This is a genomic window from Rhodovulum sp. 12E13 (genome assembly GCF_003340565.1).
Lineage (GTDB): Bacteria > Pseudomonadota > Alphaproteobacteria > Rhodobacterales > Rhodobacteraceae > HLUCCA09.
In genome coordinates this window covers 1-56,222 of the sequence record NZ_QPLK01000012.1, presented here as the reverse complement: position 1 = coordinate 56,222, position 56,222 = coordinate 1, and the positions used below count along the sequence as shown (strand labels likewise).

Annotated in this window: 52 protein-coding genes (1 of these 52 running past the window's edge); 35 read left to right on the top strand and 17 right to left on the bottom strand. The window is 70.2% G+C overall.

What is annotated here, in order from left to right; genetic code table 11:
- From DLJ49_RS12005 to DLJ49_RS11995, 3 genes are all read right to left on the bottom strand, one after another.
- Positions 1 to 1,417 carry the 5' portion of an efflux RND transporter periplasmic adaptor subunit gene (locus DLJ49_RS12005; protein WP_115393794.1) on the bottom strand. Its footprint begins 71 nt before the window's first position, so the window shows 1,417 of its 1,488 coding nt (coding positions 1-1,417); its start codon is at positions 1,415 to 1,417; the stop codon falls past the left edge of the window.
- A 154-nt stretch (positions 1,418 to 1,571) separates the two neighbouring features.
- Positions 1,572 to 2,111 carry a molybdenum cofactor biosynthesis protein B gene (gene moaB, locus DLJ49_RS12000; RefSeq protein ID WP_115393793.1) on the bottom strand — a complete coding sequence of 180 codons (540 nt, stop codon included), beginning with the start codon at positions 2,109 to 2,111 and terminating at the stop codon, positions 1,572 to 1,574.
- Positions 2,108 to 2,944, bottom strand: a complete 837-nt coding sequence (locus DLJ49_RS11995; RefSeq protein WP_115393792.1) for a uracil-DNA glycosylase — start codon at positions 2,942 to 2,944, stop codon at positions 2,108 to 2,110. The genes moaB and DLJ49_RS11995 overlap by 4 nt, the downstream gene beginning before the upstream one ends.
- A 110-nt stretch (positions 2,945 to 3,054) precedes the next feature.
- On the opposite strand from DLJ49_RS11995, the gene DLJ49_RS11990 reads away from it, so the two are divergent.
- From DLJ49_RS11990 to DLJ49_RS11965, 6 genes are read left to right on the top strand one after another with little or no spacing between them, the layout of a single operon-like run.
- Positions 3,055 to 4,011 (top strand): aspartate carbamoyltransferase catalytic subunit, encoded by a 957-nt coding sequence (locus tag DLJ49_RS11990; protein WP_115393791.1) that lies wholly within the window; start codon positions 3,055 to 3,057, stop codon positions 4,009 to 4,011.
- Positions 4,004 to 4,894 carry a hypothetical protein gene (locus DLJ49_RS22455; protein ID WP_233488982.1) on the top strand — a complete coding sequence of 297 codons (891 nt, stop codon included), beginning with the start codon at positions 4,004 to 4,006 and terminating at the stop codon, positions 4,892 to 4,894. Before DLJ49_RS11990 ends, DLJ49_RS22455 begins: the two co-directional genes overlap by 8 nt.
- Entirely contained in the window at positions 4,891 to 5,475 is a 585-nt protein-coding gene (locus DLJ49_RS11980) for a hypothetical protein (protein ID WP_115393790.1), read from the top strand. The genes DLJ49_RS22455 and DLJ49_RS11980 overlap by 4 nt, the downstream gene beginning before the upstream one ends.
- A complete protein-coding gene (gene pyrC / locus DLJ49_RS11975) occupies positions 5,472 to 6,749 on the top strand; it encodes a dihydroorotase (protein WP_115393789.1) in 1,278 nt (425 codons plus the stop codon). Before DLJ49_RS11980 ends, pyrC begins: the two co-directional genes overlap by 4 nt.
- A 55-nt stretch (positions 6,750 to 6,804) precedes the next feature.
- Positions 6,805 to 7,422 (top strand): glycerol-3-phosphate 1-O-acyltransferase PlsY, encoded by a 618-nt coding sequence (plsY, locus tag DLJ49_RS11970; RefSeq protein ID WP_115393788.1) that lies wholly within the window; start codon positions 6,805 to 6,807, stop codon positions 7,420 to 7,422.
- Entirely contained in the window at positions 7,419 to 7,718 is a 300-nt protein-coding gene (locus tag DLJ49_RS11965) for a hypothetical protein (RefSeq protein WP_233488980.1), read from the top strand. The genes plsY and DLJ49_RS11965 overlap by 4 nt, the downstream gene beginning before the upstream one ends.
- On the opposite strand, the gene DLJ49_RS11960 is transcribed toward DLJ49_RS11965, so the two are convergent.
- Genes DLJ49_RS11960 through DLJ49_RS11950 form a run of 3 tightly spaced genes read right to left on the bottom strand, consistent with a single transcriptional unit; the run spans position 7,712 to position 10,385 of the window.
- Complete coding sequence (locus DLJ49_RS11960; protein ID WP_115393787.1) at positions 7,712 to 9,082, bottom strand: glutamate--cysteine ligase; 1,371 nt, start codon at positions 9,080 to 9,082, stop codon at positions 7,712 to 7,714. The two genes, DLJ49_RS11965 and DLJ49_RS11960, sit on opposite strands and share 7 nt — an antisense overlap.
- 59 nt (positions 9,083 to 9,141) lie before the next feature.
- Positions 9,142 to 9,672: a hypothetical protein gene (locus DLJ49_RS11955; RefSeq protein WP_115393786.1), complete on the bottom strand. Its 531-nt coding sequence runs from the start codon at positions 9,670 to 9,672 to the stop codon at positions 9,142 to 9,144.
- A complete protein-coding gene (locus DLJ49_RS11950; RefSeq protein WP_115393785.1) occupies positions 9,669 to 10,385 on the bottom strand; it encodes a 16S rRNA (uracil(1498)-N(3))-methyltransferase in 717 nt (238 codons plus the stop codon). Before DLJ49_RS11950 ends, DLJ49_RS11955 begins: the two co-directional genes overlap by 4 nt.
- 26 nt (positions 10,386 to 10,411) lie before the next feature.
- Between DLJ49_RS11950 and ubiA the strand changes: the two genes are divergently transcribed.
- Positions 10,412 to 11,368: a 4-hydroxybenzoate octaprenyltransferase gene (gene ubiA, locus DLJ49_RS11945; RefSeq protein ID WP_115393784.1), complete on the top strand. Its 957-nt coding sequence runs from the start codon at positions 10,412 to 10,414 to the stop codon at positions 11,366 to 11,368.
- A 4-nt stretch (positions 11,369 to 11,372) separates the two neighbouring features.
- Here ubiA and DLJ49_RS11940 read toward each other — a convergent pair whose 3' ends face one another.
- Positions 11,373 to 12,146, bottom strand: coding sequence for a protein-disulfide reductase DsbD domain-containing protein (locus DLJ49_RS11940; protein WP_233488979.1), 774 nt, complete (start codon positions 12,144 to 12,146; stop codon positions 11,373 to 11,375).
- Between the two features lie 198 nt (positions 12,147 to 12,344).
- Here DLJ49_RS11940 and DLJ49_RS11935 point away from each other — a divergent pair, with 198 nt between their 5' ends.
- A complete protein-coding gene (locus DLJ49_RS11935; RefSeq protein WP_115393782.1) occupies positions 12,345 to 12,926 on the top strand; it encodes a YqgE/AlgH family protein in 582 nt (193 codons plus the stop codon).
- 48 nt (positions 12,927 to 12,974) lie between these two features.
- Here the strand turns inward: DLJ49_RS11935 and DLJ49_RS11930 are convergent, their stop codons facing one another.
- Positions 12,975 to 13,811, bottom strand: a complete 837-nt coding sequence (locus DLJ49_RS11930) for a DUF6473 family protein (RefSeq protein ID WP_115393781.1) — start codon at positions 13,809 to 13,811, stop codon at positions 12,975 to 12,977.
- Between the two features lie 165 nt (positions 13,812 to 13,976).
- On the opposite strand from DLJ49_RS11930, the gene DLJ49_RS11925 reads away from it, so the two are divergent.
- Complete coding sequence (locus DLJ49_RS11925; protein WP_115393780.1) at positions 13,977 to 14,852, top strand: 3-hydroxybutyryl-CoA dehydrogenase; 876 nt, start codon at positions 13,977 to 13,979, stop codon at positions 14,850 to 14,852.
- Positions 14,853 to 14,964: 112 nt separating this feature from the next.
- On the opposite strand, the gene DLJ49_RS11920 is transcribed toward DLJ49_RS11925, so the two are convergent.
- Both DLJ49_RS11920 and DLJ49_RS11915 read right to left on the bottom strand, forming a co-directional pair.
- Positions 14,965 to 17,982: an error-prone DNA polymerase gene (locus tag DLJ49_RS11920; RefSeq protein WP_115393779.1), complete on the bottom strand. Its 3,018-nt coding sequence runs from the start codon at positions 17,980 to 17,982 to the stop codon at positions 14,965 to 14,967.
- A gap of 390 nt (positions 17,983 to 18,372) precedes the next feature.
- On the bottom strand, positions 18,373 to 18,861 hold the full coding sequence (locus DLJ49_RS11915; RefSeq protein WP_115393778.1) for an RNA pyrophosphohydrolase: 489 nt from the start codon (positions 18,859 to 18,861) through the stop codon (positions 18,373 to 18,375).
- 292 nt (positions 18,862 to 19,153) lie between these two features.
- On the opposite strand from DLJ49_RS11915, the gene DLJ49_RS22110 reads away from it, so the two are divergent.
- The 4 genes from DLJ49_RS22110 to DLJ49_RS11895 all read left to right on the top strand — a co-directional run bounded on the left by DLJ49_RS22110 (position 19,154) and on the right by DLJ49_RS11895 (position 23,305).
- Entirely contained in the window at positions 19,154 to 19,666 is a 513-nt protein-coding gene (locus tag DLJ49_RS22110) for a GNAT family N-acetyltransferase (RefSeq protein ID WP_199533362.1), read from the top strand.
- 55 nt (positions 19,667 to 19,721) lie between these two features.
- The gene (locus DLJ49_RS11905) at positions 19,722 to 20,462 is read left to right on the top strand and encodes a glutamine amidotransferase (RefSeq protein ID WP_115393776.1); all 741 of its coding nucleotides are present in this window, start codon (positions 19,722 to 19,724) and stop codon (positions 20,460 to 20,462) included.
- Between the two features lie 121 nt (positions 20,463 to 20,583).
- Positions 20,584 to 21,669, top strand: coding sequence for a GTP cyclohydrolase FolE2 (folE2, locus tag DLJ49_RS11900; RefSeq protein WP_115393775.1), 1,086 nt, complete (start codon positions 20,584 to 20,586; stop codon positions 21,667 to 21,669).
- A 187-nt stretch (positions 21,670 to 21,856) separates the two neighbouring features.
- Positions 21,857 to 23,305, top strand: coding sequence for a TrkH family potassium uptake protein (locus tag DLJ49_RS11895; protein ID WP_115393774.1), 1,449 nt, complete (start codon positions 21,857 to 21,859; stop codon positions 23,303 to 23,305).
- A gap of 187 nt (positions 23,306 to 23,492) precedes the next feature.
- Here DLJ49_RS11895 and DLJ49_RS11890 read toward each other — a convergent pair whose 3' ends face one another.
- Both DLJ49_RS11890 and DLJ49_RS11885 read right to left on the bottom strand, forming a co-directional pair.
- Positions 23,493 to 25,280, bottom strand: coding sequence for a serine protease (locus DLJ49_RS11890; protein WP_233488977.1), 1,788 nt, complete (start codon positions 25,278 to 25,280; stop codon positions 23,493 to 23,495).
- A gap of 158 nt (positions 25,281 to 25,438) precedes the next feature.
- The gene (locus DLJ49_RS11885) at positions 25,439 to 25,636 is read right to left on the bottom strand and encodes a SlyX family protein (protein ID WP_115393773.1); all 198 of its coding nucleotides are present in this window, start codon (positions 25,634 to 25,636) and stop codon (positions 25,439 to 25,441) included.
- 96 nt (positions 25,637 to 25,732) lie between these two features.
- Here DLJ49_RS11885 and hisS point away from each other — a divergent pair, with 96 nt between their 5' ends.
- From hisS to DLJ49_RS11865, 4 genes are read left to right on the top strand one after another with little or no spacing between them, the layout of a single operon-like run.
- Entirely contained in the window at positions 25,733 to 27,316 is a 1,584-nt protein-coding gene (gene hisS / locus DLJ49_RS11880) for a histidine--tRNA ligase (protein WP_115393772.1), read from the top strand.
- Positions 27,316 to 28,425, top strand: coding sequence for an ATP phosphoribosyltransferase regulatory subunit (locus DLJ49_RS11875; RefSeq protein ID WP_115393771.1), 1,110 nt, complete (start codon positions 27,316 to 27,318; stop codon positions 28,423 to 28,425). Before hisS ends, DLJ49_RS11875 begins: the two co-directional genes overlap by 1 nt.
- Positions 28,422 to 29,129, top strand: coding sequence for an ATP phosphoribosyltransferase (hisG, locus tag DLJ49_RS11870; protein ID WP_115393770.1), 708 nt, complete (start codon positions 28,422 to 28,424; stop codon positions 29,127 to 29,129). Before DLJ49_RS11875 ends, hisG begins: the two co-directional genes overlap by 4 nt.
- Before the next feature lie 46 nt (positions 29,130 to 29,175).
- On the top strand, positions 29,176 to 29,670 hold the full coding sequence (locus DLJ49_RS11865) for a thioesterase family protein (protein ID WP_233488975.1): 495 nt from the start codon (positions 29,176 to 29,178) through the stop codon (positions 29,668 to 29,670).
- 66 nt (positions 29,671 to 29,736) lie between these two features.
- Here the strand turns inward: DLJ49_RS11865 and DLJ49_RS11860 are convergent, their stop codons facing one another.
- The 4 genes from DLJ49_RS11860 to ectA are packed head-to-tail and all read right to left on the bottom strand — an operon-like array spanning position 29,737 to position 33,487.
- Entirely contained in the window at positions 29,737 to 31,179 is a 1,443-nt protein-coding gene (locus DLJ49_RS11860) for an aspartate kinase (RefSeq protein WP_115393768.1), read from the bottom strand.
- A gap of 34 nt (positions 31,180 to 31,213) precedes the next feature.
- Complete coding sequence (locus DLJ49_RS11855; RefSeq protein ID WP_115393767.1) at positions 31,214 to 31,603, bottom strand: ectoine synthase; 390 nt, start codon at positions 31,601 to 31,603, stop codon at positions 31,214 to 31,216.
- A 5-nt stretch (positions 31,604 to 31,608) separates the two neighbouring features.
- Positions 31,609 to 32,901, bottom strand: coding sequence for a diaminobutyrate--2-oxoglutarate transaminase (gene ectB, locus DLJ49_RS11850; protein WP_115393766.1), 1,293 nt, complete (start codon positions 32,899 to 32,901; stop codon positions 31,609 to 31,611).
- A gap of 55 nt (positions 32,902 to 32,956) precedes the next feature.
- Complete coding sequence (gene ectA, locus DLJ49_RS11845; protein ID WP_199533361.1) at positions 32,957 to 33,487, bottom strand: diaminobutyrate acetyltransferase; 531 nt, start codon at positions 33,485 to 33,487, stop codon at positions 32,957 to 32,959.
- 204 nt (positions 33,488 to 33,691) lie between these two features.
- Between ectA and DLJ49_RS11840 the strand changes: the two genes are divergently transcribed.
- Together DLJ49_RS11840 and DLJ49_RS11835 are read left to right on the top strand one after the other, a co-directional pair.
- The gene (locus DLJ49_RS11840; RefSeq protein ID WP_115393765.1) at positions 33,692 to 34,183 is read left to right on the top strand and encodes a MarR family winged helix-turn-helix transcriptional regulator; all 492 of its coding nucleotides are present in this window, start codon (positions 33,692 to 33,694) and stop codon (positions 34,181 to 34,183) included.
- An 82-nt stretch (positions 34,184 to 34,265) separates the two neighbouring features.
- Positions 34,266 to 35,582: an amidohydrolase family protein gene (locus tag DLJ49_RS11835; RefSeq protein ID WP_115393764.1), complete on the top strand. Its 1,317-nt coding sequence runs from the start codon at positions 34,266 to 34,268 to the stop codon at positions 35,580 to 35,582.
- 20 nt (positions 35,583 to 35,602) lie between these two features.
- Here DLJ49_RS11835 and DLJ49_RS11830 read toward each other — a convergent pair whose 3' ends face one another.
- Complete coding sequence (locus DLJ49_RS11830) at positions 35,603 to 36,436, bottom strand: tryptophan 2,3-dioxygenase (protein ID WP_115393763.1); 834 nt, start codon at positions 36,434 to 36,436, stop codon at positions 35,603 to 35,605.
- A 125-nt stretch (positions 36,437 to 36,561) separates the two neighbouring features.
- On the opposite strand from DLJ49_RS11830, the gene DLJ49_RS11825 reads away from it, so the two are divergent.
- From DLJ49_RS11825 to DLJ49_RS11755, 16 genes are all read left to right on the top strand, one after another.
- Complete coding sequence (locus DLJ49_RS11825) at positions 36,562 to 37,308, top strand: class II aldolase/adducin family protein (protein WP_115393762.1); 747 nt, start codon at positions 36,562 to 36,564, stop codon at positions 37,306 to 37,308.
- Positions 37,309 to 37,383: 75 nt separating this feature from the next.
- On the top strand, positions 37,384 to 37,578 hold the full coding sequence (gene secE, locus DLJ49_RS11820; protein WP_115393761.1) for a preprotein translocase subunit SecE: 195 nt from the start codon (positions 37,384 to 37,386) through the stop codon (positions 37,576 to 37,578).
- 174 nt (positions 37,579 to 37,752) lie between these two features.
- Positions 37,753 to 38,286: a transcription termination/antitermination protein NusG gene (nusG, locus tag DLJ49_RS11815; RefSeq protein WP_115393760.1), complete on the top strand. Its 534-nt coding sequence runs from the start codon at positions 37,753 to 37,755 to the stop codon at positions 38,284 to 38,286.
- Positions 38,287 to 38,388: 102 nt separating this feature from the next.
- On the top strand, positions 38,389 to 38,817 hold the full coding sequence (rplK, locus tag DLJ49_RS11810; RefSeq protein WP_115393759.1) for a 50S ribosomal protein L11: 429 nt from the start codon (positions 38,389 to 38,391) through the stop codon (positions 38,815 to 38,817).
- 4 nt (positions 38,818 to 38,821) lie between these two features.
- Positions 38,822 to 39,544 (top strand): 50S ribosomal protein L1, encoded by a 723-nt coding sequence (rplA, locus tag DLJ49_RS11805; protein WP_115393758.1) that lies wholly within the window; start codon positions 38,822 to 38,824, stop codon positions 39,542 to 39,544.
- A gap of 154 nt (positions 39,545 to 39,698) precedes the next feature.
- Entirely contained in the window at positions 39,699 to 40,409 is a 711-nt protein-coding gene (locus DLJ49_RS11800) for a hypothetical protein (RefSeq protein WP_115393757.1), read from the top strand.
- Positions 40,410 to 40,662: 253 nt separating this feature from the next.
- The gene (gene rplJ, locus DLJ49_RS11795; protein WP_115393756.1) at positions 40,663 to 41,181 is read left to right on the top strand and encodes a 50S ribosomal protein L10; all 519 of its coding nucleotides are present in this window, start codon (positions 40,663 to 40,665) and stop codon (positions 41,179 to 41,181) included.
- A 63-nt stretch (positions 41,182 to 41,244) separates the two neighbouring features.
- Positions 41,245 to 41,628 carry a 50S ribosomal protein L7/L12 gene (gene rplL / locus DLJ49_RS11790; protein ID WP_115393755.1) on the top strand — a complete coding sequence of 128 codons (384 nt, stop codon included), beginning with the start codon at positions 41,245 to 41,247 and terminating at the stop codon, positions 41,626 to 41,628.
- A 97-nt stretch (positions 41,629 to 41,725) separates the two neighbouring features.
- Entirely contained in the window at positions 41,726 to 42,184 is a 459-nt protein-coding gene (locus DLJ49_RS21445; RefSeq protein ID WP_147277303.1) for a hypothetical protein, read from the top strand.
- 349 nt (positions 42,185 to 42,533) lie between these two features.
- A complete protein-coding gene (gene rpoB, locus DLJ49_RS11785; RefSeq protein WP_115393754.1) occupies positions 42,534 to 46,667 on the top strand; it encodes a DNA-directed RNA polymerase subunit beta in 4,134 nt (1,377 codons plus the stop codon).
- Between the two features lie 92 nt (positions 46,668 to 46,759).
- A complete protein-coding gene (rpoC, locus tag DLJ49_RS11780) occupies positions 46,760 to 51,004 on the top strand; it encodes a DNA-directed RNA polymerase subunit beta' (RefSeq protein ID WP_115393753.1) in 4,245 nt (1,414 codons plus the stop codon).
- A gap of 192 nt (positions 51,005 to 51,196) precedes the next feature.
- Positions 51,197 to 52,123, top strand: a complete 927-nt coding sequence (locus DLJ49_RS11775; RefSeq protein WP_115393752.1) for a DMT family transporter — start codon at positions 51,197 to 51,199, stop codon at positions 52,121 to 52,123.
- Between the two features lie 244 nt (positions 52,124 to 52,367).
- On the top strand, positions 52,368 to 52,739 hold the full coding sequence (gene rpsL, locus DLJ49_RS11770; RefSeq protein ID WP_115393751.1) for a 30S ribosomal protein S12: 372 nt from the start codon (positions 52,368 to 52,370) through the stop codon (positions 52,737 to 52,739).
- Between the two features lie 13 nt (positions 52,740 to 52,752).
- Positions 52,753 to 53,223, top strand: a complete 471-nt coding sequence (gene rpsG, locus DLJ49_RS11765; protein WP_115393750.1) for a 30S ribosomal protein S7 — start codon at positions 52,753 to 52,755, stop codon at positions 53,221 to 53,223.
- A gap of 42 nt (positions 53,224 to 53,265) precedes the next feature.
- Complete coding sequence (fusA, locus tag DLJ49_RS11760) at positions 53,266 to 55,407, top strand: elongation factor G (protein ID WP_115393749.1); 2,142 nt, start codon at positions 53,266 to 53,268, stop codon at positions 55,405 to 55,407.
- Between the two features lie 96 nt (positions 55,408 to 55,503).
- Positions 55,504 to 56,222 (top strand): elongation factor Tu (locus tag DLJ49_RS11755; RefSeq protein WP_115393748.1); only part of this gene is annotated, 719 nt, incomplete at its 3' end.

Here is a 56,222-nt window from a genome sequence, read left to right as displayed (position 1 = left end):
GCAGGCGGGCGCGGGCCGCCTCGGGCAGCCCGGCACTGCCCTCGATAGCGGCGCGCAGTTCGGCGCGGCGCTCGGGGCTCAGCGCGATCCGCTCGGCCGAGGCGTTTTCCACATGCGCCGGCCCGCCCCCGGCGCCGGCCTGCGACTGGCGGGCCGAGAGGTCGCGCACTTTGATGCCGGGGCCGAGCAGCGGCGTGCGCTCTGCCACCACGCGCTCGCCGGCGAGGCCGGCGGCGGGCACGATCACCTCGTCACCCTGCCGGCGCAGGATCGGCGCGGCCTCGACGCGCAGCCGGTCGTCGGCGCCGATCACCAGCACCGTGCCGGCAGAATCGACCGCCGTGGCGGGCAGCAGCGCCACGCCGTCGAGCGCGGGCTCGTCGATCAGCACCGACACGAAATCGCCGGGGCGAAAACCCGCCGCGTCGTCGAGCCGGGCAAACAGGCGCCGGCCCGTCTCGCCCTCGCCCACGGCGGCGCCGACGCGAGTGATCTCGCCCCGCGCCTCGAGGTCGAGGCCCAGCGCGTCGAGCCGCACCCGCACGGGCGCGGCGATCAGGCTGCCCGCATCGTCGATCAGCCGCGCGTATTGCGCGGTCGAGACGCGGAAGGCGGCTTCCAGCGCGGTGTCGTCGATCAGCACGGCGATCTGCTCGTTCTGCGTCACCAGCCCGCCTTCGGTCAGCGTCACATCGGCAAGGGTGCCGGAAAAGGCCGCGCGGATCTCGGTATCGGCCACGTCGCGCTCGGCCTGCTCGAGCGCGATGCGGGCGCGGGAGAGCGCGTTGCGGGCCTGGTCGAGCCGGCTCTCGGCATTCGCCTCGGAGATGCGGCGGGTCAGCACCGCCTGCTCGGCCGAGCTGAGCGCGAGCTCGGCCTCCTCGGTCGCCGCCGTCGTGCCGACGCCGCGGTCGGAGAGATCCTGCTGGCGCGCCAGGGCGCGCTGCCGCAGGTCGCGCTGGGCGCGGGCGGCGGCGAGCTCGTCGCGGGCGAGCGCGAGGCTCCGCTCGGCGTCGCGCAGCTCTGCCTCGGCCTCGGCGAGGTCGGTTCCGGCGACATCGAGCGCAGCCTCGGCCTCGATCGGGTCGATCCTGGCGAGCAGCGTGCCGGCCTCGACGCGCGCCCCGTCCTCGAAGGCCGGCGTGAGCTCCACCACCCGGCCGGCGGACGTGGCGCGCACCTCCAGCGTGCGGCGGCTGCGCACCTCGCCGAAGACGGACATCACCGGGGTCACGGTGCGGGCCTCGACGGTCACCGCGTTGACGGCCATCACCCGCTCGCGCGCCGGCCGTTCGGGCGCCTCTCGCGCCATCCGCTCCTGCACCGCGCCCCAGAAGCTGGCGCCGGCGAGCGCGAACAGGCCCAGCGTGAGCGAGAGCAGGAACAGGCCGGTGAGCGCACGGCGGAGGAACTGCATGGGCTGGCCTTCGGTTCTTGGCGGGCAGGGCGGACGGCTGGCGCGGACCCGCCTCAAGGTAGGTGCGGCCGAGCGGGGTGCAAAGGCGTGCCGATGCCACGTCTGCGTTATACGCAGACCGCGCGCGCTTCCGGCGCCGTCGTGGAGGGTGACGTCAAGTCCGCTTCAGGTGTTCGTCGAGGCGCGGCAGGATCTCGACGAAATTGCAGGGCCGGTGGCGGTAGTCGAGCTGGGGGGCGAGAATCTCGTCCCACCCGTCGCGGCAGGCCGAGGGCGATCCCGGCAGGGCGAACAGATAGGTGCCCCCCGCGACGCCCCCGCAGGCGCGCGACTGGATGGCCGAGGTGCCGATCTTCTTCACCGAGATCATCGTGAACAGGGTGCCGAAGGCCTCGATCTCCTTTTCGTAGACGTCGCGGTGCGCCTCGACCGTCACGTCGCGCCCCGTCAGGCCGGTGCCGCCGGTGGAAATGACGACATCGACCTCGGGGTCGGCCACCCAGCGGCGCAGGATATCGGCGATCCTGCCCCGGTCGTCTTCGACCAGCGCGCGGTGGGCGATGGTATGGCCTGCCGCCTCGATCCGCTCGGCCAGCGTGTCGCCCGAGCGGTCGTCGTCGACCGTGCGTGTGTCGGAGACGGTGAGCACCGCGATGCGGGTCGAAACGAAGGGGCGGCTGTCGTCGAGGGTCATGGGCTTTCCAGTCTGGCGGCGACCTCGAGCACGTCGGCCCAGGCCTCGCGCTTGGCGGCCGGGTTGCGCAGCAGATAGGCGGGGTGGAACATCGGCAGGCAGGGCAGGCCCAGCGCCTCTGTCCAGGTGCCGCGCAGGCGGGTGATGCCGCGGCGCCCCAGCAGTGCCTGGCACGAGATGTTGCCCATCGCGATCAGCAGGTCGGGTTGGGCAAGCTCGACGTGCCGGGCGAGAAACGGCTTCATCATGGCGATTTCGTCGGGCTTCGGGTCGCGGTTCTGCGGCGGGCGCCAGGGCAGGATGTTGGTGATGTAGAGCGCGCGCTCGGGGTCGGGCGCCGTGCGCGACAGGCCCACGGGCGCGAACATCGCGTCGAGCAGTCGCCCCGCGCGGCCGACGAAGGGCAGGCCCTTCTCGTCTTCCTCGCGGCCGGGCGCCTCGCCCACGATCATGGCGCGTGAACCGGGCCGCCCGTCGGCGAAGACGAGCTGGCGCGCGCCCTGCCTCAGCGGGCAATGGGGGAACGCCTCCATCGCCGCGCGCAGGTCTTCGAGCGTCTGCGCCGCTCCGGCCGCGGCCTCGGCCTCGGCGACCGCGTCGACGTTCGGCGCGGGCGGCGCGGGCGGCGCGGGCGGCAACGGGGGCGCCGCCTCGCGCGCCGGGGCCTGCCGGCCCGCCGGCGCCGTCGGGGTGGCCTGGGCAGGCAGCCATGGCGCGCGGTCGGGCAGCGCATAGCGATCCAGCGGGTGGTCGCTGATCGCGTCGGTCGCGCCCACCTCCACCTGCCACGCGAGCGCGTCGAGCAGGGCGGAGCGGGAGGGGGTGGCGAGCATGGGGGCATCGTATCGGCCGGCCACGGCGCGGGCAATGCGCCGCGGTGCCTGGGCTCTTGCCCCGCGTGCAAGTTCGCGCGTATCCCCAAGGCGGCTGTCAGGGGCGCGGCATGACCTTCACGCAGACGCATCTTCTGGGCATCGAGCCGCTCCACCCGGTGGAGATCGCCGCGGTGCTCGACCTGGCGGAGGATTACGTCGCCCTCAACCGCGCGCCCGAGAAGCACGGGCAGGCGCTCGACGGGCTCACCCAGATCAACATGTTCTTCGAGGCGTCCACCCGCACGCAGGCGAGCTTCGAGCTGGCCGGCAAGCGGTTGGGTGCCGACGTGATGAACATGGAGGCGCGCACCAGCTCGCTGAAGAAGGGCGAGACGCTGATCGACACCGCAATGACGCTCAACGCCATGCACCCCGACCTGCTCGTGGTGCGTCACCCGCAATCGGGCGCGGTGGACCTGCTGGCGCAGAAGGTGACCTGCGCGGTTCTGAACGCGGGCGACGGGCGGCATGAACACCCCACGCAGGCGCTGCTCGACGCGCTGACGATAAGGCGCGCGAAGGGGCGGCTGCACCGTTTGACCGTGGCGATCTGCGGCGACATCGCCCATTCGCGCGTCGCCCGCTCCAACATCCTGCTCCTGGGCAAGATGGAGAGCCGGGTGCGCCTGATCGGTCCGCCCACGCTGATCCCCGCGGGCGCGGCGGAGTGGGGCGTGGAGGTCACCGACGACATGGAAGAGGGCCTGAAGGGCGCCGACGTGGTGATGATGCTGCGCCTGCAGAAGGAGCGGATGGACGGCGGCTTCATCCCGTCCGAGCGGGAATATTACTGGCGTTTCGGGCTGGATGCCGAGACGCTGGCCCATGCCGCGCCCGACGCCATCGTGATGCATCCGGGGCCCATGAACCGCGGGGTCGAGATCGACGGCCTGCTGGCCGACGACATCAATCGCTCGGTGATCCAGGAACAGGTCGAGATGGGCGTCGCCGTGCGGATGGCGGCGATGGACCTGCTCGCGCGCAACCTGCGCGCCGGGCGCGCGGAGGAGCGGGCGCATGCGTGACCGGATGCAGGTACGGAAAGGCGAGCGCGGCCTCGTGCGCGTCTTCGCCGTCGACGTTGCCCCGGGCGAAGACTGGCTCTGGCGCGACCCCGATCAGGCAGAGTGGCAACTGCCCCGCGCCCTCGGCATCGACCGGCTCGACCCGGCCGACGTGCAGGTGTTCCGTGCGGGCGAGATGGACGAGATCGGCCTGTCGGGGCTGCTCTCGGCCGGTCACGGCATCAGCGAGGCGCAGCTCGCCGACGAGCGCGACCGCCTCGATGCCGAGACCGGCCTGATCGCGGTGATCCGCTCGGCCGCCTTCGACGCCCCGGTGGAGTTGAGCCCGCGCCCGCCCCTGCGCCTGCTCGGCGTCTATGCCGAGCCCTCCGCGTCGATCCCGGTGGCCGATGTCGGCGACTACGAGAGCGCCCGGCCGCGCACGGGCACGCCCGCGCCGGACCCGGATGAGGAGGAGGAGGCGCCCGAGCATGGCGACGCGCGCGCGGTCTTCCGCCCCGATCGCGACCGCTACATCCGCGACCATCTGTGGCTCGCCGCGCTTGGCATGGTGGGTGCGACGGCCGTGCTCTGGGCGCTGGGCAACGCCGAGTTCTGGGTCGGCGCTGTGGCCGCGCTGCTCGCCGTGGCGGTGCGCGGCTGGTATCTCGCCTCGGAGGAACTCTCCCGCAGGTGGGAGCTGACGCCGGCCGCGATCCGCGCCGTCGCAGCCGACGGCACGCACGAGCGCTCCGTGCCGCTGAGTCAGGTGGCGCAGGTGCGCAAGCTGGGCTCTGCGGTGCAGGTGATCACGCGGGGCGGCGACAAGATGCTGCTGAAATACATGGCCGAGGGCGAGCGCGTGCGCGACCGGATCGCCGCAGCGGCGGGGGTAGGCACATGAGCGACGGGGAAGGAGAGGCCGCGCCGCCGGGCTGGGAGGGGCTGCTCGACCCCGGCGAGCGGATCATATGGCGCGGCCAGCCCTCGCCGCGCTTCCGCTTCTCGCTGGTGACGCTGTTCTTCATCGTCTGGGCGGCGATCTTCGGCGGGGTGCCGCTGAGTCTCGTCCTGTCGGGGGCCGACGACGGGGGCGGCCCGTTCCTGCTGCTGTTCGTTCTCGTCGCGGTCACGGTGCTGGGGGGGCATCTGGCATGGCCGCGCCTGCGCAGCCGGGCGATGTTCTACACGCTGACCGACCGGCGCGCCTTCATCGCGACCGACTTCTTCGGCATCCGCAGCCTCAAGAGCTACCCGATCACCGCGGCCACCCCTCTGGAGTTGCGCGACGGACGCGGCGGGGGTGTCATCTTCGAGCGGCGGCGGACACGCTCGCGCAAGGGCGGCACGATGGTGCAGGAGATCGGCTTCCTGGGGCTGGACGACCCGCGCGAGACCTTCCGGCTGATGCGCCAGATCCAGGCGGCGGAGCGTGGCGACCCCGACCCCGAGGGCGACGGCGGCGGATCGCGGGGGGCGGCGTGACCCTGCACCTGACCAACCTGCGCCTGATCGACCCCGAGGCAGGTGCCGACCGGCCGGGCCACCTCTCGATCGGCAGCGACGGCCGCATCGCGGCCGTCGCGCGTGACGGCGCCCCGCCGCCCGGCGCGACCGATTGCGGGGGCCTGTGTCTGGCGCCCGGACTCGTCGATGTCGGCGTGAAGGTGGGCGAGCCGGGCGAGCGCCACAAGGAGAGCTTTGCCTCGGCCGGCCGGGCCGCCGCGCGGGGCGGTGTCACCACCATCGTGACACGCCCCGACACGCTGCCCGCCATCGACACGCCGGAGGTGCTCGAGTTCGTCCGCCGCCGCGCCGAGGAGGAATGCGTCGTGCGGATCGCGCCGATGGCCGCGCTGACCAAGGGCCGCGAGGGCCGCGAGATGACCGAGCTGTCGTTCCTGCTCGACGCGGGCGCGGTGGCCTTTTCCGACGGCGATCGGGTGGTGGAGGATACGCGCGTGCTGTCGCGCGCGATGACCTATGCCAAGGGCCTCGGCGCGCTGGTCGTCGCCCATTGCCAGGAACCGGGGCTGTCGCGCGGGGCGGTGGCGACGTCCGGCAAGTTCGCCTCGCTCAAGGGCCTGCCCGCCGTTTCGCCGATGGCCGAGCGCATGGCGCTCGACCGCGACATCGCGCTCGTCGAGATGACGGGGGTGCGCTACCACGCCGACCAGATCACCACGGCACGCGCCCTGCCGGCGCTGGAGCGGGCCAGGCGCAACGGGCACGACGTGACCGCAGGCACCTCGATCCACCACCTGACGCTGAACGCGCTCGACATCGGCGACTATCGGACCTTCTTCAAGGTCAAGCCGCCGCTGCGCTCCGAAGATGACCGGGTGGCGGCGGTCCAGGCCGTGGGCGCCGGCCTGATCGACGTGATCTCGTCGATGCACACGCCGCAGGACGAGGAGAGCAAGCGCCTGCCGTTCGAGGCGGCGGCCTCGGGCGCCGTGGGGCTCGAGACGTTGCTGCCGGCGGCGATGCGTCTCTTCCACTCGGGGGCGCTGACGTTGCCGCAGCTCTGGCGGGCGCTGTCGCTCAATCCCGCGCGCCGGCTCGGCCTGCCGGGCGGGCGGCTGGCGGTGGGGGCGCCGGCCGATCTCGTGCTGTTCGACCCCGATGCGCCGTTCGTGCTCGACCGGGCGACGCTGGCCTCGAAGTCGAAGAACACGCCCTTCGACGGCGCGCGGATGGAGGGGCGGGTGCGCGCGACCTGGGTCGGCGGCGCGCTGGTGCACGGGGCGGTGCCATGAGATTTCTTGCCTCCGGCGGGGATATTTCGAGCAAGAAGAAGCCGGGAGCCACGAAATGCCGGTGATCGCGAGCCCCGAATGGTTGCTGCTCGGGGCGGCGGCCCTGGGCTATCTGCTCGGCTCGGTGCCCTTCGGCATCGTGATGGCGAAGCTCTTCCGCCTCGGAGACCTGCGCCGGATCGGTTCGGGCAATATCGGGGCGACCAACGTCCTGCGCACGGGCAACCGGCTGGCCGCGGCCCTCACCCTGCTGGGCGACGCGGGCAAGGGCGGCGCGGCGGTGCTGATCGGGCGGGCGCTGATCGGCGAGGACGCGGCGCAGGTCGCGGGGCTCGCGGTGTTCTTCGGGCATCTCTTTCCCGTCTTCCTCGGCTTCCGCGGCGGCAAGGGGGTGGCGACATTCCTCGGGACGCTGCTGGCGCTCGCCTGGCCGGTGGGAGTCGCGGCCTGCGGCACGTGGCTCGCCGTGGCGGCGCTGTTTCGCTACTCGTCGCTCTCGGCGCTGGCGGCGGCGGCGGCGGCGCCGCTCTGGGCGCTCGCGTTCGGCCGGCCCGAGGCGGTGATCCTGAGCCTCGCGCTCGCCGCGCTGGTGTTCGTCACGCACCGGGGCAACCTGCGGCGGCTCGCGGCAGGGACGGAGCCCAGGATCGGGCAGAAGACAGGCGAGACGTGAGCCTGGCGGGCGCCGAGTTCCTCGCCGCCTTCGATCGGTTGCCCATGGGCCTGTTCGGCGTCCGCTACGAGGGGCGGCGCTGGGTGGCGGTGCGCAGCACGCTCGCGGGCGGCCGGGCCGAGAAGCTCGTGGCGGAGGCGGCGGGCCGGCGTGGATACGTCTCGATGAACCTCTATCGCCTGAGGGGCGGTGCGCGCCTCTACCCCTGCGAGATGCCGGCGGCTGACGTGCGCTCCTTCGTGCTCGGCCTCGCCGTCGAGGGCGGGACGATACCACGGCGCGGCGCGGCTCAGTAGGCGTATTCCGCGAATATGGGGTCGAGGCGGCCGCCCCAGTCGCCATGGTAGCGGGCGAGCAGCTCGTCGGCGGGCACCTGGCCGGTCTCGACGCTCTCCTGCAGGGCATTGAGAAAGTGGGTTTCGTCGGGGATCAGGCCCCCGGCGCCCGGCATGGACCGGGCCTTCAACCCCGCCTCGGCGATGGTCAGCGCCTCGCGGGCGAGGTCGCGCAGCTTGAGGCCCCCCGCCTCGCCCTGCAGCGCATCGACAGAGGCGGCGACGCGCAGGCCCTCGCGCATCTCCGCGTCCCAGCCCTTGACGAGGTCCCACGCGGCATCGAGCGCGCTCTGGTCGTAGGTCAGGCCCACCCAGAAGGCCGGCAGTGCGCAGAGGCGGCGCCACGGGCCGCCGTCGGCGCCGCGCATCTCGATGTACTTCTTGATCCGGGCCTCGGGGAAGATCGTCGTCAGGTGATCAGCCCAGTCCGACAGGGTGGGCACCTCGCCGGGCAGGGCGGGCAGCTCTCCGCGCAGGAAATCGCGGAAGGACTGGCCGAGCGCGTCGATATAGCGGCCGTCGCGGTAGACGAAGTACATCGGCACGTCGAGCGCATAGTCGGCCCACGCCTCGAAGCCGAAGCCCTCGTCGAAGACGAAGGGCAGCATGCCGGTGCGGTCGGGGTCGAGATCGCGCCAGATGCGCGAGCGCCACGACTTGTGGCCGTTGGGCCGGCCCTCGAAGAACGGCGAATTGGCGAAGAGCGCCGTGGCGACGGGCTGCAGCGCCAGCGCCACGCGCAGCTTCTGCACCATGTCGGCCTCGGAGGCGAAGTCGAGATTCACCTGCACCGTACAGGTGCGGTACATCATCTGCGTGCCGTGGGTGCCGACCCGGCCCATGTACTCGGTCATCAGCTTGTAGCGGCCCTTGGGCATGCGGGGCATGTCCTCGTGGCGCCAGGTGGGCGCGGCGCCGAGACCGATGAAGCCGACGCCGATCTCGTCGGCGACCGATTTCACCTCGCGCAGGTGGGCGTTGACCTCGTCGCAGGTCTCGTGGATCGACCGGAGCGGGGCGCCGGAGAGTTCGAGCTGCCCGCCGGGCTCGAGGCTGACGTTGGCGCCGTCCTTTTCAAGCCCGATGATGTTGTCGCCCTCGCGGATCGGCGCCCAGCCGAAACGGCCCTGCAGACCCTCCAGCACCGCTTTCACCGAGCGGGGGCCGTCGTAGGGGAGCGGCTTGAGAGTGTCCTTGCAGTAGCCGAACTTCTCGTGCTCGGTGCCGATGCGCCACGCCTCTTTCGGCTTGCAGCCGGCGGCGAGGTATTCGGCCAGCTGTTCGGGGCGCTCGATGGGGCCGCCGCCCGTCTGGGGGATGGACATCGTGCGCTCCGGGCTGCCCTGACTTCCGGCCGGCTACCTGCGTCGGGCGGGGGCAGGTGTCAAGGCCGCGGCAAGCGGGGCTCGTGTGCGCCACCGCGCCGACGCCAGAGGCGGAGGGTGCCGGCGGGCGGATGCTCCACTGCGGCCAGGAAGGGGCGCGTCGAGGCGCCGGGCAGCGCACCGAACACGTCGAAGAGCTGGTCGGCGCCGCTTGCGGCGGCGGGGATGGTCAGCACGGTGCCGTCGGACTGGTGAAGGCGCCAGGCGAGGCCGGACGGGTGGGCGGTGGCCTGCACCTCGTCGAGTTCCGAAAGGGCGACCACGCCGCCCGTCTCGGGTCCGAAATAGGCGATGGCGCCTTCGTCGATCTCGACCATGCCGGGCGCGTCGGCGCCGGGGGCGAAGCGCAGGCGCCGCCATGCCGACAGCGCGAAGCCGAGGGCGAAGACGAGGATAACGCCGCCAAGGACCGCATAGAAATACCCGCCGCGCGCGGCCACCCAGACGCCGAAGGCGGCGGCGGCCAGCGCGATGGCCACCTCGCGCCAGCGGGTTAGGGCCGCGACGGCCTCGGGGCGGACAAAGCTCACCGCCAGTCTCCCAGCCGGTCCTGCCAGAGGGTCATGGCGGCGACGGCGGCGGTATCGGCACGCAGGATGCGCGGGCCGAGCGAGACAGCGTGCGCCTGGGGCAGGGCGGCGAGCCGGGCGCGCTCGGCCTCGGAAAAGCCACCCTCGGGGCCGATCAGGATGGCCCAGGGGCCGGCCTCGTCGGGCAGGGCCGAGGCGGGGCCGGCCAGCGCCTCGTCGCAGAACATCAGGCGGCGCTCCGCGGGCCAGCCCGCCAGCACGTCGGACAGGCGGGCGAGGCCGGCCACCTCGGGCACGAAAGTGCCGCCGCATTGCTCGGCGGCCTCGACGGCATGGGCCTGCAGCCGGTCGCGCCGCACCCGCTCGGCATTGGTGAAATCGGTCTGGACGGGGCAGATGCGGGCGGCGCCGAGCTCTGCCGCCTTTTCCACGATGAAGTCGGTGCGGCTCTTCTTGATGGGGGCGAACATCAGCCAGAGATCGGGCGGGCGGCGCAGCGGCGCGGTGCGCGCGCCCACCGCCAGCGTGCCGCCCTTCTTGCCGGCCGCGGCCACCTCAGCCGCCCAGGCGCCAGTGCGGCCGTCGAACACCTCGAGCGCGTCGCCCGGCCCCATCCGCATCACGGCGAAGAGGTAATGCGCCTGCTCGCGCGCAAGGGAGATCGTTTGCCCCTCCCCGAGCTCCCGGTCTAGATACAGGCGGACCTGACCCATCGCGCACCTCCCGACGGCGGGAACCTATGACCCAACGCACCGAGACGCCAGACACCGTGGCCGACGCCTATCGCGGCAACTGGGTGGACACCCGCGCGCCCGATTGGGCACGGCCCTACCTGCGTCTGTCCCGCGCCGACCGGCCCATCGGAACGTGGCTCTTGCTGCTGCCCTGCTGGTGGGGCGTGCTGGCCGCCGCCAACGCCCATGGCTGGCAATGGCACCACGCCTGGATCATCCTGGGCTGCGGCATCGGGGCGATCCTGATGCGGGGCGCCGGCTGCACCTGGAACGACCTGAGCGACCGCGACATCGACGGCGGTGTGGCGCGCACCCGCTCGCGGCCGCTGCCCTCGGGCGCCGTGACGCCGCGACAGACCTTCCTCTGGGCCTGTGCGCAGTCGATCGTGGCGTTCTTCATCCTGGTCACCTTCCACCCGCTCGCCATCGCACTCGGCATCGGCTCGCTCGCCCTCGTGGCCATCTACCCCTTCGCCAAGCGCTTTACCTGGTGGCCGCAGATCTTTCTCGGGCTGGCCTTCAACTGGGGGGCGCTGCTGGCCTGGGCGGCGGCGGCCGGCTCGCTCTCGTGGGCGCCGGTCTTGCTCTACGTGGGCGGCATCGCGTGGACGCTGTTCTACGACACCATCTACGCCCACCAGGACGCAGAAGACGACGCGCTGATCGGCGTGAAGTCGACCGCGCGCCTCTTCGGCGAGAACAGCCCGCGCTGGCTGCGCGCCTTCCTCGTGGCGACGGTGCTGCTGCTGACGCTCGGCACGATCCTCGCCGTGGCGCCCTCGGCCAACCCTCTGTCGCTCGTCCTTGCCCTGGCAGGGGTCTGGGGGATGGGCTGGCACATGGCGTGGCAACTCGCCCGGCTCGACATCGACGACGGCGAGACCTGCCTGCGCCTGTTCCGCTCCAATCGTGACGCAGGGCTGATCCTCGTGGCGGGTCTGGCGCTGGCGCTGCTCGTCTGAGCCTTCACTCGCAGCCGCGGATGTCGACCGCGCGGCTGCTGCCGAGAACGGTGAAGCGCAGATCCGACCGGTCGAGGAGCAAGGGCACGCCCGGCGGCGGCACGAGATCGGCCCGCACGTGCAACGCCCCCCCGCTCCGCGCGACCTGCGGCTCCGACACCCAGATGCCCGGGTCGCCCGCCTCGACCAGCGCCACCTCGGCGCCGCCCACGCGCGGCATGTCGATCCGCGCGTCGAGGCGTACCCCGTCGGCGATGGGAGTGAAGGTGCAAGCCACCGCCTCGACGCCGGCGTCGACCGCCGGCATGGGCCGCGCGGCGAGCGCGTCGCGGATCGCCGGATCCATCGCGCCGGCGCCCTCGATCACGGCCGCAAATGTCAGCTCGGCGGGGATGCAGACTGTCTCGCAGACGCCCAGCTCCATCTCGCCGGCGATGCGGATCGGCGCGCCCGGCCGCTCGGGCCGCAGTTCCATCGGCAGCACGAGCTGGTCGGCGTAGCCGATGGTGCGGATCCCGTAATCGTTGAACACGTCCGGTGCAGGCCAGTGGAAGGTGACGGCGGCGAGATTGCGCGAGCCCGCCCAGTCGAAGGCCGGCGGTATCCCCGCGTCACCCGGAGAACGCCAGTAGGTCTTCCACCCGGGAGCCAGAGTGAGGCGCAACGCCGCCATCCGCGTGCCATCGGGCGTCTGCCAGCCCGGCAGCACCTCGGCGCGCACGACCTCGGCGGGCATCGCGTCGGCCTCCTGCGCCGGGGCCCGATCCGGCAGCGCCAAGGCGGCGCCGAACGCCGCCACGAGGGCGGCGGCAATCGGTCGGACAAGGGCAACGCGGCACGCCATGCGCAAGTGCTAGACGATCCGCGGCACCAAGGGAATGCAGGCCGGCGTCACAAGCGCGTGCCATCGCCTGCGGCGCTGCCATCGCCCGCGTCGGCCCTTGCCCTTGGCGCGGGCAGACCCCATCCTTCTGCCATGGACGCCACCCCCGACGACCCCGAGATCGACCTGACCGGCCAGCTCCTGATCGCCATGCCCGGCATGGCCGATCCGCGCTTCGACCGGTCGGTGATCTTCCTGTGCGCGCATTCCGCCGAAGGGGCGATGGGCCTTGTCGTCAACCATCCCGTGGCCGACCTCACCTTCGACGAACTGCTCTCGCAACTCGACATTACGCCCTCGGCCGTCGTGACCGGCGTGCCGGTTCACATGGGCGGGCCGGTAGAGCACGGGCGCGGCTTCGTCCTGCACTCGGCGGAATACACCGAGAGCGAGGCGACGCTGCAGGTTGGCGCCGAGTTCGGCATGACCGCGACGCTCGACATCCTCGAAGATATCGCGCAAGGACGCGGGCCGGCGCGGACGCTCATGGCACTGGGCTATGCCGGCTGGGGGCCGGGCCAGCTCGAGGGCGAAATCGCGCGCAACGCGTGGCTCACGGCGCAGGCGTCGTCGGAGATCGTGTTCGACACGCCCGCATCGTCGAAATGGGAGCGGGCGCTCGGCTCGCTCGGGATCGACCCTCTCACGCTCTCGGCCTCTGCAGGCCGGGCCTGACCGTCCGCAGGCAGGGCGCCCCCGGCGGCGGGGCGCCTGGCGGCCCCCTCATGCCGCCGCGCTCAACCCGCGCAGCACCGGGGTCAGCGCCTCGGCGACCTCGACATGCACCGCGGGGCCGAACGTGGCCTCGGCGATGTGGCTCTCAAACTCGGTAAACACCATGCCGCGCGTGCCTGCCTCCAGCGCGGCGCGGCTCGGGATCACCCGCACGAACTGCCGCGCGCGCACCGCGAGCCGTGTCATCATCGCCATGTCGACGAAGAGCGGGTCGTGCCCCTCCGCGATGCTCGTCGTCTCCTCCGGCGGCGCCGCCTCGCTCACCCAGAGCAGCACGACGCGGTTGCCCGCGGCGCTCATCAGCAGCTCCATCTGCGCCGACCACCGGCTCTGAAGCGCGGCGACGACCTCACCGAACCGCTCCGGCCGCCGTTGCTCCAGCTCGGTCAGGAGGTGGCGGGTAAAGGCGAACTCGGTGAAGTCCATCTCGGGGTAGAGCTGGCGCAGCGCCGGGGTCACGCCGAGAAACCGGTCGTTGCGGCGCGGATGGACGGTATAGAACGGATTGGACAGATTGTGCGCGCCCACGATCTGGACGACCACCGTCTCGGCCCGGCGCGCGGCGTCGAGCACCGTGTCATCGCCGGCGAAGGCGTCGATTCCGGCATTGATCACGCCCATGTTCACCGCCGCCAGTCCCAGCTGGTCGGCCAGCAGCGCCGGGAAGGGCCGTGGCACGAAGCGGCCGAACGTCTCGGTGCCGCCGATGAACAGGGTGTAGGGCGGCGAGAGCCGCGCCTTCGGCCCGCGGAACATCAGCCGCGACGTGCCGTAGCGACATGTGCGATAGTCGAGGGCACCGCCCCCCGGATGCTCGAAAGCCATCCCCAACCTCTCATTCCACTCACCCGAAGCCAGAGTGACCCGCAGGGGTTTACCGCTGGCTAACGGTCGAATTGTCTTGACCCGGGCCGCGCCTGCGCCCACGCGCCGCGTGGAGGGTGCTGCGGGTCTCTCTAGGCTCGCGCGCGAACGGGAAAGGACACGGCTATGGGCATCGAGAAGGTCGGTATCGTCGGCGCGGGCCAGATGGGCAGCGGCATCGCGCATGTCTTCGCGCTCGCAGGCTACGACTTGGTGCTGCAGGATATCGAGGATTTCGTGCTGACCCGCGCCATGGAGTCGATTCGCGGCAACCTCGACCGTCAGGTCAAGCGCGGCAGGATCTCCGAGGCCGACCGCGACGCGGCGCTCCGGCGTATCCGAACCACGCTCGACCTGCGCGATGTCGGGCCGACCGACCTCGTGGTCGAAGCGGCGTCCGAGCGCGAGACGATCAAGCAGGCGATCTTCGAGGATCTCGGGCCGCACCTGCGCCCGCACACGATTCTCACCTCCAATACCTCGTCGATCTCGATCACCCGGCTCGCCTCGCGCACCGACCGGCCGGAGAAATTCATGGGGCTGCACTTCATGAACCCGGTGCCGGTCATGCAGCTCGTCGAGCTGATCCGCGGCATCGCCACCGACGAGGAAACGTTCCGCACGCTCGAGGGCGTCGTCGAGCGGCTCGGCAAGACCTCGGCCACGTCGGAGGACTTTCCCGCCTTCATCGTCAACCGTATCCTGATGCCGATGATCAACGAGGCGGTCTACACCCTCTACGAGGGCGTCGGGAACGTGCGCAGCATCGACCGCGCGATGAAGCTCGGCACCAACCACCCGATGGGCCCGCTGGAGCTGGCCGATTTCATCGGCCTCGATACCTGCCTCGCCATCATGAACGTGCTGCACGACGGTCTGGCCGATACCAAGTACCGCCCCTGCCCGCTGCTGACGAAATACGTCGAGGCCGGCTGGCTCGGCCGCAAGACCGGTCGCGGATTCTACGACTACAGCGGCGACGAGCCCGTGCCGACGCGCTGACCGCCCCCGCCGGCCCGGGGGGCCAGCCCCCCGGACCCCCCGGAGTATTTCGGCCAAGATGATGCAGCAGGTCGGGTGGGGCGCGGCCGCTCGCTGGCGCGCGTCTCTCCCATCATCTTGGTGAAAATACTCCGGGGTCCGGGGCGGCGCCCCGGTCCGCCGGGGGGGATCGGCGCGGCGGCCGGGATGGCGCCCCGGGCGTGAGGAAGGGGCGCAGGAGCGCGACGGGATGGGTGCGCAGCGTCAGGCGGAGGGCGGCGTAGTCTTCCACCACCTGCTCCCCTTCCGTCATCGCGGGCAGGCAGGCTGCGGGTTCGGCGATGCCCTCGCCGTCGATGTCGCCGGCGAAGAGCGGCAGGGGCGCGGGCGCGCGCAGCGCCTTCGCGGCCCAGAGCGCGTCGCGGCGCGACAGGCCGAGGGGGGCGAAGGCGTCGGCCTCGGCCAGCTTTTCCAGAAGCGCGGGGGGCGTGCCGGCGCGGCGCCAGACGTCGTCGACCGTGCGGTAGCCGTTGCCGCGGGCGGCGGCGATCCAGTGCGCCTCGTCTTCGCGCAGCCCGGTGATCTGGCGGAAGCCGAGGCGCAGGGCGAGGCCGCCGGCGCTCTCTGGCGCGGGCTCCATCGTGCAGTCCCAGAAGCTGTCGGTGATCGAGACGGGGCGCACCTCGACGCCGTGGGCCTTCGCGTCGCGCACGATCTGGGCCGGCGCGTAGAAGCCCATGGGCTGCGAGTTGAGCAGTGCGCAGGCGTAGATGCCGGGATAGTGCCGCTTGAGCCAGGCCGAGGCGTAGACCAGCAGCGCGAAGGACGCCGCGTGGCTTTCGGGGAAGCCGTAGGAGCCGAAGCCTTCGATCTGGGAGAAACAGCGCGCGGCGAAGGCGTCGTCGTAGCCGTTGCGCTTCATGCCGGCGAGGAAACGGTCGCGCAGCTCCGAGACGTTGCCGTGCTTCTTGAAGGTGGCCAGCGCCCGGCGCAGGCGGTCGGCCTCGTCTGGGGTGAAGCCCGCGCCGGTGATGGCGATCTGCATCGCCTGTTCCTGGAAGAGCGGCACGCCGAGCGTCTTGCGCAGCACCTGGCCGAGCGCGTCGGAGGGGAATGTCACCGCCTCCTCGCCGTTGCGCCGCCGCAGGTAGGGGTGGACCATGTCGCCCTGTATGGGGCCCGGGCGGATGATCGCGACCTGGATGACGAGATCGTAGAAGGTGCGCGGGCGCATCCGTGGCAGGAAGTTCATCTGCGCGCGGCTCTCGACCTGGAAAACGCCGAGGCTGTCGGCGTCGCAGAGCATGTCGTAGGTGGCGGGGTCTTCGGGCGGCAGGGTGGCGAGCGTCAGGTCGCGCCGGTGATGCCGGGCGCAGAGGTCGAAGGCGCGGCGGATGACCGAGAGCATGCCGAGGGCGAGGATGTCGACCTTGAGGATGCCGAGGGAATCGATGTCGTCCTTGTCCCACGGGATGACGGTGCGGTCCTCCATCGTGGCGTTCTCGACCGGCACCAGCTCGTCGAGCCGGCCCTCGGTGACGACGAAGCCGCCGACGTGCTGCGAGAGGTGCCGGGGGAAGCCCTGGATCCGGGCGATCAGCTCGATGGTCTGGCGCAGGCGCGTATCGGCCGGGTCGAGACCGATCTCGCGCAGGCGGCTCTCCTCGATGCCGGCGACCGAGCCGAAGCCCCAGATCTGGCTGGAGAGGGCGGCGACGGTATCTTCCGTCAGGCCCATGGCGCGGCCCACCTCGCGGACGGCGCGCTTGCCGCGGTAGTGGATGACGGTGGCGCAGAGGCCGGCCCGGTGGCGGCCGTAACGGGCGTAGATGTGCTGGATCACCTCCTCGCGGCGGTCGTGCTCGAAGTCGACGTCGATGTCGGGGGGCTCGCCCCTGGCCTCGGAGACGAACCGCTCGAACACCATCGTGCCGATCTCGGGCGATACGGAGGTCACGCCGAGGCAGTAGCAGACCACCGAATTGGCGGCCGAGCCGCGGCCCTGGCAGAGGATGTTGCGCGAGCGGGCGAAGGCCACGATGTCGTGCACGGTGAGGAAATAGGGGGCGTAGCCGAGCTTGCCGATGAGGGCGAGCTCGTGCTCCATGAGGCGCTGCACCCGCTCGGGGGCGCCGGAGGGGTAGCGCCACGCGAGGCCCTCGCGGGCGAGGCGGGCGAGGCGGGACTCGGCGGTTTCCTCGCCCACGATCTCGGAGGGGTACTCGTAGCGCAGGCTCTCCAGCCGGAAGGTGCAGCGGCGGGCGATCTCGGCGGCGCGGCCTACCGCCGCCGCGTGGGGGCCGAGCAGGCGGCGCAGTTCGCGCTCCGAGCGCAGGCGCTGCTCGCCGTTGGCCAGCGCGGTGCGGCCGAGTTCCTCGACGCGACGGCCCTCGCGGATCGCCGTCAGCACGTCGGCGAGGCGACGCTGGCGGCCGTGGTGCATGCGGGGCGCGGCGGAGGCGACCGTCGGCAGGTCGAGGTCGCGTGCCATGGCGGCGAGCCGGTCGAACCGCTCGGCGTCGCGCCCATCGTAGCTCGGCGCGAGCACGAGCGCGCAGGCGCCGGGGAAGCGGCGCGATAGCCGGCGCGCCTGTGGCGCCCAGTCGCCCGCGCCGCGCGGCGCCGCCTGTCCCCGTGGCCCGGCGGCCAGGTGGGGCGGGCTGTCCTTTCCCGGCGGGTGGAGCAGCAGCTCCATCCCGTCACCCCATTCGATCAGGTCGTCGAGGTGGAGCAGACACTCCCCCTTCGCCGCCCGCAGCCGCCCGCGCGAGATCAACCGGCAGAGCCGGCCCCAGGCGGCGCGGTCGCGCGGCAGGGCCGTCACCGTGAACCCGTCGGACAGGCGCAGGCGGGCGGCCGGCAAGAGGGCCGGGACGTTGCGGATGTCGGGCCCCGGCGCGCGGGGGGCGCCCGCGGGCCGGGGCGGGCCGATCTCGCCCTCGCGCGCCTCCTGCGCGGCGCGCTCGGCCACCACGCGGGCGATCTCCTTGAGACGGGTATGGGCGCGGACGATGCCGGCGACGGAGTTTTCATCGGCGATGGCGATGGCCTCCAGCCCGGCCAGCGCGGCGCGCTCGGCATAGTCCTCTGGATGGGAGGCGCCGGTGAGGAAGGTGAAATTGGACGTGGCCGACAGTTCGGCGAAGGGCATCGGCGCCTCCGGGGGAATCGGGCGGGTCGGCGACAAGAATATTCATGTTTTGTTCTTTTTCGAGTCTTCCCGTGAGGGCCTGGGGCCTGGGGCTTGGGGCGCGAGGCGCGGGGCCGCTGCGGGGGCGAACGGCCGATCCACCCGCCACGAGCGGAGCGCGCGGGGCCACGCCCGACAGGGGGGCGGGCGATTCCCATCGGGCCGCGTATCCCCTGCTGCAGGATTTCGATCGAGCCGGCCTCGTGTCGCGCGGGCGCCGGCGGTCAGGGGCGCCGAAGGCTCTCGCGCAGAAGCCCTCGCCACGGGCCATCGCCCCTTGCACCCGGCGCGCGTGCGGCGGTCATGGGGGCGGAAGGCCCCGGCCGCGCGCTGCCGCTCGAACAGGGGCGCTCAGGCCGCGCGGAGGAGTGGCGCGAACTCGGCCAGAACCGCCTCGTAGACGGGCCGCTTGAAGGCGACGATGTGGGCGGCAAGCGCCTCGGGCGGCAGCCAGCGCCACCGGGAGAACTCGGGGTGGTCGGTCGCGATCTCCACCTGGTCGTCGCGCCCGAGAAAGCGCAGCAGCAGCCATTTCTGCTCTTGCCCGCGATACTTCCCGCCCCCGACGCGGCCCAGAAGGTGCTCGGGCAGGTCGTAGCGCAGCCACCCTTCGGTCTCGGCGAGCACGCGCACGAGATCCTCGGTCACGCCCGTCTCCTCGCGCAGCTCCCGCAGGGCGGCCTCTCGCGGCGTCTCGCCCCTGTCGATCCCGCCCTGGGGCATCTGCCATGCCGGCTCGTCGGAATCGAGGCGCTGGCCGACGAAGACATGGCCGGCGGGGTTGGCGAGCATGACGCCCACGCAGGGGCGATAGGGCAGGGCGGATGGGTCGGCGGACATGCCGCGACTAGACCGGGCCGGGGCGCCGCGTTCAAGGGGAAAGCGCGCGAGCCTGAACCGTCGGGGCGCGCGCGCGGTGGTCGGGCGTCGAGCCGCGGGCTTCTGCCATGGCGTTGCCCTCCGTCTCGCGGTATCCGGCGGCCGACGTTTCCCACAGTATGCGCATGCCGATGGTCGCCCTCTTCCGGTTCCTTGGATCGCCCGCCGCTGCCAAGCCCGGCACGGGGCGGGTCGCGCCGGCTTTGGCGGCGCTCGCGGTCCCGTCCTGCCGGCCCGCCGGGGTGCCGGCATCGTGACGGCGCGCGACGGCAGGCCGGAGCTCGTCGATCTGCGCTCGGCGGGGCCGGCACGGCGCGAGGCCGTCCTCGCGCTCAACGCCCGGCACGAGGTCGAGACGTCGCGGCTGGATGCCGCCCGTCTGGAGGCGATGCTCGCCGCTGCCTGCCTCGCCCCGGCACGGGCCGACGGGGCGGCCTTCCTCATCGCCTTCGACGAGCGGGCCGACTACGACAGTTCGAATTTCGCGTGGTTTCGCGCCCGGCTCGACCGGTTCGTCTATGTCGACCGGGTGGTGGTATCGGAGGCGTTGCGCGGTCGCGGCGTGGCGCGCGCCCTCTACGGGGCCGTGATCGACCACGCCCGCATCACGGGGCGCGGGCGCGTTGCCTGCGAGGTGAACGCGGTGCCGCCCAACCCGGCCTCGGATGCCTTCCACGCCGCGCTCGGCTTTCGCGAGATCGGGCGCGGCGCTTTCGGGCCGGACAAGGTGGTGCGCTACCTCGTGCGCGAGGTCGGCGCGGGATGAGCCGCGCGCATCGCCGCATGGACGGCGCGGTGCCCCGGCGGCAGGAGCGCAGGCGATGACGCGCTTCCTGATCCTGCAGTTGCGCCCCGAACGCGAGGCGGCCGACGACGAATACGCGGCCTTCCTCGACAAGGGCGGGCTGAGCGAGGCTGAAACGCACCGCATCCGCCTCGACGCCGAGCCGCTGCCCGAGGGGCTGGACCCTGCCGGCTACGCGGGGGTGATCGTGGGCGGCGGGCCGGGCTGCATCTCGGATGCGCCGGAGGACAAGACGCCGGAGGAGGCGCGGTGCGAGGCCGCCTGCCGCTCGCTGATGCCGCGGATCGTCGGGGGCGACGTGCCGTTTCTCGGCTGCTGCTACGGCATGGGCCTGCTGGCCGACCATCTCGGCGCGGAGGTATCGAAGGCGCGCTATTCCGAACCGGTCTGTGCCGCGCCCGTGCGGCTGACCGCCGAGGGCGCGGCGGACCCGTTGCTCGAGGGGATGCCCGACCGTTTCGACGTGCTCGTGGGCCACAAGGAGGCGGCGCAGGAGGTGCCGCGCGGCGCCGCACTGCTTGTCGAGGGCGCGGCCTGCCCGGTGCAGATGATCCGCGCAGGGCGAAACGTCTACGCCACGCAGTTCCACCCCGAGGCGGATGCGCAGATCTTCGCCCGGCGGATCGAGATCTACAAGCATCGCGGCTACTTCGCGCCCGAGGAGGCGGAAGCGCTGGCTCTCGCCGTGGCGGGGGCCAATACCGCCCTCGCCCCGCGCGTGCTCGCGAACTTCGTGCGGCGTTACAGAACAGGGTGAATCGTTCCTTCACGCTCCCGTGAGCGCCCCCGGCTCTGGACACTGCCGTTGCGGGAGCCATGTTGCGGCTCCGGGCCGGAGAGCCCACGTCTGGACCAGCCTCGAGCAGAGGGACTTGCCGATGAACATCCACGCCTCCGACATCACTGCCGACACTCCGACCCGCGAGGAGGCCGCCCGCGCGCTCGAGACGCTGCGCGCCTGGGCCGGCGCCGCCACGGCGGAGGAGCGCGCGGCGCTGGGCATGGAAAGCGTGGCCTATCCCGCGATGTCGCGCCGCTACGATGCAGGCTTCGTTGCCGACGAGGCCTACCGCGCAACCCTGCCCGACCTGCAGAACGGCCCCGAAAGCCTGATCAAGGGCGCGCGGCGGCGCATCCAGCATGTCGGCATTTCCAACTTCCGGCTGCCGCTTGCCTTCGCCCGCGGCGACGGCGGCAGCGTGATGCTCGACACCTCGGTCACCGGCTCGGTCAGCCTCGAGGCCGAGAAGAAGGGCATCAACATGTCCCGCATCATGCGCTCATTCTACGCCGAGGCCGAGACCGGGGGGCGCACGGGCCCGGACGTGGCCGAGGCCGTGCTCGACGCCTACAAGCGCGATCTCGGCAGCCTCGACGCCCGCCTGATGCTGCGCGCGTCCGTTCCGCTCGAGGTGGCGGCCCTGCGCTCGGGTCTCACGGGCTGGCAGTATTACGACGTGGCGTGGGAAGTGGCCGAGCAGGAGGGCACCCGCCTGCGCGCGCTGCATCTCGACTATGTCTATTCCTCGACCTGCCCCTGCTCGCTGGAATTGTCGGAGCACGCGCGCCGCGAGCGCGGGCAGCTCGCCACGCCCCACTCGCAGCGCTCGGTCGCGCGGTTGTCGATGGCGCTCGACCCCGACGCCTTCCCGATGGCGGTGGAGGACGCGGTGGAGCTGTGCCGCGGCGCCGTGCCCACCGAGACCCAGGTGATGGTCAAGCGCGAGGACGAGCAGGCCTTCGCCGAGCTCAACGCGGCCAACCCCATCTTCGTCGAGGACGCCGCGCGCCTCTTCGCAGAGGCGTTGATGGCCGATGTGCGAGTGGGCGATTTCCGGGTCGTGGCCAGCCATCAGGAGAGCCTGCACAGCCACGACGCGGTAAGCGTGCTGACCGAAGGCGATACCTTCGCCGGCGCGAGCGTCGAGCCGCATCTCTTCGGCAGCCTGATCCACCGAGGCTGACACCCGGCACGCGCTTCGGTGTCGTCGACCCTTGCGCGGGCACCGCGCCGGCAAGGGCAGCGGCGAGGCCGGCGGCCGAGGTGACGGCCGCCCGCGAGTGAGGCGGGGCGGTGGCCGCCCATCGCGAGGGCCGGCCCGTGGCCGGCACGCTTGACAGCCCCGCCGGGCCGGCCCAACGCTCCGCGCCATGCTCGACCTGCGCCCTATCGGATACGTGATCGGCCTGCTCGTCGCCGTTCTCGGGGCGTCGATGCTGGTGCCCATGGCGATGGACATCTTCGCCGGCAACGGCCACTGGCCCGCCTTTGCCGAGAGCGCGCTGGTCACGATGGTCGTGGGTGGCTTCCTCGCGCTGGCCTGCGCAAACGCCATGACCGAGGGGCTGACGCTGCGCCAGACCTTCGTGCTGACGTCCCTCGTCTGGCTCGCCCTGCCGCTCTTCGGCGCGCTGCCCTTCGTGATCGGGGCGACCGAGGCGCGGTTCGTCGATGCCGTCTTCGAGGCGATGTCGGGGCTGACGACCACGGGCGCCACCGTCTTCACCGGCCTGGACGACCTGCCCGAGGGGCTGCTGCTGTGGCGCGGCCTGCTGCAGTGGTTCGGCGGCATCGGAATCATCATCGTGGCGATGGTGTTCCTCCCCGAGCTGCGCGTCGGCGGCATGCAGATCTTCCGCTCCGAGGCGTTCGACACGCTGGGCAAGATCCTGCCCCGTGCCGCCGAGATCGCCGCGCGCATCTTCTGGATCTATGTCGGGCTGACGCTGGCGGCCTTCCTCGGCTTCGTCGGGGTCGGCATGGGCGCGTTCGACGCGCTTGTGCACGCGCTCACCTCCATCTCGACGGGCGGCTTCTCGACCCGCGACGCCTCGTTCGGCGCGTTCCGCGGCGCGGCGGAATATGTCGCCGTGGTGGTCATGCTGCTCGCGAGCCTGCCCTTCGTGCGCTATATCCAGGTGCTTGCGGGCACGGCGCGGCCGCTTCTCGTCGACAGCCAGATCCACGCCTACCTCGCCACGATCGGCATTCTCGTGGTGGCGCTCGCGCTGTTCCAGGTGGCGGGCGACGGGCGGGCGCTCGAGCCGAGCTTCCGCGAGGCGCTGTTCAACGTCACCTCCATCATCTCGGGCACGGGCTATGCCTCGACCGACTACCAGCTCTGGGGCGCCTTCGCGGTGACGCTGTTCTTCTTCATCGGGCTTGTCGGGGGCTGCGCCGGCTCGACCTCCTGCTCGATCAAGGTGTTCCGCTACCAGCTCCTGTTCGCCTCGATCACCGCGCAGATCCGCTCGATCCACTCGCCGCGCGGCGTGTTCGCGCCGCATTACGCCGGGCGGCCCGTGCCCGCGGACGTGCTGAACTCGGTCACCGCCTTCTTCGTCTTCTTCATCGTCTCGCTGGGGCTGCTGTCGGTTGCGCTCGGCATGACCGGGCTCGACTTCACGACATCGGTCTCGGGCGCGGCGGCGACGCTGGCCAATATCGGCCCCGGTCTCGGCGACCATATCGGGCCCGCGGGCAACTACGCGGGCCTGAACGACGCGGCCAAGTGGCTGATGTCGGGGGCGATGCTGGTGGGGCGGCTCGAACTCCTCGTGGTCTTCGTTCTCTTCACGGCCAATTTCTGGCGTGACTGAGCCGCCGCGCGCCCGATCGGCGCCTGGTCGGACGGGGCTGCCGGGATCATGCGTATTTCGAACAGAAAGAAACCCGGGTCGCGCCCGTCTCCCAGGGACCGGAGAAGCGCGCATGCCCTGCGCTTCTTTCTGTTCCAAATACGCGATTCCGGCGGTCGCCGCCCGCGCGGCGGCTGGGCGGGGCGGGTCAATCCCAGCAGTTCACCTGGACGGCCATGTCGGCCGCGAGGTCGGCGAGTGCTTCGGGGTCGCGCGGCGCCTCGCTCTCGGCGGCGCGGGCCGCGAGACCGGCATCGGAGAGGAACGCGACGATCGCGGGCACGTCGACGGCGAAGGCGACGCCTTCGGGCAACCGGCGCGCATCCGTGGCCCCGCCCGCGGCCCCTTCCGTGTCGGCTGCGAGCGCGCCGACGACGCCGCCGGCGCTGTCGAACACGGGGCCGCCCGCGTCGCCTGGCAGGGCGGCGAGGTCGAGGCGAGCGAGGCTTTCCTCGCCGCCGAGGCCCCGCGTGTCGGCGAGCGTGCCGTAGGTCAGAAGCGGCAGCGACAGGGCGTCGCCGTAAGAGAAGCCGGCCACCGCCACCTCGGCCCGGATGCGCGGTGCCGCGGAGCGGAAGGCGGCCACCGCGCGGGGGGCGAGCGCAGTGTCGGGGCGCAGCAGGGCGAGGCCCAGCCCGGCGTCCCGGGCGGCGACGCGCGCCTCCGTCTCGCCGCCCAGAGTGACGCGGGAGCAGCCCGCGACGGCCTCGTCCGTGGTCAGGACCGCGCCGCCCGCATCGACGAAGAAGCCCGTGCGCGTGCGCTCCGGGCGGCGCAGCTCGAGCCCGGCGAGCAGGTCGACCGAGGGCTCGCGCGCATCGCCCGCGCGCGCGGCGTCGGGCAGGACGGCGGGCAGGCGGGTGAAGCTCTCCTGCATCCGGTCGATCACCGCCTCGATCACGCGCGGCTCTCCATCGCTCCAGACGAAGGTGAAGCCCTTGATCGCGCCGCCCTCGAGCCGCGCCTCGGTGTGGCTGTCGAGGCCGGGCGAGGTGCCACGGATGGTGAAGGCGCGTGCGCTGCGCTCGCGCGGCCCCTCGGCCGGCACGATCGCGAGCGTCTGCATGATGTCGTAGAGGCCGAAGAGCGTGGCCTCGTCGCCGGCCTGGCTGATGAGCAGCACCCGCATCCCCGAGCCGTCGGTCGCGTCGTAGTGGACGAAGGGCGCCTCGGTGCGGGCATAGGCGACGCGGGCCGTCGGCATCACCATCTCGATCCCGGCCTCGGCGCTGCGCACCGGCGCGAGGCCGAGCGCGTCGAAGGGCGCGCGCCAGGCGGCGATCAGCTCGGCGCGCTGGGCGGTCGTGAGCACGCCGGTGACGGGGTAGCCCTGCGCCTGCTGCCACTCCGCCATCCCGGCGCGGGTGCCGCGGCCGAAGGCGCCGTCGATCCCGGCGGAGTAGTGGCCGAACCATTGCAGCGCCTCCTGAACCTCTCGCCGTTCCTCGCCCGAAAGGAGGAGTTCATTGCGGCGGGCCTCGTCGGGCGTCTCGTCCGGCACGTATTCCGGCTCGGCCGGCTGGGCCACCTCCGCCTCGGGCGCGGCGGCGGGTTCCTCCGGCGCGGTGCGAGCGGTCGCCGGCGGGGCGAGGGCACCCGCGCCCACCGGCCAGAAGCGCTGGCCGTAACTCGCGCCGTCGGAGATGTAGCTGTCGGGGGGGATCTGCCCGGCGTTGCGCAGCGCCACGAGCTCGGCCCGGGCGAGCGGTGGCTCGAACGGGCCGAGGGCGATGGCATACCAGCCCGAGCCGAGGCGGAAGCCCGCGACGTTGTCGAAGCGCTGACCATAGGTCTGCGCGCGGGCCTGCGCCTCGGACAGCGTGCGCGCCGCCTCGACCTGCACCCAGGCGCTCTGCTGCGCGCGGGCGGAGGCGGGGTGCAGGGCAGCGGCGCCGGCGACGGCCATGGCGACGACGAGGGCAAGGATACGGGGCACGGGCAACCATCCTGACAGGGCGGGCGAGTGGGCCCGCGTTCGGCGGCGGACGATAGCAAAGCTCGGGCGCTCTGCACCTCACAAGCCGCGGAAATCGGCGAAAGTGGCGGGGAAGCTACGCCTTGCGCCGGGCTGTCGCCGGCGGACGGCCTCGCCCCCTACCAGTGCGGCGGCTTTTCAGCAAAGACGGCGCCGCCCGTGCCCTCCTCTTCCTGTGCGGCCGCGCGCTCCATCAGCAGGGCCACCCGGGCCGAGAGGCGGGCGATGTCGCGCTCCTGCCGGGCGACCATCTCGGAGAGGTCGTCGCAGGTGCGGCGCAGGTGGGCGATCTCTTCTTCCACGCGGGTGTCGTCCATCTCTCCATCCCATGCTGTTGCGGCCCTCTCCCCCTTGGGCTATCCGGCGCCGAGGTCGCCGCAAGGCACGGACGGGCGCGGGCGCGCGAGGGCACCATGGCCAAGGACAAGAAGCAGCGGCGGCCCAAGGCGGAGACGCCCAAGGGCTTCCGGGACTATTTCGGCGCCGATCTGGCCGAGCGCAACCGCATGCTCGCGCAGATCGCCGATGTCTATCACCTCTACGGCTTCGATCCGCTCGAGACGAGCGCGGTCGAGACGCTCGAGGCGCTGGGCAAGTACCTGCCCGACGTCGACCGCCCCCATGCCGGCGTCTTCGCCTGGGACGAGCCCGAGTCGGGCTGGCTGGCCTTGCGTTACGACCTGACGGCGCCTCTGGCGCGGGTGGCGGCGCAGTTCCGGCAGGAGCTGCCCACGCCCTACCGCCGCTACGCCATGGGCCCGGTCTGGCGCAACGAGAAGCCCGGGCCGGGGCGCTACCGCCAGTTCTACCAGTGCGACGCCGATACAGTCGGCGCGGCCTCGGTCGCCGCCGATGCCGAGATCGTGGCGATGCTGGCCGACGTGCTCGAGGCCGTGGGCATCCCGCGCGGCGACTACATCTGCCGGGTGAACAACCGCAAGGTGCTGAACGGGGTGATGGAGGCGGCCGGCGTGCTCGACCCCGCCGACCCGGAGAAGTGGGCGCACGAGCGCGGGATCGTGCTGCGCGCCATCGACAAGCTCGACCGGCTGGGGCCGGACGGCGTGCGCGCCCTGCTTGGCGAGGGGCGGCGCGACGAGTCGGGCGACTTCACCAAGGGCGCGGGGCTCTCGGGCGCGCAGGCCGACGTGGTGATGGCCTTCATGGGCGCGGGTGGCATGGCCGGCACGCAGGCGGGCGCGGTCGATCTGCTGACCGACGACGCCACCGACTATCCCGGCAGCGCCACGATGGAGAGGGGAGCAACCCCGCAGGACGTGGTGCTGGCCCGCCTGCGCGATCTCGTGGGCGCATCGGAGACCGGCCGGCAGGGCGTCGACGAGCTGGAGCAGATCGCGGCCCTGCTCGATACGCAGGGCTACGGCACCGACCGGGCGGTGATCGAGCCCTCCGTGGTGCGGGGCCTCGGCTATTACACCGGCCCCGTCTTCGAGGCCGAGCTGACCTTCGAGATCGCGGGCGAGGACGGCCGGCCTCGGCAGTTCGGCTCGGTCGCGGGCGGCGGGCGCTATGATGACCTGGTGAAGCGGTTCACCGGGCAGGCGGTGCCGGCGACGGGCGTCTCGATCGGGGTGGACCGGCTGCTGGCGGCGCTGCGCGAGACGGGCCGCGTCGGCCGGCGCGCGGCGGGCCCCGTGGTGGTGACGGTGATGGACCGCGCGCGCATGGCCGACTACCAGGCGATGGTGCGCGAGCTGCGCGCCGCCGGCATCCGGGCCGAGGCGTATCTCGGCAATCCGAAGAACTTCGGCAACCAGCTCAAGTATGCCGACAAGCGCGAAAGCCCTGTCGCCGTGATCCAGGGCGAGGACGAGGCGGCCCGCGGCGTCGTGCAGCTGAAGGACCTGGTGCTGGGTGCGAAGATCGCCGCCGATGCCAGCCTCGAGGAATGGAAGAGCCAGCCCGCCCAGCGCGAGGTGCCGCGCGGCGCTCTCGTGGCCGAGGTGCGCAGGCTGCTGGAGGGGCAGGTGGGCTGATGCCGTCCAAGGCCGCGATCCGGGCCGAGGCGGCACGCCTGCAGGCGGTGCTCTCCGAGGCGGTGGGCGGCGCGCAGGCCATCGAGGCCGACATCCTGCAGCCCGCCGAGACGCTGCTCGACCTTTACGGCGAGGATATCCGCGCCCGCGCCTACGTCACCGCCGACCCGGTGCGCGGCGAGCGGATGCTCAGGCCCGACTTCACCGTGCCCGTGGTGCAGATGCACATGGAGAGCGGGGCCGAGCCCGCGCGCTACACCTATGCCGGCGAGGTCTTTCGCCGGCAGGAGAGCCCCGAGCCCGGCCGCCCGGCCGAATACATCCAGGTGGGCCTCGAAGTGTTCGACCGCGACGATCCGGCTGCCCGCGACGCCGAGGTGTTCTGCGCCATCGCGGGGGCGCTCGCGCCCCTGCGGCTGAAGGCGGCGATGGGCGATATTGGCCTGCTCGCCGCCGCCGTGTCGGGCCTGCCTCTCTCGGAGCCGCGCAAGGCGGCGCTGATGCGGCACCTGTGGCGGCCGCACCGTTTCCGCGACCTGCTGGAGCGGTTCGCCGGGCGCCGTGCCCCCCCGCCGGCCCGCCAGGCGCTGCTTGACGCGGTCGCCGCGCAGGGCGCGGACGCGGTGATCGACGCGGCCGGCCCGGTGATCGGCCGCCGCGCGCGCGCCGAGATCGCGGCCCGCCTCGCCGCGCTCGCCACCGACGCCGCAGAGCCGCCGCTGCCCACGCGGGACCTGGCGCTGATCGACGACCTTCTGGGCGTCCGCGCGACGCCGCACGACGCGCTGTCGCGGCTGCATGACCTCGCCGTGGACCTGCCCGCGCTCGAGCCGGCGCTCGCGCGGCTGTCGGCCCGGCTCGACGCGCTCGACGCGGCCGGAGTCGACCTCGAGGCGGTCGCCTTCGAGGCGAGTTACGGCCGCACGACCCTGGAATACTACGACGGGTTCGTCTTCGGCTTCGTGGCCGAGCGTGGCGGGCTGCCGCCGGTCGCCACGGGGGGGCGCTACGACGCGCTGACCCGCCAGCTCGGCGCGGGCCGCGAGATCCCCGCGGTCGGCGGCGTGATCCGCCCCGCGCTGGTGCTCGAGCTGGGGGGAGGGGCCTGATGCTGCGGCTCGGCGTGCCCTCGAAGGGCCGGCTGATGGAAAAGACCTTCGACTGGTTCGCCGCGCGCGGGGTGGAGATCGCCCGCACCGGCGACGAGCGCGAATATGCCGGCCATGTCTCGGGGGTGGAGGATGTGCGGCTCTTGCTGCTTTCGGCGGGCGAGATCCCGCGCGAGCTGGCGGCGGGGCGCATCCACCTCGGCGTCACGGGGACGGACCTCGTGCGCGAGCAAATTCCCGGCTGGGAGCGGGTGGTGCAAGAGCTCGCGCCCCTCGGCTTCGGCCATGCCGATCTCGTGCTCGCGGTGCCAAGGGCGTGGGTCGACGTCGAGACGCCGGGCGATCTCGACGCCGCCGCCGCCGCCTTCCGCGCCGCCCACGGCCACCGCCTGCGCATCGCCACCAAATATCATCGGCTCGTCCGGGACTACCTGCGCGCCGAAGGCGTGGCCGATTACGCGCTGGTCGATTCGCAGGGGGCGACCGAGGGAACCGTGGCCAACGGCACCGCCGAGGCCATCGCAGACATCACCTCGTCTGGCGAGACGCTGCGCGCCAACCATCTGCGCCCGCTCTCGACACCGCCGATCCTGCGCAGCGAGGCGACGCTGTTTCGCGCGCGCGGGGCCGAGTGGTCGGCCGGCGCGCGGGCGGCCATCGCGGCGCTGGCCCGGCGCATCGGGGTCGAGCCGGGCGGCGACTGACCGGGCCGCGCCGCCCATGCAGCCACCGGGAGGAGGAGGGAAAACCATGCCATCCCACAGCAGTTCAGCGGCATTGGCAGGGCTGCCGGTGACGTTCGACCGGGCGATTCCGCCGGACTGGACCGACTACAACGGCCACATGAACGAGCTGCACTACATGGAGGCGGCGGCCCGGGCCAACGACCGGTTCATGGAGATGATCGGCGCCGATGCCGCGTATGTCGCCGCCGGGCGCAGCTACTTCACCGCCGAGAACCACGTCTGCTACCTGCGCGAGATGCACGGGGGCGAGCGGCTGCAGGTCACGACGCAGGTGCTGGTTGGAGAGGGAAAGAAGATGCTGCTCTTCCACCGTGTCCTGAACGCGGCGGGCGAAACCTGTGCGACGGTGGAATCGATGCAGCTCCACGTCGATCTCGCGACGCGCAAGACCTGCCCGCCGGACGACGCCGTGGCCGAGCGTCTGGGCGCGTGGGCCGCGGCCCATTCCGCGCTGCCCCGGCCCGAGCAGGCCGGGCGCGGCATCGGAGCGCCGCGCTAGGGCCGAGATGCAAGACGCCCGCGCGAGGGGCGCGGGCGTCCGAAGCTGTCGAGGCTGCGCTTTCGGTCAGGCCGCCTGAACGGCCGATAAGCGTCGCTCATTCTGCGGTGGCGAGATCACCGCGTCGTGCAGCGCCTTGATCGCGGTGTCGCGTGCCTCGCGCGCCACGGCGAACTGCACATCGACGCGACGCGAGGTCTGGTGCGCGCCGATCACGTCGAGCCCGGCCTCGGTGAGGGCCGCGAGACCCCGCGAGAGCACCTTGAGGCCCGTCAGGTCGCGCCCCACCACCGAGGCGATGGCGGCCGACTGGATGCGGATTTCGGCATTCGGGAACTTCGCCTGCAGGTCGCGCTCGACCCGGCGCAGCGCCTTGAGAGACCCGTCGCAGTAATGCGTGATCGTGTTGGCGTTCGACGTCTTCGAGACGATCCACACGTCGTGCCGCGTCAGCGCCTCGAGGATCGCCGCGTCGTAGCCCTTCACGCCGACCATGTCGGGCTCGTAGAGCTCGAGCGCGAAGACGTCGATGCCGCAGACGATCTCGGCTGCCGGTTCGTCGGCCTCGCAGCTGTCGATCAGCGTGCCCGGATCGCCGGGGTCGAAGGCGTTGGCCACGCGCAGGGCGACGCCCGACTGGCGCAGCGTCTTGGCGGCAGAGGGGTGGATCGCCTCCATCCCGAGGTTCGACAGCTGGTCGGCCACGTCGTAGTTGGTGTGGCCGAGCTTGCGGACATTCTCTGCGCCCACCAGCTTGGGGTCGGCCGACGAGAGGTGGAACTCCTTGTGGATGATCGCCTCGCGCGCCCCCGTGAGGGCGGCGATGCGCGAGAACGTCACCTCGGAATAGCCGCGGTCGAACTCGTTCATCAGCCCCTCGGCGCACTGGGCGTAGCCCGTCACGATGGGCAGCTCCGACGTGAGGTCGACACCCGAAAAGGCGCTCTCGATCCGGCTGTCGAGGCTGTGCTCGGCCTCGTCGCGCCAGCCCGACAGGTCGACGAAGCGGGCGTTCACGCCGGCCCGTCGCAGCGCGAGATGGGCGACGAAGGCGGAATGCGCCTCGCCCAGCCCCGACAGCAGCTCGCGGATGATGCCCATCTGCTGCGACAGGCGGAACTGCCCGTAGGAGCACAGGCGCTGCAGGTCGATCAGGCAGTTGCGCGCGCCCTCGACGCGCTCGCGCACGAAGTTCTCGGCGAAATCGCGGTCGGCGGGGTCGGTCAGCACGGCCTCGTGGGCGGAGACCATCGCCTCGTGCACCCTCGTCAGCGCGTCCGACCACGCCTGGTCGGACGAAGCGTTGGCGAACAGCGCGTAGACGCCGGGCTCGCCGGTCTTCTTGTGCTCGAGGAGCAGGTCGGTGATGCCGCCGAAGGCCGAGACCACGAAGACGCGGCCGTAGAGGTCGTTGCCGCGGTCGCCGACGATCAGCGTGTCGATCAGCTCGCCCAACCGCGACATGGAGGTGCCGCCGATCTTTTCGACGGTGTGATTGGCTTGGGTCAATGGATGCTCGCGGCGGGGCTCTCCCCCGCCGGCCTCAACTGGTTTCCTCGAGAGCGTAGGAGCCGTCTTCCCGGTGCACCTCGCGCCCCGTGACGGGCGGGTTGAACACGCAGGCCATCACCAGCTCTTCCTCGGCACGCAGCGTGTGCCGGTCGTGCTCGTTCAGCGCATACATCACGCCGGGCCTGATCTGGTGCGTCTCGCCGGTGGCGTGGTCGGTGATCGTGCCCTTGCCCGACATGCAATACACGCTCTCGAAGTGGTTCTTGTATTCGAACGTGTGCTCGGAGCCTTCGTTCAGGAACGTGATGTGGAACGAAAAGCCCATCCCGTCATCGGCCAGAAGCATGCGGACCGATGTCCACTCCGCGTCCGAAACGACACGATCGGTGCCTTGCAGGTCATTGAAATCTCTGACGATCATGGCGATTACTCCGCTGCGATCTTGTGGCTTTGCAGGCAGGTGCGCGCGGCATTCTCGAGAATGGTCAGCCCCTCCTCGAACTGCGCGGTGGGGATGGTCAGCGGCGCGAGCACCTTGACCACCTCGTCATGCGCGCCCGAGGTCTCGATGATCAGCCCGCCCCGGAAAGCCTCGGCGCAGATCTCCTCGGCCAGTTCGCCCGAGCCCACGTCGACGCCGCGCATCATGCCCCGGCCCTTGAGCTGCGCGCCGGGGATCATGTCGGCGATCCGGGTCAGCCGCTCCTCGAGGATGTCGGCCTTGGCGGCGATCTCCTTCTTGAAGGCGTCGTCGGCCCAGAACTTTTCCAGAGCGACGCGGGCGGTGACGAAGGCGTGGGTGTTGCCGCGGAACGTGCCGTTGTGCTCGGCCGGCTTCCAGATGTCGAGGTCGCGCTTCATGAGCATGACCGCGAAGGGCAGGCCGAAGCCCGAGAGCGACTTGGCGAGCGTCACCATGTCGGGCTCGACATCCCAGCCGTCGAAGCTGAAGAAATCGCCGGTGCGGCCGATGCCGGCCTGGATGTCGTCGACGATCAGCAGAGCGCCGTGCTTCCTGGCGATGCGGCCGAGGCCCTCCGTCCATTCGCGGGTGGCGGCGTTGAGGCCGCCCTCGCCCTGCACGAGCTCCACGAGGAAGGCCGCGGGCGCGTCGATGCCGCTCGACGGGTTGTCGAGCATCAGCTCGATCTGGGCCAGCGTGTCGACATCGGGGCCGAAGGCGCCCTCGTAGGGCATGCGCCCGACGCCGCACAGGGCCGCGCCGCCGGCGCCCGCCCGCTTGCCGGAATTGCCCGTGCAGGCCAGCGCGCCCAGCGTCATGCCATGGAAGCCGTTGGTGAATGCGATCACCTCGCGCCGGCCCGTCACCTTGCGCGCGAGCTTCAGCGCGGCCTCGACGGCGTTGGTGCCGGTGGGGCCGGTCATCATGATCTTGTGGTCCATGCCGCGCGGCTCGAGGATCAGATTCTCGAAGGTCTCGAAGAAGCGGCCCTTGGTATCCGACATCATGTCGAGGCCATGGGCGATGCCGTCGCCGGCGATGTGCTCCACCAGAGCGGCCTTCATGTCGGGGTCGTTGTGGCCGTAGTTGAGCGACGAGCAGCCGGCGAGAAAGTCAATGTAGTCGCGGCCTTCGGTATCGGTCAGCGTGGCGTTGCGCGCGCTGGCAAAGACGGTGTCGAAGGAGCGGCAGTAGCTGCGCGCTTCCGACTCGCGACGAGAAAAGATGGCCTTGGCGGCCGATGTGTCAGTCGACATGACTAAGTCCTTTGGTATGCGAAGGTTCTGGCGAGGCGGTGCAGGGGCGACCGGCTCAGGCCGCCGCGCGCTGCGCCTCGGGCAGACGGATCGTGACCATCCGCTCTGTGTCGTGTGCGCCGCCGAAGTGACGGTCGCGGCAGAAGTGCGTCTCGTGGTCGAGCGTGGCGCCCGCGCGCTCGGCGAACCGGGTGAACAGCGCCCACGAGGCCGCGTTGTCGTCGGTGATCGTGGTCTGCACCTGGCGCACGCCGCGGGACGCCTCGCGCGAGAGAAGCGCGTCGAGCATGCGGCGGCCGAGGCTTTCGCCCCGGGCCGCGGGCGATACGGCGACCTGCCAGACGAACAGCGTGTCGGGATCGTCGGGCACCCGGTAGCCGGACACCCAGCCCACGACCTCTCCGCCCTTCTCCGCGAGGATGCAGGTATCGGCGAAGTGGTCGCACTGCAGCAGGTTGCAGTACATCGAGTTCTCGTCGAGCGGCTTGCACTCGGAGATCAGGCTCCACACCGCTGCGCCGTCGCCCTTGCGGGGCTTGCGGAGGCGGGTGGTGTCTGAATGCAGCGATGTCGGTCGTCTGTCCACGGCTCTGCTCTGCGTTGCTTCGGTTGACGAAGTAATTAGTATGCTTAGCTAAGTAAATCAAGTTCACGCTTCGAATGAGAGGGATTTTTGCCTGTGGCGATAACGACAGACCCCGAAAAAGTTCGCGCACCGAACGGCTTGGCGGAGATGGCAAGGCAGCGAGCCTCTGCTAGTCTCTCTCCGGCTGACGAGGGGGAAGCCGCGGTGGACCGGACCGACGAAAGCCTGATCGCCCTGCGCCGTATCCTGCGCGCGACCGAGCTCTACGGACGGGAGCTGGCGCAAAAGGCGGGGCTGACCGCCGTGCAGATCCGCGTCCTCCAGATCGTGGGCGAGACGGGCCGCGCCACGCCCAAGGCCATCGCCACCCGAATGGGCGTGAGCCAGGCGACGATGACCGCGCTTGTCGATCGGCTGGCGGCCAAGGGCATGGTCGAGCGCCAGCGCTCCGAGACCGACCGCCGCCAGACCAACGTGCTGATCACCGAGGCCGGTCGCGCCGCCGTGGAGCGCGCGCCCGACCCCCTGCAGCAGCGTTACGTCAAGCGCTTCGAGGCGTTGGACGACTGGGAGCAGGCGCTCGTCGTCTCGGTGCTCGAGCGCGTGGCCGGGATGCTCGATTCGGCGGAGATCGACGCCTCCCCAGTGCTCGATTCGGGCGACTTGCGCGCGCCCTCGCCGCGGCAGAAGGCCTGACGCGCCCCCCGCTCTCAACCGAACCGTAACGCCCCGTGCGGATGATCCCGTGGCGCAGGGTGCGCCGCAGCGGGAAGGGCCGATGCAGACGATCTGGGCCGAGCACGCGCTCATTCGCGGAGCGTGGGAGCGCGACGTTCACCTCTACATCGCCGGCGGCCACATCCGCCGGATCGTCACCGATTGCGACCCGGCCGACACCCGCGTGGCGCTGCTTGTGCCGGCGCCGGCCAACGTGCACCACCACGCGGCGCTGCGCGCCCTTGCCGAGGGCGGCGGCGCCGTCGCCCGGCCCGAGGCACAGCGCCGGCTGCTCGACCGCATGACGCCCGACGACCTCGAGGCGGTGGCGGCGCTCGCGCAGATGGAGATGCTGGAGACCGGCTACGGCGCGTGCGTGGAGTTCCACCGACTGCACCATGCCCCCGACGGCACACCCTATGCCCGCGTCTCCGAGATGGCCGAACGGATCGTTGCGGCCGCCGGCGCCACGGGAATCGGGCTGGCGCTGGTGCCGGTGCACACCCGCCATGGCGGCGCCGACGGGCGCGCGCCGGGGCCGCACGAGGCACGCTTTTCCACCACGCGGGACCAGTTCGCGCGGCTGGTCGCGGGCGCGCGCGCCGCCTGCGCCGATCTGGGGCGCGATGCCGTGGTGGGGGTGTCGCCCCACTCGCTGCGCGAGGTGCCGGCGGAGCATCTGGCTGAGGTGACCGCGCAGGCGGGGGGCGGGCCTGTCCACATGCACCTTGCCGCCTCTGCCGACGAGGTGGAGGAGGTGCGCGCGTCGCTCGGCGCCCGGCCCGGCGAATGGGCGCTCGAGAACCTGCCCCTCGACGGGCGCTGGTGCCTGATCCATTGCACTCATCTCGACCGCGGCGAGACGCGGGCGCTCGGCGCGACCGGCGCCGTGGCGGGGCTCTGCCCCGCGGCCCGCGCGCGCGATGGCGGGCATAACCTCGACCTGGCCGGCTGGCTCGGCGCGGGCGGGGGCCTCGGCGTCGGATCGGGCGGCAACCTGCGCCCGCTCCTTCCGGCCGAACTCGCGCCGCTGCTCCCGGTGTTCGCCGCAGGCGCCGACGACGCCGGGCGGCGCCTGCTGGCCGCCGCGGCCCGGGGGGGCGCGCGAGCGGCGGGCCGCGGCGCGGGCCGGATCGAGCCGGGCGCCTGGGCCGACCTGCTCGCGCTCGACACGGCCCATTCCGATCTTGCCGGCCTGTCGCCCGATGGCGCGCTAGACCGATTCGTGCGGTCGGCTGGCACGGCCGCCGGGCGGGGGATGGTGCGGCACGTCTGGTCGGCCGGACGTCACCTCGTGCGCGATGGCCGCCATGTCTGGCGCGAGCGCATTCTGTCGCGCTACGAGGCCGCGGCGGCGGGCCTGCGGGCGGCGCTCTAGGCCGGGCGCCACCCCCCCGCTTACAGCTCGGTGCGCACGTGCCAGAGCTCGGGGAAGAGCTCGACCTCCAGCATCCGCTTGAGATAGCTCACCCCGCCGGTGCCCCCGGTGCCGCGCTTGAACCCGATCACGCGCTCGACCGTGGTGACGTGGTTGAAGCGCCAACGGCGGAAATAGTCCTCGAGATCGACCAGTTTCTCCGCCGTCTCGTAGAGCGCCCAGTGACGCCCCGGGTCGCGGTAGACCGCCTCCCACATCGCGCGCACCCGATCGCTCGGCACATGGGGGGCGCGGGCCGGGGCGAGGGCCGCCTCGGGCACGTCATGGCCGAGGCTGCGGGCGTGGCCGAGCACCACCTGGTAAAGGCTGGGGCGCGACAGCTCGACCTCGAGGGCCTCGGCTGATGCGGGGTCGTGGGCGTGGGGCCGGATCATGGCCGGGTTGCGGTTGCCCAGGGCGAACTCGATCAGCCGGTACTGCAGCGACTGGAAGCCCGACGACTGCCCGAGCGCCGCACGGAAGGTCGTGTAATCCGACGGCGTCATGGTGCGCAGCACGTCCCAGGCCGAGTTGAGCTGCTCCATGATGCGGCTGACCCGGGCGAGCCCCTTCATCGCCGGGGCCGTGTGGCCGGCCGCGATGGCCTGCCGCGCGGCATCCAGCTCGTGCAGCATCAGCTTCATCCACAGCTCGGATGTCTGGTGCTGGATGATGAACAGCATCTCGTCGGGCGCGTCCGACAGCGGGCGCTGCGCCGTCAGGATGCAGTCGAGCGCGAGATAATCGCCGTAGGACATGCGGCGCTCGAACGCCATCTCGGCGCCCTCGTCGGCGGGGTCGTAGGGCTCGGCCATGGCGGGGCTTCCCTCTGCGCGGGCGGGAGCGCGGAAGGTGCAGATGGCGCGGCGCGGCGTCAAGCAGGCGCGCTTGCCGGTGAGCCTTGCCGGCGCTAGGCGGGGCCTGCGACGCGGAGACCGCCATGACCCAGCCAGCACCCGATCCCCGGCAACCCGATCCCCGCCAACCCGTTCTCCGGCAGGCGATCGTCGAGGCCTGCCGCGAGATGAACCGCTCGGGGCTGAACCAGGGCACCTCGGGCAACATCTCGGTCCGCGACGACACGGGCGGGGACGACACGGGCGGGGACGACACGGGCGGAAACGACACGGGCGGCGGCGCCTCGGGCGGGTGTGGCGGCCTGCTGATCACGCCATCGGGCGTGCCCTACGACCGGATGGGCGCGGGCGACATCGTGGCCATGGGGCTCGACGGACAGGTGCGGGGGCCGGGCAAGCCCTCGACCGAGTGGCGCTTTCACGTCGACATCCTGCGGCAGCGGCCCGAGGTGGGGGCGGTGGTGCACGCCCACCCCACCGCCTGCACGACGCTGGCGATCATGGGCCGCGCCATCCCGCCGGTGCATTACATGGTGGCGATCTGCGGCGGCCGCGACATCCGCTGTGCGCCCTACGCGACCTTCGGCACCGAGGCGCTGTCGCGCCACGCGCTCGCCGCGCTCGAGGGGCGGACGGCGTGCCTGCTCGCCCATCACGGGATGATCGCGCTGGGCGAGACGCTCGACCAGGCGATGTGGCGGGCCGTCGAGGTCGAGGCGCTCGCGCGCCAGTATCTGGGCTGCCTGCCCTTCGGCGATCCGCCCGAACTGAGCGACGACGAGATCGCGCGCGTGCTCGAGCGGATGAAGGGCTACGGCCATGCGGGCTGACATGCCGCCCGTCCGGAGCGCTTGAAAGCCGCGGCCGCTTTCCGTATCTGCACCGAAACCGAGAGGCGAGAGAGCATGGCCAACCCGATCCAGTTCGTTCAGCAGGTCCGGTCCGAGGTGTCGAAGGTCGTGTGGCCGACGCGCCGCGAGGTCGCGCTGACCACCTTCATGGTGTTCCTGCTGGCCACTTTGGCCGCGATCTTCTTCTTTTTCGTCGACTGGTTGATCCGCACCGGTCTGACGCAGGTCCTGTCGTTCTTCGGCAGCTGACCCCGGCAGGCGCCGGCGGCGGCGCGGGCGCTTGAAATGCCCCGGGAGAGGGGGTAAGCGGCCCGGACTTCCAGACAGCATGGCGCGCCTCGATTCGGGTCGCGCGCCGCTCGCGTTTGGGCAGAGGCACCAGGCGCCCGCGGGCGCGCAATCGCGAAGGACGGCGAGGCAGGCATGGCGAAGCGGTGGTATTCGGTCTCGGTTCTCTCGAACTTCGAGAAGAAGATCGCCGAGCAGATCCGGCACGACGTGGCGCAGGCCGGCCTCGAGGACGAGATCGACGAGGTGCTCGTGCCCACGGAAGAGGTGATCGAGGTCCGCCGCGGCAAGAAGGTGACCACCGAGCGCCGTTTCATGCCCGGCTACGTGCTGGTCCACATGGAGATGTCGGACAAGGGCTATCACCTGATCAACTCGATCAACCGGGTGACGGGGTTCCTCGGGCCGCAGGGCAAGCCGATGCCGATGCGCGACGAGGAGGTGAACCAGATCCTCAACCGCGTCGAGGAAGGGGCCGAGGCGCCGCGCTCGCTGATCTCCTACGAGGTGGGAGAGCAGGTGAACGTCACCGACGGGCCGTTCGAGGGCTTCTCGGGCTCGGTCGAGGAGGTCGACGAGGACAACCAGCGCCTCAAGGTGATGGTGTCGATCTTCGGGCGCGCGACGCCCGTCGAGCTGGAATACGCGCAGGTCTCCAAGGCGTCCTGACGCGGTGAACGCGGGAGGTGAGCCGGGCGCGCCCGGGGCCGGACCGCGACGACGAGAAGGGGCCGGACGCGTCCGCGCCCTGTTGGAGAAAGGAGAGGCCGGATGGCCAAGAAACTCGCAGGCACGATGAAGCTCCAGGTGCCCGCCGGGCAGGCGAACCCGTCGCCCCCCGTCGGCCCCGCTCTGGGTCAGCGCGGCATCAACATCATGGAATTCTGCAAGGCGTTCAACGCCAAGACGCAGGAAATGGAGCCGGGCGCGCCCTGTCCGACGGTGATCACGTATTACCAGGACAAGTCCTTCACGATGGACATCAAGACGCCGCCCGCGTCCTACTACCTCAAGAAGGCCGCCAAGCTGAAGTCGGGCGCCAACGCGCCGGGCAAGCAGACCGTCGGCACGGTGACCGTCGCGCAGGTGCGCGAGATCGCCGAGGCCAAGATGAAGGATCTGTCGGCCACCGACATCGACCAGGCGATGAAGATCATCCTCGGGTCGGCGCGGTCGATGGGCATCGAGGTGAAGGGGTAACGTCATGGCGAAAATCGGCAAGCGCACCCGCGCCGCCCGCGAGGCCGTGGCCGGCAAGGAGAACATCACCGTCGAGGAGGCGGTGGACATCATCAAGGCCAACGCCTCGGCCAGGTTCGACGAGACGGTGGAGATCGCCGTCAATCTCGGCGTCGACCCTCGACATGCCGACCAGATGGTGCGCGGCAAGGTCACCCTGCCCGCCGGCACCGGCAAGGAGGTCCGCGTGGCTGTCTTCGCCCGCGGCGACAAGGCGGAAGAGGCCAAGGCGGCCGGGGCCGACATCGTCGGCGCCGAAGACCTGATGGAGACGATCCAGGGCGGCACGATCGAGTTCGATCGCTGCATCGCCACGCCCGACATGATGCCCATCGTCGGCCGGCTCGGCAAGATCCTCGGCCCGCGCAACCTGATGCCGAACCCCAAGGTCGGCACGGTGACGCCCGACGTGAAGGGCGCCGTCGAGGCGGCCAAGGGCGGCGAGGTGCAGTTCAAGGTCGAGAAGGCCGGCGTCGTGCACGCCGGTGTCGGCAAGGCGAGCTTCGACGCGGGCAAACTGGCCGAGAACGTGCGCGCCTTCGTCGACGCGGTCTCGAAGGCCAAGCCTGCGGGCGCAAAGGGGACCTACATGAAGAAGGTCAGCCTGAGTTCCACCATGGGCCCCGGCGTGTCGATCGACGTCAATTCGGCGCTCGGCGCCGAGGCCGCGCCGCAGGCGGCCGAGTGAGGCTGCTGCCGGGTGATGCCCGGCAGCCAGGCCCTGCCCAGGAAAGCGCCCCGTTCCGGGGCGTTTTTTCGTCGTGCGTCGGCGCAGCGATTGCGCGCGGCGTCCCGAGCAACGAGCATGCGACAGCTCGCCACCTGCAGAATCCCGGGGGCCGATGCACACACGAACCGCGCTCATCGCCTTGCTTGGTATCGACGCGCTATTGATCGCGATCTTTCTCGGCCTGCACGTCGCCGACGTCCGGGGCGCGATCGAGACGGTGCCCGATCTCTTCAAGATCAACGCCCGCGACGGCGTGCCGACCCTGCTTCTGTTCCTGAAGTGGCTGCTCATGTCGTGGGTCATGGCGCGGGCCGCCCGGCGCACGGGCGCGCGCTGGGCCTGGGGGCTGGCGCTGATGTTCTTCCTGCTGTGGTTCGACGACTGGGCCGAGGTTCACGAATTCTTCGGGGACCGGATGGTCGAGGTGTTCGGGCTGCAGCCGATTGCCGGGCTCGACGCCGACGATATCGGCGAGGCGGTCTACATCTTGCCGTTCGCGGCGCTGTGCTTCGGCCTCGTGATCTGGGCGATGCGCGCGGCCGGGCCCGGCCAGCGCCGCGATCTCGTGGTGCTCTTCGTGCTGCTGGTGGTGCTGGGCGGCTTCGGGGTGGGCGTCGACCTGATCGCGCAGGCGGTGCGCCCGCTTGCTTCCGACGCGACGTTCGACCCCCGCTTCGTCTTCCTCACGATCGAGGATTCGGGCGAACTCGTCGTCGGCTCGCTAATGCTGGTGCGGGCGGCGCGCATCGCGCACCGCCTGACGGCCGCCGCCCGCTCGGAACCGGCGGGAATGGGGCTTGGAAAGCCCGCCGATCCGGACTAGACGGCAGGTTCGCGCGGGCGGAGTGATTCTCGCACGCGCGTTCGTCCGAGACGGTGGGTGGCGTTTGCCGTAATTCCTGCCCGAGACGGGAAAAGGAACGACCGTTTCCGTGGGCTGATCCTGGCGACAGGGCCCCGGCACGGCTGCGACTGACCCGTGCGGACCCGATCGTCGGGCCCCACACCCGCCACGCGGCGGGGCCCGGCACGAACGAGCCGGAGGGTCATGCGCCCTCCATTACTTGGAGAGACCTGTGGATAGAGCCCAGAAAGAGAAAGTGGTCGAGGAACTCGGCCAGATCTTCGAAAGCTCTGGCGTCGTGGTGGTATCCCGCTACGAAGGCCTCACGGTTGCCGAGATGCAGGACCTTCGGGCGCGCGCACGCGCGGCCGAGTCGTCCGTCCGCGTCGCCAAGAACCGGCTCGCCAAGATCGCCCTCGAGGGCAAGCCCTGCGCCTCCATCGCGCAGTATCTCGAGGGCATGACCGTTCTCACCTACTCCGAAGACCCCGTGGCGGCAGCCAAGGTGGTCGAGGACTTCGCCAAGGACAACAAGAAGTTCGAGATCCTTGGCGGGGCCATGGGCGAGAGCGCTCTGGACCGGGCCGGTGTCGAGGCCGTGTCGAAGATGCCGTCGCGCGACGAGCTTATCGCTCAGATCGCCGGCATGCTCGGCGCGCCTGCCTCGGGCATCGCCGGTGCGATCGGCGCACCCGCTTCGAACATCGCGAGCATTCTCAGCACCATCGAGGAGCGCGGCGAGGCCGCGTGATCTCGGGGGCCGTGCGGCCCCCGCACGGCGCTGGACCACTTCTAGGAAACGGAAACCGGAAACATGGCTGACCTCAAGAAACTTGCCGAAGAGATCGTCGGGCTGACGCTGCTCGAGGCGCAGGAACTGAAGACCATCCTCAAGGACGAGTACGGCATCGAGCCCGCCGCCGGCGGCGCTGTGATGATGGCCGGCCCCGCGGATGCGGGCGGTGGCGGCGAGGCCGCCGAGGAGCAGACGGAATTCGACGTCATCCTCAAGTCGGCGGGCGACAAGAAGATCAACGTGATCAAGGAAGTCCGCGCGATCACGGGCCTCGGCCTGAAAGAGGCCAAGGAACTGGTCGAGGCCGGCGGCAAGGCCGTCAAGGAAGGCGCCTCGAAGGACGAGGCCGAGGAGATCAAGAAGAAGCTCGAAGAGGCCGGCGCCGAAGTCGAGCTCAAGTGATCTGTCAGGGGAGCGCGCAGGTCTGCGCGCTCCCCGATATCGTCCTCGCGACGCGCACTCCGTTTCATGATGCGGTTTCTTTTCGGTGTTCCCCCCCGTGTCCCGCCCGATCGGCGGCGTCAACGGTATCATGGAGATGATTGCCGCCCTGAAGGATGCAGGGCATGACGCGCGCCCGCTCTATTCCTCGCATGACGGGGTATACGAACATGCGCGCGTTCCACCGGCCGAAGGTCTTTATGACCCTCTGTTAGCGGACGTATTCGCGGAACAAGGACGCCGCGCGCGACTGGGCCGGCGGGCCGCGCGACTGAGGCTGGCGTTCAGCCCCGCCACTCTCTCCACGCGGAATGAGCGGCTGCCCGTCGCAGACGGGGACGTGGCCTCGCTGGTCCGAGCGGCCCGGGCGGCGGCGAGCGAATACGACTCCGACCGGTCACGCCTTGACGACCTCCGTCGCGCGGCATCCGATTTTGTCGCCACGACCTACAGCGACGAGGTATTTCGGCGCGACGTTTGTGCGGCATTCGAGGAGAGCGCGGCCCGCATCTCTTGAGGCCGCCCGCCCTTCCGGGACTGTGCTCCTCACGCGGGTGTGACGAAATGCGCAGTCGGGGGTTGCATCCCCGTGGCGGGGCGTTAGGTAGGGGCTTTGGCGAATCTTTACCCACGGCTGACACTGCGTGCGCGACTCAGGCTCCTCCCCATCAGGCGCCCCGGACGGCTATACGACCGGTTGATCTATCCGAGCCCACCCGCCCCGGTGGTCTTCGACAGGTCAGCTTTTCGCTTCGGGCGGAGTGCTTTGGCAGGCACTCCAGGAATGGAAGCGAACAGACCGTAACGTGACGGCCTCCGTCTGCCCGCCGGACGCCGCACCGATACGACAAGGGACCGACTCGCACATGGCGCAGACCTTCCTCGGACAGAAGCGACTCCGCAAGTACTACGGGAAAATCCGCGAGGTTCTGGAGATGCCGAACCTCATCGAGGTTCAGAAATCCTCCTACGACCTCTTCCTCAAATCGGGCGAAGGCCCCGAACCCGCCGAGGGCGAGGGCCTGATGGGCACGTTCCAGTCCGTCTTCCCGATCAAGGATTTCAACGAGACGGCCGTTCTGGAGTTCGTGAAGTACGAGCTCGAGCGCCCCAAGTACGACGTCGAGGAGTGCCAGCAGCGCGACATGACCTACGCCGCGCCGCTCAAGGTCACGCTGCGCCTGATCGTGTTCGACGTCGACGAGGATACCGGCGCCAAGTCGGTGAAGGACATCAAGGAACAGGACGTGTTCATGGGCGACATGCCGCTCATGACGCCGAACGGCACCTTCATCGTCAACGGCACCGAGCGCGTCATCGTCAGCCAGATGCACCGCTCGCCCGGCGTGTTCTTCGACCATGACAAGGGCAAGACGCACAGCTCGGGCAAGCTGCTGTTCGCCTGCCGCATCATCCCCTATCGCGGCTCGTGGCTCGACTTCGAGTTCGACGCCAAGGATCTCGTCTTCGCCCGCATCGACCGGCGCCGGAAGCTGCCGGTGACCACCCTGCTCTATGCCCTCGGCATGGACCAGGAAGGCATCATGGACGCCTATTACGAGACCGTGTCCTTCCGCCGCGAAGGCAACGGCTGGGTGACCAAGTTCTTCCCCGAGCGCGTCCGCGGTACCCGCCCGCCCTACGATCTCGTCGATGCCGCCACCGGCGAGGTGATCGCCGAGGCCGGCAAGAAGGTGACGCCGCGCGCCGTGAAGCAGTTGATCGAGGAGGGCAAGGTCACCGAGCTCCTGGTGCCCTTCGACCAGATCATCGGCCGCTTCGCCGCCAAGGACATCATCAACGAGGAGACCGGCGCGATCTACGTCGAGGCCGGCGACGAGCTGACGTGGGAGATCGACAAGCATGGCGACGTGACCGGCGGCACCCTGAAGGAGCTGCTGGACGCCGGCATCACCGACATCCCCGTGCTCGACATCGATAACATCAACGTCGGTCCGTATATCCGCAACACCATGGCGGCCGACAAGAACCTCAACCGCAACACGGCCCTGCTCGACATCTATCGTGTCATGCGTCCGGGCGAGCCGCCGACGGTCGAGGCCGCCAGCACGCTGTTCGACTCGCTGTTCTTCGACGCCGAGCGGTACGATCTCTCTGCCGTGGGCCGGGTCAAGATGAACATGCGGCTCGACCTCGACGCGCCCGACACCCAGCGCACGCTGCGTCATGCCGACATCGTGGCCTGCGTCAAGGCGCTCGTGGAGTTGCGCGACGGCAAGGGCGAGATCGACGACATCGACCATCTCGGCAACCGCCGGGTGCGCTCGGTCGGCGAGCTGATGGAGAACCAGTACCGCGTCGGCCTCCTGCGGATGGAGCGCGCGATCAAGGAGCGGATGAGCTCGGTCGAGATCGACACGGTCATGCCGCAGGATCTGATCAACGCCAAGCCGGCGGCGGCGGCGGTGCGCGAGTTCTTCGGCTCGTCGCAGCTGTCGCAGTTCATGGACCAGACGAACCCGCTGTCGGAGGTGACGCACAAGCGCCGCCTCTCGGCGCTCGGGCCGGGCGGCCTGACGCGCGAGCGCGCGGGCTTCGAGGTGCGCGACGTGCACCCCACCCATTACGGCCGGATGTGCCCGATCGAGACGCCGGAGGGGCCGAATATCGGCCTGATCAACTCGCTCGCCACCTTCGCGCGGGTGAATAAGTACGGCTTCATCGAGACGCCCTACCGGGTGGTGAACGAGGGGCAGGTGACCGACGAGGTCCACTACATGTCCGCCACCGAGGAGATGCGGCACACCGTGGCCCAGGCCAACGCGCGGCTCGACGACGAGGGCCGTTTCGTGAACGACCTCGTCTCGACGCGGCAGGCCGGCGAATACCTGCTCGCGCCGAACGAGAACGTCGACCTGATCGACGTGTCGCCCAAGCAGCTCGTGTCGGTCGCGGCCTCGCTCATCCCGTTCCTCGAGAACGACGACGCCAACCGCGCGCTGATGGGCTCGAACATGCAGCGGCAGGCCGTGCCGCTGCTGCAGGCCGAGGCGCCGCTCGTCGGCACCGGTATCGAGGGCGTCGTGGCGCGCGACTCCGGCGCCTCGATCATGGCCCGCCGCGGCGGCGTCATCGACCAGGTCGACGCGCAGCGGATCGTCGTCCGCGCGACCGATGATCTCGAGCCGGGCGATCCGGGGGTGGACATCTACCGCCTGCGCAAGTTCCAGCGCTCGAACCAGAACACCGCGATCAACCAGCGCCCGCTGGTGAACGTGGGCGACCGGGTGGAGAAGGGCGAGGTGATCGCCGACGGCCCGTCGACCGATCTCGGCGAACTGGCGCTCGGCAAGAACGTGGTCGTCGCGTTCATGCCGTGGAACGGCTACAACTACGAGGATTCGATCCTCATCTCGGAGCGGATCGCCAAGGACGACGTGTTCACCTCGATCCACATCGAGGAATACGAGGTGGCGGCGCGCGACACCAAGCTTGGGCCGGAAGAGATCACCCGCGACATCCCGAATGTCGGCGAGGAGGCGCTGCGCAACCTCGACGAGGCGGGCATCGTCTATATCGGCGCCGAGGTGGGGCCGGGCGACATCCTCGTGGGCAAGATCACGCCCAAGGGCGAAAGCCCGATGACGCCGGAGGAGAAGCTGCTGCGCGCCATCTTCGGCGAGAAGGCGTCGGACGTGCGCGACACCTCGCTGCGCCTGCCGCCGGGCGATTACGGCACGGTGGTCGAGGTGCGCGTCTTCAACCGCCACGGTGTCGAGAAGGACGAGCGCGCGCTGCAGATCGAGCGCGAAGAGGTCGAACGCCTCGCGCGCGACCGCGACGACGAGCTCGCCATCCTCGAGCGCAACATCTACGCTCGCCTGAAGGCGCTGATCCTCGGCAAGACCGCGGTGAAGGGGCCGAAGGGCGTCAAGCCGAACTCCGAGATCACCGAGGATCTGCTGGAGACGCTGTCCCGCGGGCAATGGTGGCAGCTGGCGCTGGCCGAAGAGGCTGACGCGCAGATCGTCGAGGCCCTCAACGAGCAGTTCGAGGCGCAGAAGCGCGTGCTCGAGGCCCGTTTCGAGGACAAGGTCGACAAGGTCCGCCGCGGCGACGACCTGCCGCCGGGCGTGATGAAGATGGTCAAGGTCTTCATCGCGGTGAAGCGCAAGCTGCAGCCCGGCGACAAGATGGCCGGCCGTCACGGCAACAAGGGCGTCATCTCGAAGGTCGTGCCCGAGGAGGACATGCCGTTCCTCTCCGACGGCACCACCGTCGATTTCGTGCTCAACCCGCTTGGCGTGCCGTCCCGAATGAACGTGGGCCAGATCCTCGAGACGCACATGGGCTGGGCGAGCCGCGGCCTCGGCATCAAGATCGACGAGGCGCTGGCCGAGTATCGCCGCTCGGGCGACATGGCCCCGGTCAAGGATGCCATGAAGCTCGCCTACGGCGACGACGTCTTCGACGAAGGGATCGAGGGGATGGAGCAGGACGCGCTGATCACCGCGGCCGAGAACGTCACCCGCGGCGTGCCCATCGCCACCCCCGTCTTCGACGGGGCGAAGGAGCCCGACGTGAACGAGCAGCTCCGTCGCGCCGGCTTCGACGAATCGGGGCAGTCCGTCCTGTTCGACGGTCGTACCGGCGAGCAGTTCGCCCGCCCGGTCACGGTGGGGATCAAGTATCTGCTCAAGCTCCACCACCTCGTCGACGACAAGATCCACGCCCGCTCGACCGGACCCTACAGCCTCGTCACGCAGCAGCCGCTGGGCGGCAAGGCGCAGTTCGGCGGCCAGCGCTTCGGCGAGATGGAGGTCTGGGCGCTCGAGGCCTACGGCGCGGCCTACACCCTGCAGGAGATGCTGACGGTGAAATCCGACGACGTGGCCGGCCGCACCAAGGTCTACGAGAGCATCGTCAAGGGCGAGGACAATTTCGAGGCCGGCGTGCCGGAATCGTTCAACGTTCTCGTCAAGGAGGTCCGCGGCCTGGGCCTCAACATGGAACTCCTGGATGCGGAGGAGGAGGATTGAGAATTTTCTAGGAAATTCTCCCCGGGCCGGACTTTCCAGAAAGTCCGGCTGCCGGCGCGTCCCTTCCCCTCTGCCAGCCCCCGAGGACCCCTATGAACCAGGAAATCACCAACAACCCGTTCAACCCGCTGACCCCGCCCAAGGTCTTCGACGAGATCAAGGTCTCGCTGGCGAGCCCCGAGCGGATTCTCAGCTGGTCCTACGGCGAGATCAAGAAGCCCGAGACGATCAACTACCGCACGTTCAAGCCCGAGCGCGACGGGCTGTTCTGCGCCCGCATCTTCGGGCCGATCAAGGATTACGAGTGCCTTTGCGGCAAGTACAAGCGCATGAAGTATCGCGGCGTCGTCTGCGAGAAGTGCGGCGTCGAGGTGACGCTGCAGAAGGTGCGCCGCGAGCGGATGGGCCATATCGAGCTCGCCGCTCCGGTGGCGCACATCTGGTTCCTCAAGTCGCTGCCTTCGCGCATCGGCCTGATGCTCGACATGACCCTGCGTGATCTCGAGCGCGTGCTCTACTTCGAGAACTACGTGGTGATCGAGCCGGGCCTGACGGACCTCTCCTACGGTCAGATGCTGACCGAGGAAGAGTACATGGACGCGCAGGACCAGTACGGGATGGACGCCTTCACCGCCAATATCGGCGCCGAGGCGATCCGCGAGATGCTGGCGGCGGTCGATCTGGAGGGCGAGGCCGAGCGCCTGCGCGAGGAGCTGGCCGAGGCGACCGGCGAGCTTAAGCCCAAGAAGATCATCAAGCGGCTCAAGATCATCGAGAACTTCATCGAGTCCGGCAACCGCCCGGAATGGATGATCATGACCGTGATCCCGGTCATTCCGCCCGAGCTGCGCCCGCTGGTGCCGCTCGATGGCGGCCGCTTCGCAACGTCGGACCTCAACGACCTGTACCGCCGGGTGATCAACCGCAACAACCGCCTCAAGCGGCTGATCGAGCTGCGCGCGCCCGACATCATCATCCGCAACGAGAAGCGGATGCTGCAGGAATCGGTCGATGCGCTGTTCGACAACGGCCGTCGCGGCCGCGTCATCACCGGCGCCAACAAGCGCCCGCTCAAGTCCCTGTCGGACATGCTGAAGGGCAAGCAGGGGCGGTTCCGCCAGAACCTGCTCGGCAAGCGGGTCGATTTCTCGGGCCGTTCGGTGATCGTGACCGGCCCCGAGCTCAAGCTGCACCAGTGCGGCCTGCCCAAGAAGATGGCGCTCGAGCTGTTCAAGCCGTTCATCTATTCGCGGCTGGAGGCGAAGGGCCTGTCGTCCACCGTCAAGCAGGCCAAGAAGCTCGTCGAGAAGGAGCGGCCCGAGGTCTGGGACATCCTCGACGAGGTGATCCGCGAGCACCCGGTGCTGCTCAACCGCGCGCCGACGCTCCACCGCCTCGGCATCCAGGCGTTCGAGCCGGTGCTGATCGAGGGCAAGGCGATCCAGCTGCACCCGCTGGTCTGCTCGGCCTTCAACGCCGACTTCGACGGTGACCAGATGGCGGTGCACGTGCCTCTGTCGCTCGAGGCCCAGCTCGAGGCGCGGGTGCTGATGATGAGCACGAACAACGTGCTCAGCCCCGCCAACGGCGCGCCGATCATCGTGCCCAGCCAGGACATGATCCTCGGTCTGTACTACATCTCGATGGAGCGCGAGGGGATGCCCGGCGAGGGCATGGTCTTTGGCTCTGTCGAGGAGGTCGAGCACGCTCTCGAGGCGGGTGCGGTGCACCTGCACACGAAGATCCAGTGCCGGATCAAGCAGATCGACGAGACCGGACAGGAGGTGTTCCGCCGCTTCGAGACGACGCCGGGCCGCGTGCGCCTCGGCGCGCTCCTGCCGCTGAACGCCAAGGCGCCGTTCGAGCTGGTCAACCAGCTCCTTCGGAAGAAGGACGTGCAGCGCGTGATCGATACCGTCTACCGCTATTGCGGGCAGAAGGAATCGGTCATCTTCTGCGATCAGATCATGTCGATCGGGTTCAAGGAGGCGTTCCGCGCCGGCATCAGCTTCGGCAAGGACGACATGGTGATCCCCGAAACCAAGTGGTCGATCGTCGACGAGACGCGCAAGCACGTGAAGGATTTCGAGCAGCAGTACATGGACGGCCTGATCACCCAGGGCGAGAAATACAACAAGGTCGTCGACGCCTGGTCGAAGTGCAACGACAAGGTGACCGAGGCGATGATGGAGACGATCTCGGCCAAGCGTAAGGACGAGAGCGGCGCCGAGCAGGAGCCGAACTCGATCTACATGATGGCCCATTCCGGCGCCCGGGGCTCGGTCACCCAGATGAAGCAGCTCGGGGGCATGCGTGGCCTGATGGCCAAGCCCAGCGGAGAGATCATCGAGACGCCGATCATCTCGAACTTCAAGGAAGGCCTGACCGTGCTGGAGTACTTCAACTCCACCCACGGCGCGCGAAAGGGTCTTTCGGATACCGCGCTCAAGACCGCGAACTCGGGCTATCTGACCCGCCGCCTCGTCGACGTGGCACAGGACTGCATCGTGCGCAGCCACGATTGCGGTACCGACCGCGCGATCACGATGGAGGCACAGGTCAACGACGGCGAGGTGGTGGCCTCGCTCGGCGAGCGCGTCCTCGGCCGGGTCGCGGCCGAGGACATCCTCGTGCCCGGCGAGAGCGAGGTGATCGTGCGCGCGGGCGAGCTGATCGACGAGCGCTCGGCGGACGAGATCGAGCAGACCGGCGTCGCCTCGGCACGCCTGCGCTCGCCGCTGACCTGCGAGGCGGAGGAGGGCGTCTGTGCCATGTGCTACGGGCGCGACCTGGCCCGCGGCACGATGGTGAACGTCGGCGAGGCGGTGGGCATCATCGCCGCCCAGTCGATCGGCGAGCCCGGCACGCAGCTGACGATGCGGACCTTCCACATCGGCGGCGTCGCGCAGGGCGGCCAGCAATCCTTCCAGGAGGCAGGGCAGGCCGGTCGGATCGTGTTCCACAATGCCAACGTGATCACCAACACGGCGGGCGAGATCGTGGTGATGGGCCGCAACATGCAGCTCGCCATCGTCGACGAGAACGAGGTGGAGCGGGCGACCTACAAGATCGGCTACGGCACCAAGCTGTTCGTCGAGGCGGGGCGGCAGATCGAGCGGGGCGACAAGCTCTTCGAGTGGGATCCCTACAACCTGCCGATCATCGCCGAGAAGAGCGGCACGGCGAAGTTCGTCGACCTCGTCAGCGGTATCGCCGTGCGCGAGGAGACCGACGATGCCACCGGCATGACGCAGAAGATCGTGTCGGACTGGCGCGCCGCGCCCAAGGGCAACGATCTCAAGCCCGAGATCCTGATCGTCGACCCCGAGACCGGAGACCCGGTGCGCAACGATGCCGGCAACCCGGTGACCTACCCGATGTCGGTCGACGCGATCCTGTCGGTCGAGGACGGGCAGCATGTCGACGCTGGCGACGTGGTGGCGCGGATCCCGCGCGAGGGCGCCAAGACCAAGGACATCACCGGCGGTCTGCCGCGGGTGGCCGAGCTGTTCGAGGCGCGCCGGCCCAAGGACCACGCCATCATCGCAGAGATCGACGGTTACGTTAAGTTCGGCCGCGACTACAAGAACAAGCGGCGGATCGCGATCGTGCCGGCGGACGACAGCCTCGAACCGGTCGAGTACATGGTGCCCAAGGGCAAGCACATCCCCGTCCAGGAGGGCGATTTCATCCAGAAGGGCGACTACATCATGGACGGCAACCCGGCGCCGCATGACATCCTGGCGATCATGGGTGTCGAGGCGCTGGCCGATTACATGATCAACGAGGTGCAGGAGGTCTATCGCCTGCAGGGCGTGAAGATCAACGACAAGCACATCGAGGTCATCGTTCGCCAGATGCTCCAGAAGTGGGAGATCCTCGACTCGGGAGAGACGACGCTGCTCAAGGGCGAGCATGTCGACAAGCCCGAGCTCGAGGAGGCCAACGCCAAGGCGGTGGCCGAGGGGCGGCGCCCGGCCGATGCGCAGCCGATCCTGCTCGGCATCACCAAGGCGTCGCTGCAGACCCGCTCGTTCATCTCGGCGGCGTCGTTCCAGGAGACGACGCGGGTGCTCACCGAAGCCTCGGTGCAGGGCAAGCGCGACAAGCTCGTCGGCCTGAAGGAGAACGTGATCGTGGGCCGTCTTATCCCTGCCGGTACGGGGGGGGCGACGCAGCGCGTGCGTCGCATCGCGCAGGACCGGGACGCCAGGGTGATCGAGCAGCGCCGGGCCGAGGCCGAGGCCGCCGCCCAGCTCGCCGCGCCGATCGACGACGTGGTGGGCGGCGACGACAGCGACATGCTGGTGGGCACGCCGGAGAGCCGCGACTTCTGAGAGCAACGGCCCGGACGCTTTTGAAAGGCCCCGCCCCGGCGGGGCCTTTCCTTTTCCCGCCCTCTGGTCGGAGGAACGCCCTTGAAAGGGCGTTGCCGCGCCGCGCGGCGCGGCAAGGCGCTTTGCCAAGCGCCTTCCCCCGTTCCGAGCGCTGCGCTTCCGGTCCGCGCGTGGCGCTGCTAATCGGGGCGCATGGCCCTGACCGACAATGCGAAGGGGGCGCTCCTGATGATGGGGAGCATGGCCGCCTTCACCGTCAACGACACCTTCATGAAGACGCTTGCGGGCGAGCTGCCGCTGGCGCAGGCGATCTTCCTGCGCGGGCTCGCCACCAGCGCGGCGATGCTCGCGCTCGCCCGCGCCATGGGCCGGCTGCGCCTGCGCCTGCCGCGCCGCGACCTGGGCCTGCTCGCGCTGCGCACCGCCGGAGAGATCGGCGCGGTCTATTTCTTTCTGACCGCGCTCTTCAACATGCCGCTCGCCAATGCCACGGCGATCCTGCAGGCCTTGCCGCTCGCCGTCACGCTTGCCGGCGCGGTCGTGTTCCGCGAGCCCCTGGGCTGGCGGCGGCTGACGGCGATCCTGGTAGGCTTCGCCGGCGTGCTGCTGATCGTTCGGCCGGGCACCGAAGGCTTCACGATCTACTCTCTCTACGTGCTCGCGGCCGTCGCCTGCGTCACGGTGCGCGACCTGGCCGTTCGGCGCATGTCCGGCGCCCTGCCATCGCTCACGGTCGCCTTCGTCGCGTCGGCGGGCGTCACCGTCACGTTCGGTCTCGTCGCGGCGATGCAGCCCTGGGCGCCTGTTTCCGCTGCCTCGGCCGGCCTTCTGCTCGGGGCCGCCGGCACGATCCTGCTCGCCTATATCCTCAGCGTGACGGCGATGCGCGTGGGCGAGCTCGCCGTGGTGGCGCCGTTCCGCTACACGGGGCTGGTCGTCGCCCTGATCCTCGGCTACGTCGTCTTTGGCGACTGGCCCACGCCCCTGACGCTCGTCGGCGCCGCGCTGGTGGTGGCGACGGGGGCCTTCACTCTCTGGCGGGAGCGGCAGCTTGCCCGCGCCGCGCCGGCCAGGGTGCCGCGGAAACCCCGTGTTGACACTCATCCCGATTCTCTCTAAAGCGCGCTCACCCGGCCGCGCGGCCTTCTGCCCGGCTCGGCTTACAGAACCGAAGTGGTCATGATCCGGGCCTCGTGCCCCGATCCTCTGAGGTCCCACCGCGCCGTTCCCAGAGCTTCGGGAGCGTATGCGGTGGTTGCGTTTTGCATTGGTGCGAGGCGCGTCACCCATCCCCGCGAGGCGGGGGCCAGACATGCGGCGCGGGCCCGGGCCCGGGCCACCGAGAGACGAGACGGGGAACCGAATGCCGACGATCCAGCAGCTGATCCGCAAGCCGCGGCAGCCCAAGAAACGGTCGAACAAGTCGATGCACCTCGAGGGCAACCCGCAGAAGCGCGGCGTCTGCACCCGGGTCTACACCAACACGCCGAAGAAGCCGAACTCGGCCATGCGGAAGGTGGCCAAGGTGCGTCTGACCAACGGCTACGAGGTGATCAGCTACATCCCCGGCGAAAAGCACAACCTGCAGGAGCATTCGGTGGTGCTGATCCGCGGCGGCCGCGTCAAGGACCTGCCGGGCGTGCGCTACCACATCCTGCGCGGCGTGCTCGACACGCAGGGCGTGAAAGATCGCAAGCAGCGCCGGTCGAAGTACGGCGCCAAGCGCCCGAAGTAAGGAGACGTAAACGATGTCCCGTCGTCACCGCGCCGAAAAACGCGAAGTCCTGCCTGACGCCAAGTACGGCGACAAGGTGCTGACCAAGTTCATGAACAACCTGATGTACGACGGCAAGAAGTCTGTCGCAGAGAGCATCGTGTACGGCGCGCTGGATCGGGTCGAGAGCCGGCTGAAGCGCTCCCCGATCGAGGTCTTCGCCGAGGCGCTCGACAACGTGAAGCCTGCCGTCGAGGTGCGCTCGCGCCGGGTGGGCGGCGCCACCTACCAGGTGCCCGTCGAGGTGCGGCCCGAGCGGCGCGAGGCGCTGGCCATTCGCTGGCTGATCGACGCTGCGCGCAAGCGCAACGAGAACACGATGGAAGAGCGCCTCGCCGGCGAGTTGTCGGACGCGGTTCAGTCGCGCGGCGCCGCCGTGAAGAAGCGCGAGGACACCCACAAGATGGCCGACGCCAACAAGGCGTTCAGCCACTATCGCTGGTAATCCCGTCGCCCCCTACCCTTCGCCCTGAGGAGCGAACCCCCGATGCAACGCGAATATTCCCTCGAGCGGTACCGCAACTTCGGTATCATGGCGCATATCGACGCCGGCAAGACGACGACGACCGAGCGGATCCTGTTCTACACCGGAAAGTCGCACAAGATCGGCGAGGTGCATGACGGCGCCGCGACGATGGACTGGATGGAGCAGGAGCAGGAGCGCGGCATCACCATCACCTCGGCCGCGACGACAACCTTCTGGTTCCGCACCGAGGATGGCCAGAACCCGACTGGTATCTACGGCGATACCCCGGAAGAGGCACGCTTCCGCTTCAACATCATCGACACGCCCGGCCACGTCGACTTCACCATCGAGGTGGAGCGCTCGCTGGCCGTACTCGACGGTGCCGTGGCGGTGCTCGACGCCAATGCCGGCGTCGAGCCGCAGACCGAGACGGTCTGGCGCCAGGCCGACCGCTACAAGGTGCCCCGCATCGTGTTCGTCAACAAGATGGACAAGATCGGCGCCGACTTCTTCAACTGCGTTCGCATGATCCAGGACCGCACGGGCGCCACGCCCGCGCCGATCCAGCTGCCGATCGGGGCGGAGGACAAGCTCGAAGGCATCATCGACCTGGTGGCCATGAAGGAGTGGGTCTGGCAGGGCGAAGACCTCGGCGCTTCCTGGGTCGTCCGCGACGTGCGCGAAGACATGCGGGCCGAGGCCGAGGAATGGCGCGGCAAGCTCGTCGAACTCGCCGTCGAGATGGACGACGACGCGATGGAGAAGTACCTCGACGGCGAAGAGCCCGACATGCCTACGCTCCGCAGCCTGATCCGCAAGGGCACGCTGTCGATGTCGTTCGTGCCGGTCCTCGCGGGCTCGGCGTTCAAGAACAAGGGCGTCCAGCCCATGCTGAACGCGGTGATCGACTACCTGCCGGGGCCGCTCGACGTGCCTCCCTACATGGGCTTTGCCCCCGACGACGAGACCGAGACGCGCAACATCGAGCGCCGTCCGGGCGACGACCAGCCCTTCGCCGGCCTCGCGTTCAAGATCATGAACGACCCGTTCGTGGGCTCGCTCACCTTCACCCGGATCTATTCGGGCATGATGAAGAAGGGCGACAGCGTCATGAACTCGACCAAGGGCAAGCGCGAGCGCATCGGCCGGATGATGATGATGCACTCGAACTCCCGCGAAGAGATCGACTGGGCGGGCTCGGGCGACATCATCGCGCTCGCCGGCCTGAAGGAGACGACGACCGGCGACACCCTGTGCGACGCCAACAAGCAGGTCGTGCTCGAGACGATGACGTTCCCCGATCCGGTGATCGAGATCGCCGTCGAGCCCAAGACGAAGGCCGACCAGGAAAAGATGTCGGCCGGCCTGCAGCGGCTCGCTGCCGAGGACCCGTCGTTCCGCGTCGAGACCGATCTCGAGTCGGGACAGACCATCATGAAGGGGATGGGCGAGCTCCACCTCGACATCCTGGTCGACCGCCTGAAGCGCGAGTTCAAGGTCGAGGCCAATATCGGCGCCCCGCAGGTCGCCTACCGTGAGACGATCCGGCAGGCGATCACCCACACCTACACGCACAAGAAGCAGACCGGCGGTTCGGGCCAGTTTGCCGAGGTGCAGCTCGAGATCGCGCCGACCGAGCCGGGCGAGGGCTACAGCTTCGAGAGCCGCATCGTCGGCGGCGCGGTGCCGAAGGAATATGTGCCCGGCGTCGAGAAGGGCATCCAGTCGGTGATGGACTCGGGGCCGCTCGCCGGCTTCCCGGTGATCGACTTCAAGGTGGCGCTTGTCGACGGCAAGTATCACGACGTCGACTCGTCGGTCCTGGCCTTCGAGATCGCCAGCCGGATGTGCATGCGCGAGGGTCTCAAGAAGGCCGGCGCGCTTCTGCTGGAGCCGATCATGAAGGTCGAGGTCGTCACGCCCGAGGAGTACACGGGCAACGTCATCGGCGATCTTACCTCGCGGCGTGGCCAGGTCCAGGGGCAGGCGCCGCGCGGCAACGCGATCGTCATCGACGCCTTCGTGCCGCTGGCCAACATGTTCGGCTACATCAACAACCTGCGGTCGATGTCCTCGGGGCGCGCGCAGTTCACGATGCTGTTCGACCATTACGAGCCGGTGCCGCAGAACATCTCGGAAGAGATCCAGGCCAAGTACGCGTGACGGCCCCAACCCAATGACGGGATGGCGGGGTGAACCCCGCCCTACCCACCACCCGTAGGGCGGGGTCCCCCCGCCGCCCGACCAAGGAGACGAGAGATGGCGAAGCAGAAGTTCGAACGCACGAAGCCGCACGTGAACATCGGCACGATCGGTCACGTCGATCACGGCAAGACGACGCTGACGGCGGCGATCACGAAGTATTTCGGTGATTTCCGGGCCTACGACCAGATCGACGGCGCGCCGGAGGAAAAGGCGCGCGGGATCACGATCTCGACGGCGCATGTCGAGTACGAGACCGACAACCGCCACTACGCCCATGTCGACTGCCCCGGCCACGCCGACTACGTGAAGAACATGATCACGGGCGCGGCGCAGATGGACGGCGCGATCCTGGTGGTCAACGCCGCCGACGGGCCGATGCCGCAGACGCGCGAGCACATCCTGCTGGCGCGGCAGGTGGGCGTGCCGGCGCTGGTGGTGTTCCTCAACAAGGTCGACCAGGTCGACGACGAGGAACTGCTGGAGCTCGTCGAGATGGAGGTGCGTGAGCTGCTGTCCTCCTACGACTTCCCCGGCGACGACATCCCGATCATCGCCGGCTCGGCGCTGGCGGCGATGGAGGGCAACAGCCCCGAGATCGGCGAGGAGAAGATCCGCGAGCTTCTGGCGGCTGTGGACGAGTACATCCCCACCCCCGAGCGGCCGATCGACCAGCCGTTCCTGATGCCGATCGAGGACGTGTTCTCGATCTCGGGCCGCGGCACGGTGGTGACGGGCCGCGTCGAGCGGGGCGTGATCAACGTGGGCGACGAGAT

What these genes read in the sequence shown, in the direction of transcription:
- ubiA (WP_115393784.1), top strand. Translation starts at nt 10,412, where the DNA reads ATGACCCAACGCACCGAGACGCCAGACACCGTGGCCGACGCCTATCGC.
- DLJ49_RS11825 (WP_115393762.1), top strand. Translation starts at nt 36,562, where the DNA reads ATGACCCAGCCAGCACCCGATCCCCGGCAACCCGATCCCCGCCAACCC.
- DLJ49_RS11865 (WP_233488975.1), top strand. Translation starts at nt 29,176, where the DNA reads ATGCCATCCCACAGCAGTTCAGCGGCATTGGCAGGGCTGCCGGTGACG.
- DLJ49_RS11875 (WP_115393771.1), top strand. Translation starts at nt 27,316, where the DNA reads ATGCCGTCCAAGGCCGCGATCCGGGCCGAGGCGGCACGCCTGCAGGCG.
- rpoC (WP_115393753.1), top strand. Translation starts at nt 46,760, where the DNA reads ATGAACCAGGAAATCACCAACAACCCGTTCAACCCGCTGACCCCGCCC.
- rplA (WP_115393758.1), top strand. Translation starts at nt 38,822, where the DNA reads ATGGCGAAAATCGGCAAGCGCACCCGCGCCGCCCGCGAGGCCGTGGCC.
- DLJ49_RS11960 (WP_115393787.1), bottom strand. Translation starts at nt 9,082, where the DNA reads ATGTCCATCCCCCAGACGGGCGGCGGCCCCATCGAGCGCCCCGAACAG.
- DLJ49_RS11835 (WP_115393764.1), top strand. Translation starts at nt 34,266, where the DNA reads ATGCAGACGATCTGGGCCGAGCACGCGCTCATTCGCGGAGCGTGGGAG.
- ectB (WP_115393766.1), bottom strand. Translation starts at nt 32,901, where the DNA reads ATGTCGACTGACACATCGGCCGCCAAGGCCATCTTTTCTCGTCGCGAG.
- DLJ49_RS11905 (WP_115393776.1), top strand. Translation starts at nt 19,722, where the DNA reads ATGACGCGCTTCCTGATCCTGCAGTTGCGCCCCGAACGCGAGGCGGCC.
- rpsL (WP_115393751.1), top strand. Translation starts at nt 52,368, where the DNA reads ATGCCGACGATCCAGCAGCTGATCCGCAAGCCGCGGCAGCCCAAGAAA.
- DLJ49_RS11800 (WP_115393757.1), top strand. Translation starts at nt 39,699, where the DNA reads ATGCACACACGAACCGCGCTCATCGCCTTGCTTGGTATCGACGCGCTA.
- DLJ49_RS11925 (WP_115393780.1), top strand. Translation starts at nt 13,977, where the DNA reads ATGGGCATCGAGAAGGTCGGTATCGTCGGCGCGGGCCAGATGGGCAGC.
- DLJ49_RS11855 (WP_115393767.1), bottom strand. Translation starts at nt 31,603, where the DNA reads ATGATCGTCAGAGATTTCAATGACCTGCAAGGCACCGATCGTGTCGTT.
- hisS (WP_115393772.1), top strand. Translation starts at nt 25,733, where the DNA reads ATGGCCAAGGACAAGAAGCAGCGGCGGCCCAAGGCGGAGACGCCCAAG.
- rplL (WP_115393755.1), top strand. Translation starts at nt 41,245, where the DNA reads ATGGCTGACCTCAAGAAACTTGCCGAAGAGATCGTCGGGCTGACGCTG.
- DLJ49_RS11915 (WP_115393778.1), bottom strand. Translation starts at nt 18,861, where the DNA reads ATGTCCGCCGACCCATCCGCCCTGCCCTATCGCCCCTGCGTGGGCGTC.
- DLJ49_RS11990 (WP_115393791.1), top strand. Translation starts at nt 3,055, where the DNA reads ATGACCTTCACGCAGACGCATCTTCTGGGCATCGAGCCGCTCCACCCG.
- plsY (WP_115393788.1), top strand. Translation starts at nt 6,805, where the DNA reads ATGCCGGTGATCGCGAGCCCCGAATGGTTGCTGCTCGGGGCGGCGGCC.
- DLJ49_RS11775 (WP_115393752.1), top strand. Translation starts at nt 51,197, where the DNA reads ATGGCCCTGACCGACAATGCGAAGGGGGCGCTCCTGATGATGGGGAGC.
- DLJ49_RS11950 (WP_115393785.1), bottom strand. Translation starts at nt 10,385, where the DNA reads ATGGGTCAGGTCCGCCTGTATCTAGACCGGGAGCTCGGGGAGGGGCAA.
- secE (WP_115393761.1), top strand. Translation starts at nt 37,384, where the DNA reads ATGGCCAACCCGATCCAGTTCGTTCAGCAGGTCCGGTCCGAGGTGTCG.
- rpoB (WP_115393754.1), top strand. Translation starts at nt 42,534, where the DNA reads ATGGCGCAGACCTTCCTCGGACAGAAGCGACTCCGCAAGTACTACGGG.
- DLJ49_RS11980 (WP_115393790.1), top strand. Translation starts at nt 4,891, where the DNA reads ATGAGCGACGGGGAAGGAGAGGCCGCGCCGCCGGGCTGGGAGGGGCTG.
- DLJ49_RS11930 (WP_115393781.1), bottom strand. Translation starts at nt 13,811, where the DNA reads ATGGCTTTCGAGCATCCGGGGGGCGGTGCCCTCGACTATCGCACATGT.
- folE2 (WP_115393775.1), top strand. Translation starts at nt 20,584, where the DNA reads ATGAACATCCACGCCTCCGACATCACTGCCGACACTCCGACCCGCGAG.
- DLJ49_RS22455 (WP_233488982.1), top strand. Translation starts at nt 4,004, where the DNA reads ATGCGTGACCGGATGCAGGTACGGAAAGGCGAGCGCGGCCTCGTGCGC.
- DLJ49_RS11885 (WP_115393773.1), bottom strand. Translation starts at nt 25,636, where the DNA reads ATGGACGACACCCGCGTGGAAGAAGAGATCGCCCACCTGCGCCGCACC.
- moaB (WP_115393793.1), bottom strand. Translation starts at nt 2,111, where the DNA reads ATGACCCTCGACGACAGCCGCCCCTTCGTTTCGACCCGCATCGCGGTG.
- DLJ49_RS11830 (WP_115393763.1), bottom strand. Translation starts at nt 36,436, where the DNA reads ATGGCCGAGCCCTACGACCCCGCCGACGAGGGCGCCGAGATGGCGTTC.
- rpsG (WP_115393750.1), top strand. Translation starts at nt 52,753, where the DNA reads ATGTCCCGTCGTCACCGCGCCGAAAAACGCGAAGTCCTGCCTGACGCC.
- rplK (WP_115393759.1), top strand. Translation starts at nt 38,389, where the DNA reads ATGGCCAAGAAACTCGCAGGCACGATGAAGCTCCAGGTGCCCGCCGGG.
- DLJ49_RS11935 (WP_115393782.1), top strand. Translation starts at nt 12,345, where the DNA reads ATGGACGCCACCCCCGACGACCCCGAGATCGACCTGACCGGCCAGCTC.
- DLJ49_RS11920 (WP_115393779.1), bottom strand. Translation starts at nt 17,982, where the DNA reads ATGCCCTTCGCCGAACTGTCGGCCACGTCCAATTTCACCTTCCTCACC.
- DLJ49_RS11895 (WP_115393774.1), top strand. Translation starts at nt 21,857, where the DNA reads ATGCTCGACCTGCGCCCTATCGGATACGTGATCGGCCTGCTCGTCGCC.
- fusA (WP_115393749.1), top strand. Translation starts at nt 53,266, where the DNA reads ATGCAACGCGAATATTCCCTCGAGCGGTACCGCAACTTCGGTATCATG.
- DLJ49_RS11995 (WP_115393792.1), bottom strand. Translation starts at nt 2,944, where the DNA reads ATGCTCGCCACCCCCTCCCGCTCCGCCCTGCTCGACGCGCTCGCGTGG.
- nusG (WP_115393760.1), top strand. Translation starts at nt 37,753, where the DNA reads ATGGCGAAGCGGTGGTATTCGGTCTCGGTTCTCTCGAACTTCGAGAAG.